The sequence below is a fragment of the Sphingobium sp. IP1 genome (assembly GCF_002708645.1).
Taxonomy (GTDB): Bacteria; Pseudomonadota; Alphaproteobacteria; order Sphingomonadales; family Sphingomonadaceae; genus Sphingobium; species Sphingobium yanoikuyae.
The window spans coordinates 1-57,671 of the sequence record NZ_NOIW01000018.1 but is presented as its reverse complement, the minus strand read 5'-3'; the positions used below and the strand labels follow the sequence as shown (position 1 = coordinate 57,671).

Here is a 57,671-nt window from a genome sequence, read left to right as displayed (position 1 = left end):
CATTTTCGCCTTCCAGCGCGCTATATTGGCGGTTTACATGCCAGTCCTGAACGATGTTCTGGCTCATGTGGAACCAGCCCGCCTGCACCGTGATCTTGCCCGCACCGACATCGAACCTGCCGGTCAGCGCCAGATTATTGGCGATGCTGCCCATATCCTTCATCACCGTGTTGATGTTCGGATTATTGTTCAGATAGGTGCCGGTATAGGCCTGCCCCTTGTTCGGCCCCGCCGCATAGCGGATCGCTCCCACCGTCTGCCCGTTGACGGTCGATCCCAGCACGCTGGCGGTCGTCGCGACATTCAGGAACTGGGTGGTGAAATTGCCGCTCATGTCAGTGTAGCGGAAATTATTGTCGACGGTCAGCGCGTCGTTCAGCTCATAATGGAATTGCGCCCCGACGGAGGTGACGCGGGGGTGGATGCCCTCCACGTCGGCATTTTTGAGCACGCCATTGGTATCGACATATTGGAAGCTGCGCTGGTAGATGGAATAGGTCGATCCGTCACGCGCATCGAAGCCCGGCAACGGCTTGAAATTAGTGATCTTGTTTCCATCGATCGTCACCAGCGACGGCATGGTGGTGTTGGTCGGCGCCTGTTCGTCCAGCCGCTTGAAATTGAAGCGGATATAGCCCCGGCCGTCGCCCAGATCCTTGGTCAGATTGGCCTTCACCTGATAGCCGCGCAGGATGTTGAAATCCTCATTGGTCGGGCCGCCGCCTTCGCGGGCATAGCCACCGACATGGAAGCGCAACGTATCGCTGATCGGGCCGCCATAGTCGAAATCGACGCGCGTCTCGCGGAAACCGACGCCCTTGGACAGGCCGATCGAGCCGCCCTCCTTCTCGCCAGTCTTGCTGATATAGTTGACGACGGCGCCGGGCGCCTGGCTGGCGAAGGTGGAGGCGGAGCCGCCGCGCACGGCTTCCACGCGCTCGACATTCTGGTCGAAGCGCAGCCAATAATCGTTGTTGCCGAACTGGATGTCGCCGAACAGGGTGACGGGCAGCCCATCCTCCTGCAGCGCGACATATTCCGAGCCGCCGGTCGAAACCGGGATGCCGCGCACACCGATATTGGCGTTGCCGCCCGGCCCCGCCGTATCGGAGGGCTGGAGGCCGGGGATGGAGCGCAGCACTTCGGCTTCGGAACGCGGCGTAAAATTCTGGATCGCTTCCTGGCTGACCTGCGACACCGAAATGGACGATCGGAACCGCGACTTGTCGCCGGCTGCGGCGGTCACGACAATATCCTCGCCATTGATGGGTTCGGCATTCCCGGCGGCCGCAGCCTGCGCTTCGGCAGGTGCGGCATCCTGCGCCAGGGCAGGCCCGCCGAGGCAGGCCATGGCCAGCGCGAGCGTGGAAATGCGGCTTGGCTGAAAGCTGGTCTTCATCATCCCCTCCTTAGGGCCGCCGCGCATCGCTTCGCGGTCGGTTGAAGGCCTGCATAACCACCACTGCAAACCTTTGCAACATATTACAGCAAACGTTTGCATTTCATCTCGTCAGCCCGGCGTTTATGGCTATATTGCGATCAGATAAGCGGCGGCTGCGGCCCAGAAACAAGAGCAAGCAGGTTGAGGATGAAAGACGATAACAGCCTCGTCGATCTGGTCGCGAACCAGCCAACATCGCCGTCTTCTCCCGATGCCGCCGCCTGGCTGCGATCGATCGAGTCGGCCATTTTGGACGCCTTGCGCGCCGGGGCTGGAGACCAGATCCCCTCGCGATTGGAAAAGGTCGGCATAGCCTGGCCAGACCATCCCCGCCTCCTCTGGCTCAAAGCACTGGTTCTGCGCGAAATGCAGACGCATGAGCCTGCGCTTATCGCCGCCGAGCGCGCGGCTGCTCTGGCGAAGGATGATCCGCCGGCGCAGGCGCTGTTCGCCCAACTACGCTATGAAACCGGGCGGAGCGCAGCCGCGCAATTCGCTGTCGCCCGCGCGCTCGCGCCTGGAGACATGGCGCTGGTTCGTGGCCATGCCGGCGCGCTTGCAGCGGAAGGCGACAGCGATGCGGCACTGGCCCTGATGACGGCTGCGCTTGACGAGCATCCCGACTGGATCGAGGGCCAGACCTATCGCGCAACATTGCGGCGTCTGGCTGGTGCAGGTGCGCGCGCGGATGAGGGCTTTGCCGAGGCGCTGCGCACCGAGCCGCATAATCTGGCGCTTCATCTGGCTCGCTTCCACTGGTTGGCCAAGGCGAAATCATGGGATGATGCCCGCGCCGTGCTGCACGATGCTAACCGCGCCTGCGGCGATGCCGGCGCGCTGGAGGTGGCGCGCCTCTATCTGGAGGCGGAATCGGGCGCAGCGTCGAACAGGCCCGATCTGTTCGACGGGCTGGCCGACCGCCCCGATCCTGGCCTAGCCCTTGCCCGTGTTCGTCACGCATTGCGCTGTGGCGCGCCGGAGCGGGCGGTGCAAATCGCGCTCGCACAGCTTGGCTCACCATCCGCGCCCCTGTTCTGGCCCTATCTGTCGATCGGCTGGCGCTTGCTGGGGGACGACCGGGCGACCTGGCTCGATCGACCAGAACAACTCATCCATGCGGCCGACATCGGTCTGGACGCCCGAGAGGTGTCCGATCTGGCCGACCTTCTCCGCACGCTGCACACCGCCACCGCCCCCTATCCGGATCAGTCGGTGCGCGGCGGTACCCAGACCGACCGGCCACTGCTGTTCCGACATGAGCCGATCATTCAGCGCACCCGCGCGGCGATCGAGGCAAACGTGCGCGACTATATCGATCGCTTGCCTGCCGCTGAGCCGGGCCATCCGCTGCTAGGAACGCCACGCGGCGAGGTGAAATTTGCAGGTAGCTGGTCCGTGCGCCTCCATGCCCAGGGCTTTCATGTCACCCACACCCATCCGGTCGGCTGGATCAGTTCGGCGCTGCATGTCGCCTTGCCCGACCCGGACGCTATGGGGAAAGAGCCTTCGGGCTGGCTGCGTTTCGGTACACCGCCGTCGGAACTGGGGCTGGATCTGCCGCCCTATTGCGATATCGAGCCGAAGGTCGGGCGGCTGATCCTCTTTCCGTCCACCCTGTGGCACGGCACCGTGCCGTTCGCGGATGGCGAGCGGCTGTCGATCGCCTTCGATATCCGCCCACCGCGCCGCTGAGCACTCAGCTTTCGAACAGATAGGCCGCGCCCTTGTAATCGCCCTTCAGCTTCACGCGCAGCCCCTGTTCCATCCAGTAGGCGCCGCTCGCCTCCGTCGGCACATCATCGGGCAAGGCCGATCCGTCCAGCATCCGCACCCGATAGCTGCGGAGCGGATCAAGCCCCTCAGGATGGAGCGCCTCCACATTGTCGCGGAAGGATGAACTGTGCAGCATCTGGAACAGCACGGCCCGGCGCTTGTCCGGGGAGACAGGGAAGGTCGCAGAGCTTGCCGCATCTGGCCGAGGTGGCGCGATGCGGTAGAGATCGCCGCGCTGCACGATATCCCGAATGGACTTGTAGGCGGCGATCCATTTCCTGGCCGTGGCAAAATCCGCCTCCTGCCAATGATCCAGATTGGCGCCTATCCCCAGGCTGCCCTGCATGGCGGACAGGAAGCGATAGTCGAGACTGGTTTCCCGGCCGTTCGCCCAGTTGGGGCTGTCCGTCACCCAGGCCATCATGATCGACGGCGCATAGGCCTGGGTAAAGCCGTCCTGAATGATCAGCCGATCATAGGGATCGGTATTGTCCGACGTCCAGCTCTGGTCGGTCAGGCCCATAATGCCCAGGTCGATGCGTCCGCCGCCACCCGAACAGCCCTCGATTTCCAGTCCCGGATGCCGCCGCCGCAGTTCGGACAGGATATAATAGAGGTTGCGGACATATTGGACCTGCACCCGCTGCTGATCCTGCGGCGGCACGCCCGGCCAGCCGGCCTCGGTCCAGTTGCGATTATAGTCCCATTTGAGGAAGGCGATGTCGTTCTGGCGCACCAACCGGTCCAGAACCGCCAGAAGATGATCGCGCACATCGGTCCTGGCAAGGTTCAGGACGAGCTGGTTGCGGCCCTCGGTCCGCGGACGGTCCGGGAAGTTCAACACCCAGTCGGGGTGGGCGCGGTAGAGGTCCGAATTGACATTCACCATCTCCGGTTCGACCCAGAGGCCGAAATCCATGCCCAGCGCCTTCACCCGGTCGATCAGAGGCCTCAGGCCATTGGGAAATTTGCGCGGATTGACCGTCCAGTCGCCCAGCCCCGCCTTGTCATCGTCGCGCGCGCCGAACCAGCCGTCATCGACGACGAAACGCTCGACGCCGATCTTCGCCGCCTTCTCGGCCAGTGCCATCTGTCCGGCCTCTGTCACGTTGAAGGTGGTCGCCTCCCAGCTATTATAGAGAACCGGCCGGATCTTCGCCTTGGCACCGCCGGGAATGATCGCAGCGCGCTGGAACGCATGAAAACGGCGCGAGGCGTCTCCCATGCCCTTATTGCTGTAACCCGTGTAGAAAATCGGTGTGTCCAGGCTCTCGCCCGGCTTCAGCGCCCAGCTGAAATCATAGGGATTATAACCGCCGCTGATCCGCACCCGGCTGAGATTGTCGAGGCCCACCGACAGGCGGAAGGAACCGGACCAGGCCAGCGCCCCATACCAGACAGGACCATCCGTCTCGCTGCCCTTGCCGTCCTTGACCAGCGCAAACCAGGGCTGATTGCCATGGCCGGTCGATCCTCGGCGACTTTCCAGCACGGTCAGGGCTGGCGTCACCGACGTTTCTACCTGCGACCATTCCGACGCATGGCGCCCCGTCAGATAGCGGAGACGATAGCCGTTGCCGACCGGCAGCGTGTAGGTCGCCGCCGCAATCTGGTCGATGCGCACCGGCTTGCTGTCGCCATTGCGAACGCTGGCCGATCGGGCGATCACGCCCGTCGCCGGATCAATCGCATAATGCAGTGTCACCGTGAGCGGCCGGCGGATATCGGCCAGTTCCACGGTCAGCGTTTCGCCCGAAATCTTGTGACCGCGATATTTGAGAACCAGATCGCGATTGCCGTCGGCGAACACCGCCTTGATGCCCGGTTCGCTGACCAGCCCCTCCCCCTGCCCGGCATATTCCTGCGCCGTGATCGATCCGGCCGGGTCGAAACCCGACAATTCGGTGGGATGCCGGGCTATGAGCGGCGCCTTCTCATCCAGCGCCTGCCCCCAATAGAGCGGCTGGAGATAGCCCTGCTCATCCACACCCATGGCATAGGTCACGCCGCCGCCATCGAGCCGCATCACCCGACCATCCGCTGTGGCGCTGACCTTTGCCCAAAGGACGCCAGGACAGGCAAGAGCCGTGAAGACGGTAGCCGCCAGGCACAATGACCGAAGGGATCGCATATTCATCATCCTTGCCTTTCCTCCAGGGCATCAAGTGCCAGCGCGACCGCGCCGAGCGGCCCTGCCTGATCGCCCAGCGCGGGGGTGCGCACGATGGCCGCGATAGTGTCCGGTGTTACAAACGGCAGATAGCCAGCCAGTTGCGCGACAACCTTGGCCCGAACGCGATCGAGCAGATCGGCGCGGCCCATGCCCACGCCGCCGCCAATCAACACCTGCCGCGCTGCCGTCATGAGCAGGATCGTGGACACGAGCTGGGCAAGGTCATGGGCGACATGATCCCAGCGGGGATCCTCCGCATCGATCTGGTCACCCGGCTGGCCGAAGCGCCTTGCCAGGGCCGGGCCGGACACCAGCCCTTCGATACAGTCGCCATGAAAGGGGCAGGCGCCAGGGAAATCATCCCCCTTCGCCCGGCGAATGGCGATATGCCCCAGTTCCGGATGCATCGCGCCATGCAGCGTTTTGCCATTCAGGGCGAAACCGCCGCCCAGCCCCGTTCCTACGGTGAGGTAGCAGAGGCAATCGGATGGTTCCTGTCCCTGTGCCCCCGCGCCCCAGCGCGCTTCGGCCAACGCCGCCGCATTCACATCGGTATCGATCGCTGCCGGACAGGGCAGCGCGCCGGCCAGCGCACCAAAAATGTCCGTATCGCTCCAGCCAGGCTTGGGCGTTGGCAGCATCCGGCCGAAATCCCCAGCATTGCTGTCGAGCCGCAAAGGACCAAAGGAGGCGATGCCCAAAGCGGCAAAGGCCTCTTCCGCGTGCCAGCGGGTCAGGATTTCCCGTGCCGCGCCCAATGTCACGTCCGGTGTCGTCGTTGGCACCAATTGTCGCTCGACGATCTCGGTTCCGCGTGCGCGCAGGACGAAAACCTTGGTCCCGCCCAGCTCGACACCCGCGACCAATGGGGGCGTCATGCCGCCACTCCAGCAGCATCGCCATCGAGCCACAACTGAACGAAGGGTGCAAAGGCGCCACCGAACCGCCGCTTGCGTCCTCCCCCTCCCCAATTATCGACAAAGCTGGTGACCCGCAGATCAGGCAGCACCATCCAGCTATAGCTTTGCGCAGGCACTTCATGCGGGTTGGCGAAGACGAGGCCACTGCCGTTGATCGGGTGCCAGGGGCCGCTCAACATATCTGCGACCATGCCGTAGAGGCCCGTCGGCCCTATTGGCCCTTGTGGATTGAACACATGGGCCTGGGTCGACCAGAACAGATAATAACGCCCCTGATGGAACACCACATGCGGTCGTTCCAGCTCATTATTGACGCCGTCGGCGACGATCAGCGGCGGCTGGACGGTCCAGTCGTCCGGGCGATCGGCCGGGGCGGTGGCAACCCCGATTACCCCGTTGAAAGCCGATGCCGTTCCCGCCAGCGAGCCGGCGAAAAACAGATGATGGCGACCATCTGCAGGGTCGCGAAAATAGGCGGGATCGCGATAGGCCTTGATCGTGCCGATGGCGCCGCCGCCCGTGGTGGGCATATACCAATCCGGCATAGGTGGGATCACTTCGCACAGGTCGCGCCAGTCCTCCAAGCGATCGTCATCGCCAAGACTGGCCCGTGCGCTGAACATGCGCTGCTCAAAGGTCAGTCCATTGTCGCCGCGCCGCCCAGCGGCCGTGAAATAGAGGATCACATCGCCGGTGGCATCGTCGACGATGGCCGATCCAGACCATTCCCGGCTGCCCGGCGAAAAGCCATCTGGCATGGCAGGCCCAAGGTCGGACCAACCGCCATCCTCGTGGCGAAGCAGATGAATGCGTGCATGACCATGGCGCGCGTCCGGATCATCAAATCGCGGCGCCCCGAGCGCCATCCAAAGCTCACCCCCCGCAGCATTGGCAAAGGGCGCGCCATCCCGGCGCTGGATCGGCCACGCATCCCAAATGCCCAGGTTGAAGGCGACCGGGGCAAAATCCTTGTCGGTGATTGGGGCAATGACGATCGGCGACGAGGGAATTGCAGCAACATGCGCAGCCGTCCAGGATATCGTCACATCAGCGCCCTCTTCATGGGAGGAGGACGCCGTCAAGCGTGCAGTCCCAACGACATCCTCCCCAAGATAGAAGCAGGCCCATTCGCGCGGATACGCCCGTCCGACCGTGCTTCATCGAAGGCGATAAAGTTTTATGCAAACGTTTGCAAGCGCCAATCAAAAGGGTAGCATCGAAGGACTGCTGGCCTCTCGACGCTAAACTTTCAATTGCCCCCAGTTGAGCGGCGATGCCATTTCCCGGATCATCGGCCATCCGCCTGCGCCAAAACCGGACGCTGGCATCTGCCCCGAATGAAGGGTTGGATGCGCCTTATATCAATCGGCCAACCAGCCGGATATGATCTCGCCCCTATGCCCTTCGGGCGCCAACGCCGCGCGCAATGCCTCCAACAAGGGCGGCAGTGCCTGCGTGAAAGCATAGGGCGGATTGACGATGAAGAGGCCTGCGCCATTATAGATGCCGGGTTGCTCGCTATCGTACAGCCAATGCTCCACGCACAGCAGCTTGGGGATGCCGAGCTTGCGTAACTGCTCCTTCCACCGCCAATGCGTGGCATGGTCTTTCAGCGGAAACCAGATAACGGTCACGCCATGCGCCCATTTGCGCTGCGCGGCGGCGAGGGTCGCAGTGATGCGTGCGCGCTCGTCCGTTTGCTCGTAGGGCGGGTCGACCACCACTACGCCACGCGCGGTGCGGGGCGGCACCATGGCCAGCCAAAGCTCATAGGCGTCGCGTTCATGCACGGCCGCGCTTGTGCCGCGCATCACACCCCGCAGGGTGTAGGCGTCTTCCGGGTGCTTTTCATTGAGGATCAAGACATCCTGCGGGCGCAAAAGCTGCGCCAGAAATTGCGGCGAGCCGGGATAAAGGCGCGGTTCGTCACCCACATTCACCGCCTGCACGGCGGCGCGATAGTCGTCCAGCAAGGGGGTCGGGTCGGCAAAGGCCCGCAGCACGCCCTGCGTTGCCTCGCCGGTGCGTTGGGCATCGTCGCCGCCAAGATCGTACAGACCGCAGCCGGAATGGGTGTCGATCAGCGTGAGCGGGCCCGGCTTGTGCTGCAAGGCCCGCACCAAGGCAATCAGCAGGCTGTGCTTGACGACATCGGCGCTGTTGCCCGCATGGAAGGAATGGCGATAATTCATAGTGATTCATAATCCTGACGATCTGCCTTTACGAGTTGCAGGGCCTTCTGCAAAGCGAAGCTAGGCCTTGTCCGCGAGCACGATCATGCGCCCGTCCAACGGCAGTCGGAGCCGGATTGGCAGACCTTCGCCGTTATGGGCAGCGGTAATGGCATCCATCATCCCGTCCCAGGCGCCCGCCTTCCGGCACCGCCCGCAGCGGTTGTGGTAGGTCGTGCGCGGGGCATGGCAGGCGGACAGAACGCGCCATGGCGCACCAGAGCGCAGCCGCCAGCTGCTCCCCTCGCCAAGTCTTGCTTCCCTGCTTGGCTAGGGGCACCCACACCTTAGCTTGCTCGCATAAACCTCTGAAGTTTATGGGGTCGCGGCCCAGGTGCCGACCGCCCGCTTTTTCCATGCAGTGCAGACGCTAGACGATGGAACAAACGCATCAGACGTACGCCATCTCTTCGATCACTGTGCCAACGATGCTTCCTGTTGCCCCTTCAACGCAGAATGACGCTGGTCAGATCTTCGCCTCGCTTATGCCCCTCGCGGATCAGGTCAATCAGTGCCTGTAACTTGCGCGGAATATGGCGACGCCCGGCAAAATAGAGCGACAGGCCGGCAAAGGGCGGCGTCCATTCGTCGAGCAGCGGGACCAGTCGCCCGGCCGCGATATGGGGTAGCGCGCCGCGCTCCTCGACATAGGCCAGCCCAGCGCCATCGACGGCCGCGTCCAGGATCAGGTCGGTCGCGTCGAGGACGAGATTACCTGGCGCGTCGATCAGCATGGCCTCTCCATGCCGCTCGAACTCCCAGCGATAGAGGCGCCCGCTGGATAGCCGCATGCCAATGCAGCGATGGTCCAGCAGATCGGCTGGCACGATCGGGGCGTCGCGCCCGGCCAGATAGGCCGGTGCGCCGACGACTATCATCCGCAGTTGCGGAAAGATCGGCACGGCAATCATGTCGGGCGGGATCGCATCGGCCAGCCGCGCGCCCGCGTCGAAGCCTTGCCCGGTAATGTCGACCAACGCGCTTTCGGTCACGATTTCGACCATGACCTGCGGATAGCGGCGGCCATATTCGAGGATGATCGGCTGCAGCATCATCCGCGCCGCGCCCGGTGATGTGTTGATCCGCAGCGTGCCGGACGGTTCGCTGGCATCGGCGCCCAGATCATCCACAATTTGGGCGATCGCCTGCAAGGCAGGTCCGATCCCTGCCACGAACTGCTCACCCGCGGCGGTCAGCACCACGCTGCGCGTCGTCCGGTTGAACAGGCGCACCGCCAGCCTCTCCTCCAGTGCGGCCACCGCATGGCTGAGCGCGGAGGAAGACAGGCGCAGATCGCGCGCTGCCGCGCGAAAGCCGCCGTGCCGGGCGACCGCCAGTACCGCCTCCATCTCCGCGACGCTCGGCATCATTGCGCGAAATTCCTTATCAGTCTGTACGATATTGTCCTTCTTATCAGATCGACGGCGCGGGTCCACATATGGCGCAGATGCATAATGGAGGCTTCATGCCATGCAGATGATCAGCGAAAACTATATCGACGGCCGGTTCCAGCCCGTGTCAGGCGATGAACAGGCGCCCTTGTTCAATCCGGCCACGGAAGAGCAGATCGGCATTGTCCGCCTGTCCAACGCAGCGGATGTGGATACCGCGGTGGCGGCGGCGAAGCGGGCCTTTCCCGTGATGGCCCACAGCACGGTGCCCGAGCGCATCGCGATGCTGCGGCGCCTGGCCGATGTGGTCGCCACCCATGGCGATGCGATGGCATCCGCAATGGGCCAGGAATATGGCGCCCCGACCTATTTCATCGACTATAGCGCGCGGCGCGCAGGCTCAGTCTTCCTCGACATGGCCAATGTGCTGGAAAGCTATGCCTGGCAGCGCCGGATCGGGGCTGCGGAGGTCGAAATGCGCCCGATCGGCGTCGCGGCGGCGATCACGCCATGGAACAGCAATTTCGGCTTCATCTGCGCCAAGCTGGCCACCGCGATCGCAGCCGGTACATCCATCGTCATCAAGCCGTCCGAGATGAGCGCGCTGCAGACCCATGTCCTGCTGCAGGCGCTCGACCGGGCCGACCTGCCGGCCGGCGCGCTCAACATCGTCAACGGATCAGGTGCGGTCGCAGGCGCGGCACTCACAACGCATCGCGACATCGCGAAGATCAGTTTCACCGGATCGACCGGCACTGGTCGGGCGATCCTGCATGCCGCCGCCGAACGGATGGCCCGCGTCACGCTCGAACTGGGCGGCAAGGGCGCGCAGATCATCCTCGACGATGCCGATCTCGACGCCGCTGCCGCGCAGGCCCTGACGAGCGGCTTCATCAACAGCGGCCAGGCCTGCATTGCCGGTACCCGCATCCTGGTTCCCGCGCGGCTGAAGGGCGCGTTGCAGGATCGCCTGATTGCCGCGCTGGCACACTGGCCGGTCGGTCCAGCCAGCGATCCAGCATCGCGCATCGGCCCGATGGTCAGCCAGAAGCAGTGGGACCGGGTGCAATCCTATATCCGGCTCGGTCGGAACGAGGGCGCAATCCTGCTGGCGGGAGGCGAAGGACGTCCCATGGGCCTGGATCGCGGCTGGTTCGTGCGGCCCACCTTGTTCACCGATGTCGACAACCGCATGCGCATCGCGCGCGAGGAAATATTCGGCCCGGTGCTGTCGATCATCGCCTATCAAGGCGAAGCGGATGCGATCCGGATCGCCAACGATAGCGATTATGGCCTGCAAAATTATCTGCTGGGTACCGACCCCGACCGGCTGAAGCGCGTAGCAAGACAGCTGGACTCAGGCCGGGTCGTCATCAACGGCGCGGCACATGAGCCGCTCGCCCCCTTTGGCGGGGTCAAACAGTCAGGCATCGGCCGCGAATTTGGCAGCTTCGGCCTCGACGCCTTCCTCGAACCGCGCACGGTGCTGGCATGAGCCGGATCGCGTTCGTCACTGGCGCCAACAAGGGACTGGGCAAGGAAGTGGTACGCCAGCTCGGCCAGGCCGGCATGACGATGCTGCTCGGCAGCCGCGACGCCGGGCGCGGCGCAGAGGCGGCGGCAGAGCTGCGCGCCGAGGGAATCGACGTCCAGTCGATCCGCATCGACGTGACCAGCGACGCCAGCGTGATCGCGGCAGCCGCTCAAATCGAGGCCGAGCATGGCCGGATCGACATATTGGTCAATAATGCCGGCATGTTGCGGCGCGTGCCGACGATCGAGACGTCGGCGGCGAACATGCGCGAAACCTATGACACCAATGTCTTCGGCCTGGTGCGGGTGACGCGGCAGATGCTGCCGCTGCTGGTCCGATCCGACGCACCGCGCATCGTCAACGTCGCCAGCACCAGCGCCTCGCTCGCACTCACCAGCGATCCCGCCACGATGTTCGGCCAGTCGGACACGATCCTGGCCTATGCCTCGTCCAAGACCGCGATCTTGATGCTGACGCAACATTATGCCCACGCCTTCCAGCGCAGCGCGACGCACCGGCACATCCGCATCAACAGCGTAACGCCCGGCCATATCGCCACCGACCTCAACGGCCATGCCGGCACCCGCACGGTCGAACAGGGCGCGCGCGCGGTCATGACCTTTGCGACGCTGCCGGACGATGGCCCCAATGGCGGCTTCTTCAATGAGGATGGCCCCCTGCCCTGGTAGGACGAGGACGCCCCTTATTCGGCATAGTCGGTGAAGACGAGATCCTTGCCCTTCTCCAGCCGGTCCAGCTTCTGGTGACAGGCAAAGCAGCTCTGCACCACGGCCGGGTCGGGATTGGGCCGCCCACCTTCGAACTGGCCATAGCCCCAGCCTCCGGTCGCGGCGTAGCGCTTCATGTCCTTGACGCTGACCTGTACATTGGTTGGCGCGCCGGCGACGAAGGATTGCGGGGCGGGAAACACCGCGTCGTTGCGCGGCGAGGCCTGATAGCGCCAGGCCAGCCGGACGATCACCGCGCCATCGGGAAAAGGCCGCTTGCCATCACGAAAGGCCTTCACCGCGATGGCATTGCCCAGGATCGCGCGAATATCATCATTCCTGCCATTTTCCTGCGCCACGCTGATCAGTTTCCAGTCGCGATAGCCCTTGGGCAGGGTCACGCCATAAATGGGAGAAGCCTGCGCCTCGCGGGCCGGGCCGGCAAAGACCACCGATCCGCCCAGCAGCAATGCCGCCATGCCCAGGGCCAGAGTGCCGATCCGTGTCATCGCTGGCTCCCTCATCCGGCCATGCGTGCGGCGTCGAGCACCGCCTGCGCAAAGGCCGCCGGCGCCTCCTGCGGCAGATTATGACCGATGCCACCATCGATCAGCCGATGGTCATAAACGCCCGCGAACTTCGCGCGATAGGCGGCCGGATCGGGGTGCGGCGCGCCATTGGCATCGCCTTCCATCGTAATCGCCGGGATCGTCACCGGCGGGCCGGCGGCCAGTTTCGCCTCCAGCGCGTCATATTGCGGCTCGCCTTCGGCCAGGCCCAGCCGCCAGCGATAATTGTGGATGACGATCGCGACATGATCTGGATTGACGAAGGAGGCCGCCGACCGGGCAAAGGTCGCATCGTCGAACGCCCAGCGCGGCGACGCCAATTGCCAGATCTGCTTGTTGAAGGCGTTGGTATTGGCGGCATAGCCGGCCTTGCCGCGCTCCGTCGCGAAATAATATTGATACCACCATTGCAGTTCCGCGGCGGGCGGCAGCGGCTTGGCATTGGCGGCCTGGCTGCCGATCAGATAGCCGCTGACCGACACCAGCGCCTTGCACCGTTCGGGCCACAGCGCCGCCATGATGTCTGCCGTGCGCGCGCCCCAGTCGAAGCCGGCCACCACCGCGTGGCGGATGCCCAGCGCATCCATCAGCGCGATGCCATCCGCGCCCAGCGCCGCCTGCTGTGCATTGCGCGGGGTGGCTGCGTCGCGGAAGACGGTGCTGCCATGGCCGCGCAGATGCGGGATGATGACCCGATGCCCCTGCGCCACCAGCAGCGGCGCGACCTCGGCAAAGGCGTGGATGTCGTATGGCCAGCCATGAAACAGCAGGACCGGCGCGCCATCGCGCGGCCCCATGTCGACATAGCCGATATTGAGCACACCGGCGTCGATCTGGCGGATCGGGCCCAGCGCAGGCGGGTTCGCCCCGGCAACCGGAGCGGCAAACGCCCGACCAGCCGACCCGCCAGCCACCAGCGTCGCGGCCATGGCGGCTGCGACACGAACGAAATCCCGGCGAGCGGGGTCTGCAATATCCTGACGCATCATCATTCTCCCATCCATGGGCTGAGCCACACTCCGATCTGACCGGAAATCGCGGCGACCACTTCCTGATAGGCGCGTCGCCGGCGATGCGCCTGTTAATCGCTGTGATCTGCTGTGAGCGCGCATGGTTCCCGTTGTCAGTCCGCCGTCGCCGCCTTCTCGATCAGCCGGGCGACTTCGGGTGCGTGCGACACCATCACGACATGCGATCCGCCACGGATCACAACGCTCTGCCGCGCCGCTGCGCGCTGCGCCATGAAGGCCATGGCGGCGGGCGGGATGTTGCGGTCAGCGTCGCCATAGATGAACCAGGACGGCACGGTCTTCCACGCTGCCTGGGTCGCGGCTTCCGACAGGGCGGCCTCGGCAATCGGGCGCTGCCCCGCCGCCATCAGCCGAGCTTCGGTCGGCGGCACGTCCGCGGCGAACTGGTCATGGAAGCGCGCCTGCAGGATATAGAGATCCTTGCCTCCCGAACCGAGCGTTACCGGCGGTGCCAGTGCCGGCCCAAGCGTGCTGCCGGGGAATTTTCCGGTCAGGCCGATGGCGGTTTCGCCGACGTCCGGCGCGAAGGCGGCGACATAGACCAGCCCCTTCACATTGGCTGGGCCGGCCGCCGCCTCGCTGATCACCGACCCGCCATAGGAATGGCCGACCAGGATCACAGGTCCGGCGATGCTGCGAACCAGATCGGCCACGACATCGGCGTCGGCCCGCACGCCGCGCAGCGGATTGGGCGCGGCGACGACCCGATAGCCATCCTGTTCAAGGAAGGGTATCACCCCGTTCCAGCTGGAACTGTCGGCAAAGGCGCCATGGACCAGGACGATGGTCGGCTTGACCGGCTGGGCCTGGGCATTGCCTGCGGCAAGCCCCGCCAGCAATGCGCCCATGATGAGAGTCCGCATGTCAAATCTCCTGAGGCTCGGGGTTTCAGACGAGCGTGACCAGGGCATCGATATTGCCCTTGATCGCCTTGGAATAAGGGCAGGTGCGGTGCGCCTGCTCAATGATCTGCCGGGCCATGTCGGGCGCGAGGCCGGGCACCGAGACATTGAGCCGGGCGGCAAGCGAATAGCCTTCGTCGCCATGGCGCAGCGACACTGCCGCATCGATCGCCAGGTCATCGGGCAGGGTCACGCCCTTCCCCTTCGCAGCGATCGCCATCGCGCCTTCGAAACAGGCAGACCAGCCGGCCGCGAACAATTGTTCGGGATTGGTCCCCTGCCCCGGTCCGCCGGGCGTGGAAAGAGGAAGGTCGAGGCGCCCATCGGAACTGCGGGCGTGGCCTTCGCGTCCACCGGTCACATGGACCTGGGCGGTGTAGAGCGTCTTGGTGTCGGACATGGCAAGTCTCCTTTTATTGAGGGGGTTCAGCGCAGTGGGCGGAAGGCAATGCGCAGTTCCTGTGCGAACAGCATCGGCTGTTCCCAGGCGGCGAAATGGCCGCCATCGGCCACCGCGTTGAAATAATGGAGGCGGCTGTAGCAGCGCTCGGCCCAGCTTCTGGGCGCGCGAAAGATCTCGCCGGGAAAGACGCTGATCGCGACCGGCAGGTCGATGACGCCGCGCGCGTTGAAATTATTGCTATGATCTTCCCAGTAGATCCGGGCGGCCGAGGCGCCGGTGCCGGTCAGCCAGTAGAGCGAAAGATCGTCGAGGATGGCATCGCGGCCCAGCAGCTTCTCGGGCTGGCCGTCGCTAAAGGTCCATTGCGCGATCTTCTCATACATCCACGCCGCCATGCCGACCGGCGAGTCCACCAGCGCATAGCCGATCGTCTGCGGCCGCGTGTTCATCATCGCGGCATAGGCGGCATTGTCGCGGTAGAAGGCGGCGAGCTGGTCGAAGGCCCGGCGTTCCGGCGCGCTCAAGGTGGCGGGGGCGGGATCGCCGGCGGCAAGGATATGGGCGATCTCGGCCGGCACCACGGCCGGCATGTTGAGATGGATGCCGATCAAGCCCGGCACATGCTGCAGAGCCATGCGCTGCGAGATCACCGATCCGCAATCGCCGCCCTGGCTGACATAGCGATCATAGCCCAGCCGCCGCATCAGCACTGACCAGGCCCGACCGATATGGTCGGATCCCCAGCCCGGCACGCGGGGCTTTTCGGAAAAGCCGAAGCCAGGGATCGAGGGAATGACGAGGTGGAAGGCGTCGTCGGCCGTGCCGCCATGCGCGGTCGGATCGGTCAGCGGACCGATGACCTTCAGAAATTCCAGGATCGACCCCGGCCAGCCATGGGTCAGGATCATCGGCAAGGCGCCCGCATGACGCGAACGGACATGGATGAACTGGATGTCGAGCCCGTCGATCCGGGTCATGAACATCGGCAGCGCATTGAGCTGCGCCTCGACCCGGCGCCAGTCATAGGCGCCCGCCCAGTAGCGCATCAGCGGTTCCAGCGTCTGGCGACGCACGCCCTGACTGTCATCAGCGACCGGCTGGGTGTCGGCCCAGCGGGTTTCGGCGATGCGCCGCTTCATCGTTGCAATGTCCACCTGCGGGATGGCGACGCGAAAGGGCCGAACAACCGTGTCGTCGATCGCCGCCCGCAGCGCGGACGGCATGGCGCCGGCCGCGCCTGCCAATGCAGCACCTGCCATGAACCGGCGGCGTGATGTCGAATGGGGTTCCGTCATGTTCATTTCCTCGATCCGGGAAGTCATGGTCCCGGAGATAGAGGAGCGCGCGCGGAACGCCCGTTAGTTGGGATGATGGGGCGTTAGCCGTTGCAAATGCGATCTGCCGCCCGCGCCACTGCCGCCAACTAATGCGCCCGCACAGGGCCTAACAGGCATCCGCGCGACCGGCCGCTACATTGCAGGCAAGAGAGCAACCACAAGGCCGCCCGCCATGACGAGAACCCGTTCCATCCGCTTCATCACCGCCGCCCTGCTGGCAGCCGGTGCTACCACCATCGCCTGCTGCGCCGATGCGATCCGCGCAGCCCCCTCCCTTGCCGCGCCGTTCGGCGCCCCGCGAAAGGCCATTGACGTGCTCGATCATGCAGGCCCCTGGCTGACGCCCGTGCCAGGTGGCGTGGCCTCCCTGCGCGGAAAGGTGGTGGTGGTGAATTTCTGGACCTATTCCTGCATCAACTCGCTGCGCGCCCTGCCCTATCTACGGGCCTGGCAGGAACGCTATGGCGACAAGGGGCTGGTCGTGGTCGGCGTCCATGCGCCCGAGTTCCGGTTCGAGCATGATCCCGCCAAGGTCCGTCAGGCCACAGCCCGGTTGGGCGTGGGCTATCCCAATCTTCAGGACAATGACTATGCCGTCTGGCAGGCGTTCGGCAATCAGGGCTGGCCCGGCTTCTATTTCATCGACGCCAAGGGACAGGTGCGCGGCTATCGCATCGGCGAGGGCGATTATGCCGAGTCCGAACAATTGATCCGCCGCCTGCTGGCCGAGGCCGGTCACGATCCTGCGGCCATTCCCTTAACGACAACCCAGGGGAGTGGGATCGAGGCGCCGGCAGACTGGCGCAATCTGACATCGGGCGAAGCCTATCTGGGCCATGACAAGGCAAGCGGCTTCCGATCGCCCGGCGGCCTGCGCCGGGATGCGACCGCTAGCTACAGGGCGGCAACCGATCTGCCGCTGGGCGGGTGGGATCTGTCCGGCGACTGGACCGTCGGATCGGAATTTTCCCGCCTGGACGCACCCAATGGCACGCTGCGCTATCGCTTCCATGCGCGTGACGCGCATCTGGTCCTGGGCGGCGCACCCGATGGCCACCCGATCCGTTTCCGCGTGACGATCGACGGCGCGGCGCCCGGTGCCAGCCATGGCGCCGATACCGATGCGCAGGGCTGGGGCGAAGTGCGGGACGACCGGCTCTACCAGCTTGTCCGCCAGACCGGCCCCATTCGCGATCGCACCATCGCCATCCAGTTCGCCCGGCCGGGGGCCAGAGCCTATTCCTTCACCTTCGGCTGATTTCCCGGTCCATCTTTCGCCACCCTACTGGTCGTTGCCTTTCGCTAACGATATGGCAATGCAGCAGACAGCGGCGCGAGCGTCGCCGGAAATGGGACGGTGCGAGCGTGGCGAACGGAGACAGGCAGCTTCTGGGCGAACGGCGCAGCTTCGGCCCCTTCGCGCTGCTGCCGGCCGAACGGCTGCTTACCCGCGATGGTGTCCCGGTCGAGATTGGCGGCCGCTCCTTCGACCTGCTGGTGGTGCTGACCGAACAGCCGGGGCAGATCCTTTCCAAGCGCGACCTGTTGAAGCGGGTCTGGCCCGATGTCGTGGTCGAGGATGGCAGCCTGCGCTTCCATATGGCGGGCCTGCGCAAGCTGCTGGGCGAAGGCACCGATGGCGCACGCTATATCGCGACCCAGGTTGGTGTCGGTTATGCCTTCGTCGCCCCGGTCGCGGTGCAAGGGCCGGAGACGGGTCAGACCGTGACGTCCGCCCCTGCCCCGCTCGCACCGACGCATAATATCCCGCCGCGCCTGCCGCACCTGATCGGCCGGACGGAGGATCTGGCGCTGTTGCAGAACAGGGTCGTCGATACGCCGCTGTTCACGATCGTCGGCGCCGGCGGCGTCGGCAAAACTTCGCTGGCGATCGAGATCGGCCACGCCCTGGCCCCGCAATTCTCCAATCGCGTCGCCTTCGTCGATTTCAGCATGCTGGAAAATCCCGGCCTGGTGCGGCCGATGATCGCCGGCGCCATGGGCCTGACCGTGCAGAGCGACGATCCGCTGGCGGTGATCCTGGGCCATCTGCGCGATCAATCCTTTCTGCTGCTGCTCGACAATTGCGAGCATCTGATCGCCCCCACAGCCGAACTGGTCGAACATATCATCGACGCTGCGCCGCAAGTGCGCATCCTCGCCACCTCGCGTGAGCCGCTGCGCGTCCGCGGCGAACATGTCCATCGCCTCGACGCGCTCGGCTATCCCAACGATGGAGAAGCCCTGACGTTGGCACAGTTGCGCGCCTATCCCGCGATCGAACTGTTCCTTGAACGGGCGCGCGCGGCCGACAGCCAGTTTCGGGTCGATGAGAGTGACGCGTGCCTGATTGGGGATCTCTGCGCCCGGCTGGGCGGCATGGCCCTGCCGATCGAACTGGCGGCCGTGCGCGCCGCATCTCATGGGCTGGAGGCGACGGCCCGGCAACTGGGCGAACGGTTCAGCCTGATGTGGCCGGGGCGGCGCACCGCCCTGCCGCGTCAGCAGACATTGCAGGCGACGCTCGACTGGAGCCGTGACCTCCTGCCCGACGTCGAGCGGATCGTGCTGGAGCGGCTGGCCATCTTCGTCGGCCCCTTCTCGATCGACGCGGCGCTCGCGGTGGTGGCCGACGCGCTGGTGGGCGCGGACGATATCGCCGCCGCCGTCGATCAACTGGTCGCCAAGTCGCTGATCGCGCCAAATCGGATGCGAGGCGCGGGTACCTATCGCCTCCTGGAAATGACCCGTGCTCATGGGCGCCAACATCTGCTGACCCGTGGACAGGCCGAGGTTAATGCCAATGCCCGGCGCCATGCCGCCTATTATCTGGCGGAACTGGAAGCCCTGCTCGCGCAGGAAGATGACGTCCTTCAGGATCAGCGCCCCCTGCGGCAGCAACTGGGCAATATCCGCAGCGCGCTCGATTGGGCCTTTGGTGACAATGGCGATCGGCGCATTGCCGTGCGCCTTGCCGCTGCCAGTGCGCCGGTCTTCCTCAATCTCTCGCATCTGATCGAATGCCGCAACTGGTGCAGCCGGGCGCTGGCCGAAATGATGGACAGCGAACGCGGCACCGCGATCGAGCTGGAATTGCAGGGCGCGCTCGCCATCGCGCTGATGTTCACCCGTGGCAATCGGCCGGAAGCCGGCAAGGCGCTCGACCGCGCGCTGGAAATCGCCCGTCTGCTGGACGATCACTGGAGCGAGCTGCGCATTCTTGGCCGACTGCACATTTTTCATGAGCGGATCGGCGAATATCAGGTCGCGATGGATCACGCCGCGCGGGCAATTCAGGTGGCCGAGGCGGTCGGCGAGGATGAAGCCATCGGCGTCGCCTATTCGCTGTCAGGCATTTCGCACCATCTGGCCGGCGACCAGATACAGGCGCGCACCGATCTGGAAATGTCCCTGGCGCATGCTCCCCAATCGCTGCGCAGCCAGACGGTGCGCTATGGCTTCGACCATCGCAATCGCTCCATCATCGCACTGGCCCGCACGCTCTGGCTGACCGGTGATGAACAGCGGGCCAAGGCGCTGGCGCGCCAGGCCGTCGAGGACGCCGCGACGCTCAATCATCCCGTGACGCTCTGCATCGCGCTGATCTGGTCGCTGTCGATCCATAGCTGGATGAGGGACTTTGCTGCCGCGGAGGAGACGCTCGCCACCTTTGCCGACTGTGCCGAAGCCAATGCCCTAGGCCCCTATATCGCCGTAGCCAGCGGATTTACCGGCGAGTTCGCGATCCTGCGCGGGGAAGCAGGCGGCGACGCGCTGACAGCCATCGAGCAATGCCTCGTCCGGCTGCGCACTGCCCGTTATGATCTGCTGACGACGCCTTTTTCCATCGCACTGGCGCAGGGCTTGATGCTCGACACGCGTTTCACAGAGGCTGACAAGGTGATCGACGCCACCATCCGGCGATGCGAGGCAAATGGCGAACAATGCCTGATGCCCGAATTGTTGCGGATCAAGGCCAGGATCGCAATCGGACTCCTCGACAGCGCAACCGCGAAATCCTCCCTGGATAACGCCATCACGCTCGCGCGCCGGCAAGGCGCTGTCGCATGGGAGTTGCGGGCCGCCGCTGATCTGGCTTCCCCGTAACGGCTGTTGGCGGATAGGTTCTGGGCGCAGGAGAAACGCGCGACAGGCCTATTGATTGCGTTGCCGCTCCCTTTCCTCCGTCTGCCAGACGGTATCGCCGTTTTGCCAATGGGTCGGGCAGCCCCGGCAATCCTTCATCCAGGCATCCTGGAACACGGCAAAGCGCAATTGCACGCCATCCATGACGGCGCGTTCCAGGTCGGCTTCGTAGAATTTGGCTTCCATGAGATCGGTGTTGATGAAGCGCGCATCCTGAAAGCTTGCTCCCTTGAGCAGCGCCTTTTCCAGCGTGGCGGCGGTCATGTCGCTGCGGTCGAACCGCGCCTTGGCTGCGCGGACGAAGGACAGATCGGTGCCGCGCAGCGATGCCCCTTCCAGACGGGTGCCGCCCATGAAGGCCGTGCTCATCCGGGCGCCGTCGAGGTCGGCGCTCGTCAGCTTGGCGCCAGTCAGATTGGCATGGCGCAGATCGGCGCGCGCAAGCTTTGCTCCGGTCAGGTCGGCGCCGCTGAGGTCGGCATTGGCCAGATCGGCAAAGCGCAGGTCGGCGCCGGGGCAACTCGCCTTCGGTCCGATCCGGCAGCCATTGACGATCCAGGGATCGGGGCGCTCCTCGACATTGGTGATGAGCATCTGGGCAGTGGCTGGCGGGACAGCCAGCGATGCGGCCAGCAGGGACAGGATGATGCGCATGGCAGGTTCCCCATGAAAACAGAGTCCGCCCGGTCGGTCGGCAAGGGAGGCACCGGCCGACCGGGCGGATCGGCACCGGGGGTGATGAGGCCCCGGTGATGCCGGAAGGGGATCAGCCTTCGGGCAGTTCGAACACCCAGAATGAGCCACCCTGACTGACCGAGCGCGTCAGGTCCGCCATGTCGCCACCCCATAGCGGCACCGCGCCGCCATAGCCCGAGGCGAGGCCGATATATTGCTTGCCATCCATCTCCCAGGTGATGGGCACGGACACCACGCCCGACCCGGTCTGGAATTTCCACAGCTCCTCGCCAGTCTTGGCGTTGAACAGCTTCACATAGCCGTCGCTTGTGCCCTGGACGACGATATTGCCCTTGGTCGTCAGGTTGCCGCCCCATAGCGGCAGATGCTCCTTCGCCTCCCAGGCGATCTTGCCGGTCTTGGGGTCCAGCGCCCGCAGCACGCCGACATGATCGTCGAACTGCTTGCGGATGCGGAAGCCCTGACCGAGATAGGCGGCACCCTTGTTATAGGTCACATTCTCGGTCCAGTAATCTTCCGACCAGTCGTTGGACGGGATGTAGAACAGTCCGGTTCCCGGATTGTAGGACATGGGCATCCAGTTGGTGCCGCCCAGGAAATTGGGGGTGACCTTGATCACGTCCCCCTTGTCCTGGCCTGGTGCGGGCGGCGGCGGACGCTGCCCCGGATTTTCGATCGGCCGGCCATTGGCCACATCCCATTTGCTGGCCCAGCTGATGTTCGGGACGAAGGGATAGATGCCCAGCGCCGATCCTTTCTGCTTGCTGATCTTGCCATCGCGCTTGGTCAGCTTGTCGAGATCGGTCAGGAAGAAATAGCCGTTGCGATCGGCATGGGCGCCGGCGCGGATCGTCTTGCCGTCCTTTTCCAGATCGAACAGCACGATCGGGTTGTTGCCCGAAAAGTCCCAGGCGTCGTTGGGCGTATGCTGGAAGAAGCCCACCGGCTCGCCGGTCGAGGGTTCGATATAGACCTGGCCCGATGTGTAGAGGCTGTCGCCCGGCGAACGCTTCCAGGTGTTCCATGGCGCGGGATTGCCGGTACCGATGACGATCGTGTTGGTATTCACGTCGAAGGTCGCCGACTGCCAGGGGGCTCCGCCGCCATGGTTCCACGCCTCGACCTTCTTGCCATCCTTGTCATTGGGCCAGCTCGGCGCCTTGGGATCGCCAGTGAAGCTCGACGGCTTGCCGTTGAGGCGGCCCTGATGCCCCTCAACCATCGGCCGCATCCAGATTTCCTCGCCGGTGTCGGGATCGCGGGCATAAAGTTCGCCCACCACGCCGAATTCATCACCGGACGATCCGTGGATCAGCATGACACGGCCGGTCTTCTGATCCTTCACGATCGTCGGCGCGCCGGTCATGGTGTAGCCGGCCTTGTGATCCTGGAACTTCTTGTTCCACACCACCTTGCCGGTCTTGCGGTCGAGCGCGATCATGGAGGCGTCGAGCGTGCCGAGAAAGATCTTGTCGCCATAGATGGCCGCGCCGCGATTGATGACGTCGCAGCAGGGACGGATGTCATCGGGCAGGCGCGCGGTGTAGGACCAGATCTTCTTGCCCGTCGCCGCATCCAGCGCGAATATCCGGCTGTAGGATGCGGTCACATAGATGACCCCGTCATAGAAGAGCGCCTGGCTTTCCTGTCCGCGCTGCCGCTCGTCGCCGAAGGAGAAAACCCATTTGGGCACCAGTTTCTTCGCAGTGTCGCTGTTGATCTGGTCGAGCGTGCTGAACCGCTGGGCCCGCACGCCCAAGCCGTACATCAGCACATTGTCGTTGCTCTGCTCGTCATTCAGGATGTCGTCCCAGCTCACGCCTGGCAGCTTGAAATCATGCTTGGCCGCAGCCCCATTCTGGCCCAGCGCCGGCCCCGCCAGCATCGTTGCCAGCGCCGTAATAGCCGCCAGCCGCCCCCTTGCTCCTCGCATCGCATCCTCCTTGGCAGTGCGGCTTGATCGCCGCTTACCCGGAGAAGTGTAGGAAGGCTTTTTGAGAGCGTCCTGAGCGCTTGATGAGAACCCTCTCAATATCGCTCATGCTTTGGTCCCATGCCGCAGCATGAAACCGACCCCACGCACCGTCAGCAGGTCGGGCGCGCAGGCGTGCGCGGCCAGGCGCTTGCGCAAATAGCCGACATAGACATCGACGCTGTTTTCCGTGACGTCGGCGTCGGTGCCCCACGCCATGTCCAATATCTGGCTGCGCGATACCACCTGTCCCGCCTGACGGGCCAGACACAGCAGCAGGTCGAACTCGCGCCGGCTGCAATCGAGCGGCTCCCTCTCGATCTGCGCCGTCCGGGCACGAATGTCGATCGCCAGCGATCCCAGCGACAGGCGCTCGGCATCGCGGCCTTCGCGACGTCGAACCATGACCGCCAGCCGCGCCAGCAATTCCTCGAAGGAAAAAGGCTTGGTCAGATAATCATCGGCGCCGCAGCGAAACCCCTCCAGCTTTTCGTCCAGGCTGGCGCGCGCGGTCAGCATGCAGATCGGCAAGTCGACCCCGTCCTGCCGCAACTGACGGCACAGGTCGGCGCCATCCATATCAGGCAGGCCAAGATCCAGGATCGCGGCATGGAACAGGCCGGATGCCAGTCGTGGACGGGCCCGCCGTCCCGATGTCTGCCATTCCACCATATAGCCTTCAGCCATCAATCCGCGATGGACGAAGCGGCCGATGCCCGGATCATCTTCCACCAGCAGGATGTTCATGACACCACCGGCAAGGTCAGCGACACGCACAGGCCCTCCCTCATACGGTGATTGGCAGCGTCCAATTGGCCGCCATGCCGATCCGCGATCCATCGCGCGAGCGCAAGCCCGAGCCCGGTGCCGCCCCGGCTGCGTCCGACATCCGCCTGGAAATAGGGATCGAAAATCCTGGCCAGATCGGCCTCCGCCACGCCCGGACCATCGTCGCTGATCGCGATGCGCGCGCGATCGCCGTCCGATCGCATATCCAGCCGGATCATGCCCTCGGGCGGCGAGAATTTTATGCCATTATCGATGATGGCAACGAGGGCTTGGCGCAATCGATCGGGGTCGCCGACGATCGGCACCGCATCGCTTGCCGTTTCAAGTTGAAGCCCGATACCACTTGATCGGGCGAAAGGGGCCACCATGGCATGGGCGTCGCGCAGCACGGCGGCAAGGTCGATCGGCCGGGACGCGACCAACAAGGCGCCATCTTCCGCCTGGGCCAGCGCCAGCAGGTCGTCCAGCCGCCGATGGAGGAACTGGCCGCTGTCGACGATATGGACCAGCGCATCCTCCAGTGCAGCGCGATTCTCCGGCCGGCGCAGCGCCACTTCTGCTTCACCGCGCATCACGGTGACGGGCGTGCGCAGCTCATGGCTGACCTTGGACAGGAACAGCCGACGCCGGCCATCGATATCGCGCAGCCGTTGATTGGCCTGTTCCAGGGCCGTCGTGCGGGTGGCCACCTGCGTCTCGATCGCTTCCGCCATATCGTTGAACTGGGCGGCCAGATGCTGTAGTTCGTGCAGCCCCTGCAGCCGAACGCGTGCAGGGCCCCGTTCTGCCCTGAGCCTGTCTGTGCCATCGATGAGCGCAGCGATGGGCGCCACGATGCCGCGCCACAGCAGCCAGCCGGTTGCGCCACACAGCAGCAGGATGAAAAGCGCCACGCTGCCAATCAGCCAGCCGCTCCAGCGCTGCGCCTGTGCGATCGATTGCGCGGCCTCCCGCGCCTCCCCCTGTTCCCGGACGGCGATGTCATGCGACAGAGCGCGTGCCGCCCTCCATCCCGCCCGATCGGAATTGCCTATGATCCCGGCGAGTTCTAGCGCCCTTGCCCATTCATGGCTTTGCTGGGCCTGACTTTCCGCGTCGGTTTCGATCAGGTGCCGTTCGTTTTCAATACTGCCCAGATAGGCTCGCATGCCGACTGCAATGGCCTGATCCATGGCAACATGCTGTGACCGATCGGCCAGTTGCCGGGCGACGATGTCCGCCTCCAGCCGGGTGACCAGCAGCGCCTGATGCTGGGCCATTTCGATCCGCGAAAGCAACCGAGCGGCGAGCCTGTGATGCCAGATAGATGTCGCGATCAGCACAGCGAGCGACAATATCAGCGCCAATGCGCCCGCGACCATCGCCTTCCTGAAGCTCACCGGCACCTCCCCGATGCGCTGTCATCCGCACCTGCATGGATGCCGAACATAATGGGCCAGGCCGCGCGGTTGGATCATACTTTGGTCCAATAAGGTTTTCCTGACCCATGCCGGACGCTCAGTTCCTAATTTTCGCGGACCGGAAGCAGACATTCCGTTTAGTCGCATGGGCGCCTAATCACGATAGCGCACGGCTTCGACAAACAGCTTGAAAGCGGCGGAGGCATGCCGCCGGTTGGGATAATAAAGCTGATAGCCCGGCAGGTCGGGCGTGAACTTGCCCAGAACCTGGATCAGTCGCCCGGCATCAAGATCATCCTGCACCTGATCGGTCGGCAGATAGGCGAGACCGTGACCATCGAGCGCCGCAGCACGGACGAGTTCAATCGTCGTCAGCGCCAGCGGCCCGCCGACGCGCACCTTCGCCTCCCGCCCGCCGCGCATCAGACGCCAGGCCAGGGGCACCCGAGAACCGGGCAAGCCCAGATTGATGGCGCGATGATCGACAAGGCCGGCCGGAGACGCCGGCGCGCTTCGTCCGGCGAAATAGGCGGGCGCACCGACGATCGCCATTGGCACATCCGCGCTGATGCGAACCGCAATCATGTCCTTGGCGATCTCGCCGCCCAACCGAACACCGGCGTCGAACCGATCGGCCACCACATCCGCGAGCGCATAGTCGATCGTCAGTTCAACCGTGACATCCGGATTTTCAGGGAGCAGCTTGCGCATCGCTGGCAGAAGGATGGTCTTGGCGGCATGCTCCACCGTCGTCACGCGGATCGTGCCCGATGGCCGATCCCGCAAATCCCCCAGCGACGCAATGGCGCCGTCCAGATCATGCAACATCGGCCCCAGCGTGGCGATCAACCGTTCCCCTGCCTCTGTCGGGGCGACGCTGCGCGTGGTGCGGGACAGGAGGCGCATCCCAAGCCGCTCCTCGATCTTGCGCACGATCTGGCTGAGCCCTGATTGCGCCATGCCCAGGCGTGCGGCCGCCTTGGTGAAACTGCGTTCTTCCGCAACGATCACGAATGCCGCCAGATCAGCGATCTCATCGCGCCTCATTCATCACTCCAGTGATAGGACCAAGCAGCATTACCTATCTAATCCACGCAATCGCCAGGGTCTATATCTCCCTTATCGGCAGACGATCCCCCCGTCGCCAGCCCTGAGGAGACCGAGACATGAGCAAGATCAGCTTCGCCAATTCGAACAACCCGTCGATAGCCATGTCGGCCGTCATCAACCTGCCCGAAGGCTTTGATGCAACCCGGCGCTATCCGGCGATCGTCGTTTCGCATCCAGGCGGCGGGGTGAAGGAGCAGACGGCCGGCACCTATGCCCGCAAGCTGGCGGAGCAGGGCTTCGTCACGATCGCCTTCGACCGCTCCTATCAGGGCGAAAGCGGTGGCGATATTCGTCAGCTGGAAAATCCCCATATCAGCACCGAGGATGTCAGCGCGGTCATCGATCATCTGACGACGCTGCCCTATGTCGACCGGGACCAGATCGGCGCGATGGGCATCTGTGCCGGCGCCGGCTACACGGCCAATGCCGCGATCCAGGATCGCCGGATCAAGGCGATCGGTACGGTCAGCGCGGTCAATATCGGTTCCATGTTCCGCAATGGCTGGGACAATATGGTCAAATCGATCGACGCGCTGCCCTATGTCGAGGCGGGCTCGAACGCCCGCACCGCCGACGCCAAGGGCAAGGGCCATGCGACCATGCCGCTGGCACCGATGAACGAAGCGGACGCGCCGAACGAGGAGCTTCGTCAGGCCTGGGAATATTATCATACTCCGCGCGCCGAATATCCGACCGCGCCCGGCTTTGCGACGCTGCGCAGCCTGAACCAGATCATCACCTATGATGCCTATCATATGGCCGACGTCTATCTGACCCAGCCGATCCAGATCGTCGCCGGCAGCATGGCGGGCTCGAAGTGGATGAGCGATGATCTTTATGATCGCGCGGCCAGCACCGACAAAGCGTTCCATGTCGTCGAGGGCGCCAATCATATGGACCTTTATGATGGCGAAGCCTTTGTCGACGAGGCCGTGTCCGTCCTCGCCCCGTTCTTCACGGCCAAGCTGACGGCCGCCGTGACCGAACCCGCCGAGTAATCGTGCAAGCAGGCGCCGGGAGCATTGCGCTCCTGGTATGCCCCCCATCTTTCCCGAGGAAATGATCATGGAAAGCGTTCAGATCCGGAACCGCGACATGGCCTGGCACATCGCCGCCAACATCCTGTTCCCGCCGAATTTCGATGCAGCAAAGAGCTGGCCGGCAATCATTGCCGTCCACCCGTTCGGCAGTTGCAAGGAGCAGACGTCGGGCAATGTCTATGGCAAGGCACTGGCCGAACAGGGCTTCGTCGTCATCGCCTATGATGCCAGCTTTCAGGGCGCCTCGGGCGGCGAACCGCGCTGGATCGAGGATCCGACGCAGCGGGTCGAGGATATCAGTCATGTGATCGACTATGCCGTGACGCTTTCCTATGTCGATGCCGACCGGATCGGCGTGATCGGCGTCTGTGGCGGGGGCGGCTATGTGCTGAACGCCACCCTCACCGAAAAGCGCATCAAGGCGGTCGTGGCGATCACGCCCGTCAATATCGGCCGCCTTTTCCGCGAGGGGTTCAGCAATTATGATCCTCTGGGCGCGCTCGACGCCATGGCCACGCAGCGGACGAAGGAAGCGCGCGGCGGCGAATTGCAGGTCAATGAACTACTGCCTGCCAGCCCCGAAGCTGCCAGGGACGCGGGCCTTACCGAGCGCGATGTGTTCGAGGCGACCGATTATTACAAGACCCCGCGCGGGCAGCAGCCGGGCGGCTGGACCCGGATGCTGTTCAGCCATGCGCAGAATACGCTGGGCTGGGACGCCTTTGCCTTTGCCGAGATGCTGATGACGCAGCCGATGATGGTGGTGATCGGCCAGAAGGTGGGGGCATTCGGCGCCTATCGCGACGGGATGGAAATCTACGGCCGATCGGTCGCCTCAAAGGATCGGCAACTCGTCGCGCTGGAGGACTGGTCGCATTATGACCTCTACGACAAGCCGGAGCCGGTCGGTCTGGCGCTCGACAGGCTGGTGCCGTTCTTCAAGACCCATCTGAGCTGAGCCTGGTCTCCATGATCGATAGTGGAGCATCGATCATGGAGACCGGCAGGACCCGCCCCTTCCCGGTCGTTCAGCACCGGCCCTCATAACGTAGCAGTTGCCACTCAACGCAGGAGAAAGATGCCATAATGGCCGAACGATTTCATATCATCACGGGCGGCCCAGGTTCTGGGAAGAGCACCTTGATTGACGCGCTTGGGTCCGAGGGCTTCGCTCACATGCCGGAGGCCGGTCGTGCAATCATACAGGATCAAGTGAGCATAGGTGGCACGGCGCTGCCATGGTCAGATCGCGAAGCCTTTGCAGCCTTGATGCTTTCATGGGACATGCGATCGTATCGAGAGGCGACATCGTATCCCGGATCCGTGATCTTCGATCGAGGCATTCCCGATGTTATCGGCTATTTGCGGCTTTGTGATCTACCAGTGCCAGCAGCCACAATGCGCGCTGCGGAAATTCGACGCTATGCCAAACGGGTTTTTATCGCGCCTCATTGGCCGGCGATCTTCGCCCAAGATACTGAGCGCAAGCAGTCACCCATCGAAGCCGAAGCGACCTATCGCGCGATGATCGATGCTTATTCTGGTCTTGGATACGAGATCATCCAGCTTCCGCTCGCTTCCGTCACTGAACGTGTAGCCTTCGTCCGATCTCACATCGCATAGCGAGTGGCTGTTAACGGCGGGGTTTACGACCTGACGTCGGACAGCATTTCTCACCTCACATGTGGCCGGACCATTATGGCTCTCGATCGGTCGCTCAGAGCCGCTGTATGGCGATAATGGAGCGCACCTTTGCCATCGAGGCATGACCAAATTCCACATTCCACGAATTTCTTGCTATCCTGTTCGATAGCCCATAGTTCCCAGCCCGTCCCCTAACGGGGGGCAAGATCGCGTTGGTGCTTCGAAAGAGGCTTAAAAGGGAACGCGGTGGAGGGGTACTGCCCCTGAAGCCGAGGCTGTCCCTGCAACTGTAAGCGGATAGCGCGATGCATATCGCGGCAGGCCAAGGATGCCTGTCGCAGCCACTGGGCCGGACGCTAACTCCTGCGAGGCCTGGGAAGGCCGTGCATCGTGCGATGACCCGTGAGCCAGGAGACCTGCCAGCGTCCGGTCGCTCTTGCCTTGGTCCAGGGGATGGCCGCGGCACGGTGTACTCCGTCTGAGCGACGAACTTGCGGCCAGGCCGCAACGGTGGGTTCCGCCGGTCGCTCGTTTGCGCCCGGTCTCCACCGCTGCGCCCGTGCGAGGGGACGTCCTCCTGCGCGGGAACCTGTCCGTTCGACTGGAAAACGCAACGGGGGTTACACATGAATACACGATCGATTCTTTCCGGCCTGATCCGTTCCGGCGCATCATGTTGCGCACTGGCGGCAAGTGTCACCGCAACGCATGCTCAGGAGACCGCCGACGCCGCGCCCGATGGCACGGAGAACATCGTCGTCACGGCGCGCAAGGCCGGCGTCCTGCAGCTTGGCCAGCAGGCCGATGCCTCCAGCCGCCTTGGCCTGACGCCTATGCAGACGCCCGCGAGCGTCGATGTCATCACCAAGGAGATGATCCGCAGTCTTGGCGATCGCACCGTCGTGGCCGCCGCGGCGCGCGCGCCGGGCCTGATCAACAATTCCTCGGCATTCGGCTATTCGCTGAGTTCACGCGGGTTCACCGGCTACACTTCGGTGATGCAGCTCTATGACGGCATGCGGGTCTATACGACGACCACGCAGACCTTCCCCGCCGATCCCTGGATGGCCGAGCGCATCGAGGTGCTGCGCGGCGCTGCGTCCGTGCTCTATGGCGAAGGCGGCATCGGCGGCGCCATCAACGTTGTGCGCAAGAAGCCCAACACCGAAGAGTTCGAAGGTGAACTACGCCTCAGCGGCGGCTCTTTCGATACATATGCAGCGGCCGGCGGGATCGGCGGGCCGATCGGGGACAAGCTGTCCTATCGCGTGGATCTCAGCTACAACCGGTCGGACGGCTGGATGGAGCGCGGACGCTCCCGTAGTCTCGCCCTGTCGGCCGCGCTGCGCTACCAGGCCAGTGACGATCTGGTGCTGACCCTGACGCATGATCGCGCCGATCTAGATCCGACGATCTGGTACGGCACGCCGCTGCGTGATGGCAAGCTGGTGCGCGAAATCCGCAAGAAGAACTACAATATCGCCGACCGCTCGCTGCGCTTCGACGATGCCTGGACCCAGGCCAAGGCGGAATGGACGCCTTCAGACGGGGTGACGATCACCAACGTCGCCTATTACCTCACCGGCTTCAAGCACTGGCGCAATGCAGAAGGCTATGCCTGGTCCGGCGATCAGATCCGCCGGTCGAGCTATCTGGAAATCTTCTACAAGACCAAGCAGTGGGGCGACCGCTTCAACGCGGTTTTCGACCACACATTGCTGGGCATGGACCACCGCCTGAGCCTGGGCGGAGAGTATAACAGCGGATCGCTGCTGCGCACCGACAGTTCGCCCAATTCCCGATCCGACCTGGTGGATCCCTACGACTACGCGCCCGGCACGTTTCTGGATGGCGCCTTCGGCACCCGGTACAAGTATAAGACAGATGTGCAGCAATGGGCGCTGTTCGGCGAAAGCCGCCTCTCGCTGTCGGATCGACTGTCGCTGGTGACGGGCCTGCGCTACGATCGCCCGAAGACCGAGCGCCACGATGCGCTCGATCCGACCGCCGACTACACCGCGCGCTATCCCAGTACCAGTTGGCGTGCGGGGCTGGTCTACAATCCCACGGACACGATCTCGCTTTACGCGCAATATTCCGCGGCCGCCGATCCGGTGACGGCGTTCCTCACCGCGACGCTGGCACAAACCAGCTTCGATGTATCCACCGGGCGGCAATGGGAAGCGGGTGCCAAGGCAACCTTCCTCGACGGGCGCGGCGAATTCACGCTGTCGGGCTATCGCATCGTCAAGAAGAAGATCCTGACCCGCTCCGCCAATGATCCCACGGTGTCTGTGCAGGTCGGCCAGCAATCGTCCTACGGCGTCGAGGCATCGTTCGGACTGGCCGTGACCAAGTCCTTCAGCATCCTGGCCAACGGCACGATCCTGAACGCGCAATATGACGACTTCGACGAACTTGTCGGCACGGAGCTTGTCAGCCGCAACGGCAACATGCCGATCGGCGTTGCCGAAAAGGCAGCCAATCTGTGGCTTTCTTGGCGGCCGGTGCAACCGCTGCACCTCGACACCGGCCTGCGCCATGTCGGCAAGCGCTATTCGGACGCCGCCAATACCCGTCGCATTCCGGCCTATACGCTCGTCGATGCTTCAGCCCGCTACGACCTGGGAGAGAAGACCAGCGTGACGCTCAACCTGCGCAATGTCTTCGACCGGATCTACGTCCAGAACAGCTATTCCACCTCACAGTGGGTGCTGGGTGAGCCGCGCAGCGTCGCGGTGACGTTCGAGCAGCGGTTCTGATCGTGCCGGCGAGGCAGGAGCCGGGCTGGCGCACCATCGCGCCGCGCATGCTGGCATCGACGGTCGGCGCCTATGGTCTGTGCTATGCGTGGATTTGCGCGGCGGTACGCCTGCTGCCGATGGATGCGGTTGACGCCAACATCCTTGCGACCTGCCTCGCCTTCATATTGTTCGTTGCGGTGATCCTTCGCGCCTTCGCAGTGCGCAGCGTCACGCGGATCTGGGGCGAACTGCTGGTGGGCACGGCCCTCCCCTTCGCCCTGATGCTGGCGGTCGCCAGATGAAGGATAGCCTGCGCCAATCCATGGGCTGGTTCCATACATGGTGTGGGCTGCTGTTCGGCTGGGTTCTGTTCGGCATCCTGCTGACCGGATCGCTGGCGGTGTTCTATACCGAGATCAACCTCTGGACCACGCCCGAACTGCGCTCTCCGGTGGCCATCGACCGGGGACGAGCCGTAGCGATGGGACGGGATTATCTCACCCGCATCGCTCCGGATGCCAGGCAATGGCGTATCGTCATCCCCACTTCGCGCGAACCTGTGCTGCGGCTGGTGTGGACCGACGAAGCGGGCAAGGCCACCACCCACCGCCTCGATCCGCAGACCGGCGTCCGCATCCCGCGCGATATGGACGCTGGGTTCTTCTTCATGCGCTATCATTACACGCTGGGGATCGATCGCAAGTCCAGCCCCATCGGCTTCCTGATCGTGGGCGCGGCAGGCCTTGCCATGCTGGCCGCATCGATCAGCGGTGTCATCATTCACAAGCGCATATTCCGCGATTTCTTCATCTTCCGCCCCTGGGCCTCGCGCCAGCGGGCGTGGATGGATGCGCACAACCTTCTCTCGGTGCTGCCGCTGCCGTTCCACATGATGATGGCCTATACCGGCCTCGTCCTGATCTATTACGCCTATATCCCCGCCGGCGTCGCAACGCTGAACGGCGGCGACGTCAAAGCCTATCAGACTGCGGCTGCGCAATCGCGCTACATCGATGTGGAGACACCCGCCGGATCGCCACAGGCCACGGTTGCGCTGATGCCGCTGGTGGCGCGCGCCGAGCGCGCATGGGGTGGCGGAGCGGCCGTCAACATCTATGTGAGCCATCCCGATCGTGCCAATGCCGCAGTCGAGATCTGGCGACAGCGCGACGATCGCATCGCCAACTTCCCCGATCGCGTGGACTTCGCAGGCGCCGACGGCCGGTTGCTGCGCGTTCTGGTGAAGCGCTCCCCGGCCCGCGAGACCCAGGCCTTCCTTGCCGGACTGCACTTCATCGAATGGGGTGGAATCGCTGCCCGCTGGCTCTATTTCCTGACCGGGCTCGCCAGCACCGCGATGGTCGGGGCTGGCCTTGTCCTCTTTACCGAAAAGCGGGCGCGCCGAGGCGGATCGGCATTTCACGCCATGGCAGGCCGGATCACCATCGCCGCTGTGGCTGGAAACATCATCGCCTGTGCGGCGTACCTGCACGGTGAGCAGTTGCTGCCTTCCGGCATCGAAGACCGGCGCAGTATGGCCGCATCTATCTACTTCCTGGCCTGGCTGCTGAGCCTCATCCATGCCGGTGCGCGGCCTTGGTCCAGCGCGTGGCCAGAGCAGTTGCGTGCGGCGGCGTTGCTCTGCCTGACTATTCCCTTAAGCACGGCTCTGGCGGGAACGCCGCTGACGTCAACGCTGGCTCATGGCGATGGTATCCGCTCAGGCGCAGACCTGACGGCGCTGGCGATGGGCGTCATCTTGTGGATCGCAGCAGGCAGGATCGCTCGCAGGCCGGCCGGAGGCGCTGCGCAGTGATCGTGAACCTGGCCCTATCCCTGGTCCTTGCGGTGGCCGGCTTCGATGCCATCCGGCGCGGTACATCCCGAAGGCACATCGTCTATCGAGCCGCCTGGTGTGCGAGCGGAGCCGCATTGCTGGTCCTGGCGCTCGTTCCCGTCGCGCAATTGGCCGCTACAATCGTGATCGCGGCAATGCTCTGGTTCTTCTGCATCCTTCCACTGGCCGGGCTCATTGTCGTCTTTGGAACACCCGCTCGCCGATGATCAAGGCTACGGTCCGTTGCTCTTCATAAGAGCTGATTCTGGGTGCCCTTATGGCAGGTTCCAGAATGGTGCCGAGCGACTGGGGAGACTGGAATGGCCCGCGCTTGGCAGCCGCTTCTACCGTTGCCCCATCCTTGCCATTCAGGCGCCGAATTTCCGTTCCTGGGCGCGGTCCGTCCCCTTTCCTATTCTGAATGCCCAGACTGTCGTTTCGAGACATGTGATTCAGGACGATAATCCCGCTTAACGGTCGTTGCGGGGTTAGCATGCGGAAATATGGATTTGCTCAACCCGGCAAACTCCATTTGCAGTCAACCATTATTGCGAACAGATCGCAAAAATGTCAGTAGCAGCCGCAATGCCTTCGAACGCCACCGCCTTGACGCGCTTGCTGCTTGCAGAACGCAACACGCTTCTGCGGCTGGCGCAACGTATCGTCGGCACCACCCCGGCCGCAGAGGATGTGACGCAAAGCCTGTGGTTTCGGGTCCAGAGGATCGACGATGAGCCGCCGATCATCAACAAGCGGGCGTTTCTCTATCGGCTGGCCACCAATCTGGCGACCGATCACTTGCGTGCCGCCAGACGGCAGAGAAAGGTTTTTGATTCCGGGGAACTACCGATCGAAATCGCCGCCGATATACCATCGGCCGAAACGCGGTTGGTCGATAGGGAAAGACTGCGCCGCCTCGAAGCGGCGCTGGAGGAACTGCCGTTGCGATGCCGGCAGGTCTTCACGCTCCGACGCATCGACGGCCTTCCTGCCGACGAGGTGGCCGAGAAGCTGGGTATCACGCTGAACGCCGTCGCCAAGCATGTCCGCATCGCTGTGAGGCATTGCCATGCGCGACTTCAGGACGATGCCGACGCATGAACGACTTCTTTCCCCTGACAAGTCCCGATCCGCAGGTGCCGGACGTCTTCATTAGCATGGGCAGGGTGGACCTGCTTTCGGAGGAATAGCGCTGGTGGTGGCTGACAGTCCCATTCCCAAGGAAATTGCCGACGAGGCGGCGCGCTGGTTCGCCGATCGCGACAGCGGCCTGCTGGATGACGAAAGCCCATTGCATGCGTGGCTGGATGCCGACCCGCGGCATGCGCAGGCCTTTGCGGAAATGGAGGTCATCTGGTCAGACCTTGGCGATGTGACCCTTTCGCCTGCAATCCCCACTCCCCTCGCCACTCCTCCGATCGCGTTGCCGATGGCGCGCGGGGCGCCGCTGCGCCGCTGGGCGCCCATGGCGCTAGCCGCCAGCCTCGCCCTCGCCATCGTCGGACAGGTGAATGACTGGCCCACGCGCTGGCAAGCGGATGCGATGACGGAAACAGGAGAGCAGCGCACCATCGCCATGTCTGATGGTTCACACATATTGCTCAACACCGACAGCGCGGTAGCATTCGACTATGCGCCCGGTCACCGCACCATTCGGCTGCTCAAGGGCGAAGCCGCATTCACTGTCGCCCCCGACCGCAAGCGTCCGTTCGTCGTCGAGGCGAACGAAGGCACTACAACCGCACTGGGAACGCGTTTTCTCGTGCGCGCTATCGACGATTCAACTCGAATAAGCGTGACCGAGCATAGTGTACGCGTGGCCTTTCCAACACAGCAGAGCAGAACCGTCGATGTCGATGCAGGCCAGAGCGTGGGCTATGCCCGTGACACTGGCCTGGGCGCAGTCGAAACCGGCAAGGCCGTCGATGCAGACGCCTGGACACAAGGGTTCCTGACATTCGAGGACCGCCCCTTGTCCGAGGTCGTCGCGGAACTTGGGCGGTATCACAAAGGCTTCCTCGGCGTAATCGGCGCGAAGGCGCGTACTCGCAGGGTCAGTGGCGTATTCAACATTCATGACCCGCTTGGTGCCATCGTCAAGTTGCAGATGTCGCTGGGCCTGGAATCGACCCGGCTGACGGATCGTCTCGTCCTGATTTACGATTGAGATTCCCACCGATCGGAAATTTTCAAAAAAATCTTTATCGCCAAGTCCCGTTTCCCAAGGGACGAACGTCAGAAAATTGAAAGCGCGTCGCAATAGCGAATTGCGCTTCTGCTTGTTCATGACCTTGGGGGTATTCATTTCGTGCAATCGAACCATTTGCGCCATTCCGTCCGGTCGACCGCCCGCTGTATCGCGCTAGGCCTGCTCGCCACCACCGGCCTTTCCGTCGCGGTGCCGGGCATGGCACTGGCTCAGAGCAGCCTGGCCTATGACATTCCTGCCGGACCGCTTCCCGCGGCGCTCAACCAGCTGGCGCGGCAGGCGCGGATCGAACTCATCTATGACGCGCCGCTGACGCAAGGGGTGTCCACTTCGGGGATAAGAGGCAGTTTCTCCCCGCTCGAAGCCCTGTCCCGCCTTCTGGCGGGCACCGGCCTCACTTTTCGCAAGAGCGGCGCCAACACCTACACCTTGGAACGGGCACCGCAGGCTGCAGCTGACACGGTGCAACTGGGTGTGCTGCGCGTGGGTGCAGGCGGGGTGACCGGGCGTTCCTCCAGGGCTGGCGCCGGCAGCTTCGGCGACGGCACGGATACCGGCGACTTGGCCTACACCTCCCCACAGTCGTCCAGTTACATCGCGCGCGACGAGATCGAACGCAATCGCGGGTTTCAGCCCAGTGACATGTTTCGCGGTACGCCGGGTGTCCTGTCGGGCGACGCCCGCAACAGCGGCGCGCTCGACGTCAACATCCGCGGCATGCAGGGCATGGGCCGCGTACCTGTGGTGATAGACGGCAGTCAGCAATCGACCACCGTCTATCGCGGCTATTCGGGCGTTGCGTCGCGTTCCTATGTCGATCCCGACATGATTGGCGGCGTCGAGGTGTTGAAGGGGCCGACCTCGGGCGTGGAAGGCGTCGGCAGCGTCGGCGGCGTGGTATCGATGCGCACGATCGGCGTGCAGGACATCCTGTTGCCCGGCAAGACTTTCGGCGTGCGCGTGCGCGGCGGCTTCAACACCAATACCCGCGGCGCGCCCGAGGCTTATACCCAGGGCGGGCTGCGGGCTTCGATGATCGGCAAGTACAAGACCGGCTGCAACTACGCGTGCGGCCCGCTGGATGTCGTGCCAGACTTCGACAACGTCAACCAGCTCGGCAATCCGCGCGGGCTGAACCGCCCGTCCTGGCTAAAGCCGACCGACGGGAACGGCAGCATCGCCGTCGCCAAGTCGTGGGACTGGATCGATCTTCTCGGTGCGGTGACCTATCGCAATACCGGCAATTACTTCGCGGGAAAGAGCGGCAATGCGCCGCACCTGACCTACACGCAATCGACTACGACGCTCCCTTTCCTGGGCTGGGAGGAATATTACACCACCGTCGGTTACGGCTCGGGCCTCAACCGCTTCCGCGCGGGCGAGGAAGTGCTGAACACCTCATCCGAGAACCTCTCGTTCCTCGCCAAGGTCACGATCCGTCCGGCGGACGGCCATGCCCTCGAACTTGCCTACATGAAGTTCCAGAGCTGGTTCGGGGAGGCCATGCCCTCGTCGATCATTCGCGGCGATGGCGCGCTCCAGGCACCGATGAGCCGGGTGGATGTGGACACCTATACCGCGCGCTACAAGTGGAAGCCGGAGAGCGATCTCATCGAACTCAAGGTCAACGCCTCGCGCACCGAACTCGATAACCGCATCCGCACCGCCTACGACTTTTCCAGCATCTCACCGGACCTCAAATATATCGACCCCTATGACGGCCGTACCCACCGCCACGGCGTGGACATCAGCAACCGCTCGCTGGTGAACGGTCCCTGGGGCGATCTGACCGTCAATCTGGGGGCATCGTTCAGCCACGATAATACCTACGCCATTCCTGGCGCCAAGCTGGAAAGCGCCGCGCGCGACGGCTGGCGGCGGGAATGGAGCGCGTTCGGCGATGTCGAATATCTGCCGGTGTCATTCCTGAAGTTCAACGGCGCGCTGCGCTACACGACCTTCAAGTCCCACGACCGCAAGCTCTCGCGCCGGTGGTATCCGTTGGAGCGCGTTTGGAGCGACTACTACCACCTGAACCAGCAGGCGGGCGGCTGGGCACCGATCGCCTCGATCACGATGATCCCGCGTAGCTGGCTCCAGGTCTATGCCCGCTACGGCGAGGCACTGCGCCTGCCCTCGCTGTTCGAGGCCGTCACCGGTTTTTCCGCCAACCCGATCGACGCGATCAAGCCCGAGCGCGCGCGGAATTGGGAATTTGGCGTGAACGTCTCGAAGGACGGACTGTTCTGGCCCGGTGACGCGGTGCGCATGAAGCTCGCCTATTTCAACAACGAGGCGAAGAACTACATCACCCGCGGCGTCGGCTCCACCTTTGCCGACCCGGACGAGGCCGTCCGCAACATCGATATGGCCCGCTTCAAAGGCTACGAGGGCACCTTCGAATACCGCGCCGGCCCGGCCCGGCTGTCGCTCTTCGCTACGCACTACACCAAGGCGGAATATTGCGACTGGGTGCGCAAGGGCACGTCCACCCGGCCCTTGCCCGCCGAATACGAATGCAATGGCGGTTTCCGGGGCAGCTACGGCCGCAACCACGTGCCGCCCGAATGGGCCGGCGGCGGTTCGGTCGAACTCGACCTGATGCAGGAGCGGCTGAACCTCTTCGCCCGCGTGACCTACACCGGCCGCCGTCCGTCGGAATCCATAGCGGTTCCCGGCGCCATCGAAGTCATCGAATGGAACCCTTACACGCTGGTCGATGCGTCAGCGCGGTTCAAGCTGAACGAACATGTCCGTTTCGAACTGACGGCCGATAACCTGCTCGACAAATATTATATGGATGCGCTGACCTTGGGCCTGATGGCTTCACCCGGTCGCACCATCCGTGGCGGCGTGACATTCAACTTCTGACCGACCGACAGGATTGACCATGACCCTAACTATTCTCGATCCCTCACGCGCCCGGCGCCTAAAGGCGATGACGCATCATAGCCATGACGGCGTCGACCGTTCGATCATGGAGGCTGCGTCCTTCGACGACGTGGCGGGCTATGCCCGTTTCCTGGCCGTACAATATCTGTTTCACCGCGATATCGCGGCGCTCTACGATGCGCCCGTACTGCAGGCTCTGCTGCCAGGCCTGGCGCAAAGGAAAAGGCTGGCACTGGTCGAGGCTGACCTGGCCGATCTCGATCTCCACCAGCCTGAAACTGTACAGGCGCCGCTGTTTGCCGGGGCTGCGCTGGACGTGCCCACAGCGCTGGGTTGGCTCTATGTCGCCGAAGGCTCCAACATGGGCGCTGCGCTTCTGCGCAAGGAGGTGGCAAAGATCGGCTTATCCGATAGCTTTGGCGCCCGCCACCTTGCCCCCGCACCCGAAGGTCCGGCCGCGCACTGGCGCGCCTTCACTGCCGCACTTGACGCGGTTGAGATTACCGAAGCAGACGAGCCACGCACGGGTCAGGGAGCTAATGCGGCCTTTCTCCGGGTGCAGACGTTGATCGATGGCCATATCGACTGAAGCACAGGCCCGGCACCGCGCCGAGGTGTCGCGCCGCAGTCGCGCCATCCGTGCCGGCTGGCTGGTGGCCAGGCTGCTGCTGATCGCGGTAGGCTTCGTCGGCATCTTCGTGCCGCTGCTGCCGACCACCGATTTCCTGCTGCTGGCCCTGCCGTGCTTCGCACGGTCCTCGCCCAGACTGGAGGCCTGGCTGCTCGATCACCCGCGTTTCGGGGCGAGCATCAGGGCATGGCGGGAAAAGCGGGCCATATCGCGTCGGGCCAAGGTCATGGCCTGTCTTGGCATGACGGCGGGCTATGTCCTGTTCATCCTCCATGTCAGGCCATCGCTGGCCTGGGCCATCGGGCTCGGTCTTGTCATGCTGTTCTGGGCGATATGGATCACGCGCCGCCCCGAGCCTGCATCCCTGTCCGGCAAGAGCAGAGGGACATGAGAAGCAAGATACTGGACATGCAGGATGGCCCGGTCTCCAAATACCTGGCCCGCCCGTCCGGCGAGGGAAGGCCAGCTGCTCGTTGCCGTGCGGATGCTTCGCCTCTGCGCGCTGACGCAGCCCCCTTCCCGGTTTTCGCGAGCAATGGCCGGTACAGCGATCAACCGCTGGACTGGCGCTCCCGACTGTTCGGGATTGGAGCCACGGCGGCGGCCTTCCTGCTGCCCGTAGCCGGCCTGTTCCTGAGTTGGCAGGCCGTACGACCGCTGGCTGCGCCTGCCGAGCCGCTGGTCGTGACCTTGCAACCGCTGGCAGCGCCTCCCGATCCCGTCGAAGAAGTTCCCGAAGGGCCGCGTCAGGTCGAACAGAAGGAACAGAAGGTCGAGCGGGAAGACCTGTCCGAACCACCGAAAGTCCTGACCCCGCTATTGTCGCCAACGCTTATGAAGCTGGAAACGCCCGCTCCGGCCACGAGAGTGGCCGACCCGATCCCGGAGACCACTGCTCCAAAGTCCATGCCCGCTCCCCCAGCCCCCCGCGCATCGAGCGATGCCGAGGCATCATGGGAGGCGCTGCTGCTGGCGCATCTCGAAAAATACCGCCGCTTTCCGGCCGCTGCGCGGGCCCGGCGTGAAGAAGGCATCGCGTTTGTCACCTTCCGCATGAACCGCGCCGGCCAGGTCCTCTCGGCGATCATTGCCCGCTCGTCAGGCTCAGTTTTTCTCGATCGCGCCGCGCTGGAAACCATACGCCGCGCACAACCACTCCCTGCGATACCGAAAGAAAAGGCAGACGAGTTCGAATTGTCGGTCCCGGTGGAGTTCTTCATGCAGCAGTGACGCCTGTTCGGAGAACCGGGCCGCCCGCGCCGCTCAGAATCGTGGCTCTGCAGTCGAAAATATCTCTCATATCTTCTGCATGGGCCACGAAAGAAGGCGCCATCAACCAAGGGGCTGGTTGATGGCGCTCCACCGGGCGCCCCGAAGACTGCCCCCTACCCGCTGCGCATGGAAGGCCGTCTCTGCGGTTATACGGCCCCGTTTATGCATGGTGGCGGTTCAGCTTCCGCTTTTGAAATTCTCACGGATCCACCTTTGCGCCTTGGCCAGGAAAGCGGGCGTCGCCGTGTCCTGCATGCGGGTCAGCCAGAGATGAGCGCCGTCCATGTCGCCTTTTTCTGCCAGCATCCGCGCATGGTTGAACTGGCCGCGAAAATCGCCGCCTTCGGCCGCGCGGCGATAATGATCGGCGGCCTGTTCCATGTCGCGATCGACGACCCAGCCATCCTCGTAGAAGCTGCCGATCATGTTGATCGACTTGGCGTGGCCCATGGCAGCAGCCTGACGGAACAGGGCGAGCGCCCGCGTCCGATCCTGCGGCACGCCTTCGCCCAGAGCATGGAGCGTCGCGAGATTGTAGAGTCCCCAGTCGAGGCCCTGATCGGCGGCCGCGCCATACCATCGGGCGGCGAGGATCTTATCCACGCCAGTGCCCCAGCCATGTTCGCAGCAGCGGCCGACCATGTTCATCGCCATGGCATTGCCGCCTTGCGCCGCCAGCCCGAACCAGCGCAACGCCGCGACCTGATCACGTTCCAGCCCCTTGCCGTCCAGGCATAATTGCCCAGCCAGCAACTGCGCCTCGCCATGGCCAGCCTCCGCCGCTTCCAGCAGCAGGGGGGCGACACTCTCGGGTGGGCCGGCAAGCGCGGCGACGCGCTCGTCGTCGGTCATGGTCATCAGTCTGGGCTGGGTCTGCATCATCTGTTCCATGCAATGGCCCGCCCCTTGCGAGGCGGGCCATCATCAATCAGCCGGGTGGGCCAGCGGATCAATATTTGACGTTAAGCGTCGCGATCGCCGTGCGGCCGGCGGCCTGATTGGCATAATGGGCGGCATAGGCCTTGTCATAATAACGCTTGTTGAAGACGTTGTTGACGTTGACCTGCAGGCTCACCGCATCGCTGAACGCATAGGAAGCATTGCCGTCGAAGCGCCAGTAGCTGGGCACCATACGGGCCAGTTCCTTGGTGATGACGACCGCACCGTTGCTGATCGTACGGGTGTCGGAATAACCGCCATAGACCTTCGCCATGTAGATCGCGCCGCCGCCGATGGTGAAGGCCGGGGTGATCTTGTAATTGGTGAAGGCGGTCAGGCTGTGCTTGGGCGTGTTGGGGAATTGCTTGCCCGTGTTCACGCTCGGCGCGGCGATCGACACGCCGTTGACGGTCGTGACCGTCGAACCGCCATCGACGATCTCCGAGTCCATATAGGTATAGCCGCCGAACACGTTCCATTCCGGCGTGATATTGCCGTTGAAGCCGAGTTCGATGCCTTCGATCTTGCGCTCGCCGATATAGGCAACCGTGCCGGCATCGTTGGTGGCGCGAGCATTCTTGGTCTCGGTGCGGAAGGCGGCGAGCGTCAGCGACAGGGCGTCGCCGAACAGGTTGGCCTTGGCGCCGATCTCGTAGGACTTGGTCTTTTCGACCTTCAGCGCGTCGGTCAGCGCCTGCGAGGTGGTGTTGAGCGCATTGCCCTCGCTGCCATTGGCGAGGAAGGCGCCGGGCGGCGTCGCGGAACTGGAGGCCGAGGCATAGAGGCTGCTATTCTCGGTCGGCTTGAAGATGATGCCGGCCTGATAGTTCCACAGATCATCCTCGCGCTCATAATAGGCGCGGTTGGCGGTCGAGGTCGCGGCCAGACCCGGACTGACGCTGGTCTTGTAGCGGTCGAAACGGCCGCCCAGGTTGATCAGCAGCTGATCGGTGATGGTGATCGTGTCGAAGAAGGACGCGGCCTGCGTCGTGGTCTTCGACAGGGTCCAGGTCTTGGGTGCGCTGCGCACGATATCGGCCGTTACGGTCGAGCTGTCGCTGGCATAGCTGATCCAGGGATCGCTGGGATTGGGATTGTCGACGGTCGTGCAATTATAGCGGGCCAGCATCGCGGTCGAGCAGCGCGGGCTGACGCTCGAACCGCTGGCGATCGCGGCGCCGGTCGCGGCGTTGGACACATAGGTGCCGTTAGCCGCCTTTTCCTGACTGAACTCCACCGATGCAGAGAAGCTGTTCTTGATCCCGCCGATGCTGAACTCACCGGACAGGTCGGTCTGGTTCAGCAGGCCGTCGGTCTTGGAATAGCGGGTGTTGGTGCGACGCCAGACCAGACCGCCCGCAGTCGCCGCATTGGCGGCGTTTGTGCCATAGACATTGCCCTGCTGGTCGTCGGGCTGGGTCCAGACATAACCCTGGGTGCTGCGGCCGTAGCGGGTGGTGTTGCGCAACGTCACGCCGCCGAAATCATGTTCGGCGCGGATGGTGAAATTGTCGACATTGGTGTCGCGGAAGTCGCGATCCTTGAGGCCATAATAAGCGCCGCGCGGGACGCTGATTTCCTTGCCGCCAATCGTGGTGAAATTCTGCGCCGGGCCGGTTTCGGTCACGCCGGCCGGGGCATTGCCGATGGTGTAGAGATAGGGAATGCCCGAATCCGGCAGCTCTTCGGTGTGAAGATGATAATAGCCGATGGTCAGGCTGGTCGGGCCGTCGAGGCCCAGCTTGAGCGAGGGCGCAACGCCCCAGCGCTTCGACCAGATCGCGTCGCGACCGGCGACGTCCTGATCATGCCACATGGCATTCAGGCGCACGCCGACAAATTCGTTGATCGGCTGGTTGATGTCGATCGTCGCGCGCTTATAGTCGGCATTGCCGAGGCTGCCGCTGGCGGCGATGAAACGGTCGGCCTTGGGTGCCTTCGACACCAAGTTGATCGAGCCGCCGGCGCTGCCGCGACCGCCCATCGAGCTGTCGGAGCCCTTGACCACCTCGATCTGTTCGACCGCGAACACTTCGCGGCTTTGCGCGCCGATATCGCGCACGCCGTCCAGATAGGTGCTGGCCTGGCTGTCGAAGCCACGGATGAAGGGGCGGTCGCCCAGCGGATTGCCGCCTTCGCCTGCGCCCAGAGTAATGCCCGGAACCGTCCGCAGCGCTTCGGTCAGGGAGGCCGATGCGGTGTCATGAATGAGCTGCGACGGGATGACCGTCACAGACCTTGGGGTGTTGACCAGCGGTGCCGTGAATTTCGGCGAGTCCGCCTTGTCGACCTTGTAGCCTTCCTCGTCGATCGCCGTGTCGGTAACGACGACCCCGCCCAGCTTCTGGCCCTCGGCGCCATTTTGCTGGTCGCTTGACTGGGCGATGGCCGGCGCGGCCGTGGCAAACAGGCCGACGCAGCTCAGCGCCAGAAAACTGGTGGACGCGCGATCGCGCGTGTCATTCAGGTTCACGGATAATCCCCTTTTTCTGCTGTTGTGAATGGGCCGGCTGGTGCCGGTCCCATGGGTCAGGAATGGTGATGGAGGCGCATTTCGGCGGCGATGGGCGCCGCGCGATACCAGCCATGGCGGACGCGCTGGAGATGCCCCTCCTTGCAGAGGCGGCTGACATATTGGAGCGAGATGCCGATGCCGATGAAGTCGCCGGTGCTGGCCACCTGCCGCGAGCGGGCAAGGGACAGTGCTCGGGCGCGCGCCAGCCCGGCCTGTTCCGGGCGCGGCATGGAGAGAGCGGACGATGCCTTGTCGGTGCCGGCCTGCGCCACGGGCAACCATATCCCGGCATCGCGCAGCAGCAGGCCGCAGCGGAGCAGCCGTTCCGGCGCGTCCTTTCTGTCATCCCTTATGTCGACAAGGGCACGGCGTTGCGCACTGCCCAACAAAGCGAGCAACTCGACCTCGCCATCGCTGACGAATGGCGATTGCAGGGCGAAGCAGTGTACGCCCTGCTGGGCGGCAAGATCGACCAGCGCGACGAAGTCCGATCCTGCGTCGGGCAAGGCTGCGAGCCGGGTCGGCAGTCGGCCACGCAGCGCCGCGATGACCTGCCGTTCCGGCGCCGTGCGACGGGCCAGCAAGCGCGTGAAATTCATGACCCTTGCCTCCTGCGCTTCATGGCGTCCCGTCCTTCATGATCGGCTGATGCGAGCGCTAATAATAATGACTCGCAGACGGCGCCTGTTTACTGATAGGCGTTCGCAGGTCCATCAAATCGGGCAACATTGGGAAATGGTATAGAAACCCCAATGATCATCCGGGCGAGCGGTGCGCCATGGAGGGAGGGCAAGACTAGTTGGACGCGATGCGAATATTGCTGCTGGAAGATGATCGGGACACGCGGGACTATCTGGGCCGCGGGCTGAAGGAACTGGGGCATTGCGTCGTCGCGGAGAGCGACGGCAAGGCTGCCCTGGCGCGGACCCTGAGCGAGGCCTTTGACATCCTGATCCTCGATCGGATGGTGCCGGGGCTCGATGGCCTCACCATGTTGCGGCTGGCGCGCGAAGCCGGGTGCCAGGCACCGGCGATCATCCTGTCGGCCATGGCCGGGATCGAGGACCGGGTCGCGGGGCTGGAAGGCGGCGCCGACGATTATCTGATCAAGCCCTTTGCCTTTGCCGAACTGACCGCTCGGCTGGGCGCGCTGGCGCGCCGTCCACCGCCGGGTGATCGCGGCGATTTTCAGGCGCTGCTGCGCGTCGCCGACATCGAAATGGACCTGCTCAGGCGCACGGTGCGGCGCGGCGACCGCCCGGTCGAACTGCAGCCGCGTGAGTTCAGTCTGCTCGAATTCCTGCTGCGCAATCCGGACCGGCCGGTGACGCGGACCATGTTGCTCGACCGGGTGTGGAATTTCGGCTTCGATCCCAAGACCAATATCGTCGAAACCCATATGAGCCGGCTGCGCACCAAGCTGAACGAGGGCGGGCGCGAGGATGCGATCCGCACGGTCCGGGGATCGGGCTATATGGTGCTGAGCAGCGCGCAATGACCATCCTTCCGCGCACCATAAGGGGGCTGTCGATCCTGTCGGCGGCGGTATCGGGCCTGGTCATCCTGATCCTGGGCGCAGCCGCGATCCTGATCTCGCATCATGAGATCGAGGCGCAGATGGACCATCGCATCGAGCGCGAAATGGATGCCCTGCTGGATTTCCACGCGTCGAACGGTGCCGCCCAGCTCGCGCAGGTGGTGCGTGCCCGTGATGGCGCCACCACCGGCGGCACCGGCTATCTTGCCGATACCGGCGGTGACGGGCGGATGATGCTCTATGCGCTGGCCGATGCCGAAGGACGCCGGATCGCCGGGCATCTCATCCCCAAGATGCCGGCTGACGGCTGGAGCGAGTTTCTGCCCATCCGCCATCCCGATGGCTCGAAAGGAGAAGCGCAGGCGCTCAGCCGGCGCTTGCCCGATGGCGGCCAGCTCGTCATTGCGGCCGATCGCTCGGCGCTGCACCGGTCCGATGATCGCATCCTGTTCGTGGTGATGATCGGCCTGGGCGTGATCCTGCTGACCGGGACGATCAGCACCATCGCCTTTGGCCGGCTGGTCCGCCGCCGGCTGGTGCTGATCAGCGGCACCGCGCAGGGTATCATCGAAGGCGACTATGCCCGCCGGGTGCCGGTCGATGGATCAGGCAGCGAGTTCGACCGGATATCGACCATCCTCAACCAGATGCTCGGCCGGATCGAGGAGCTGATGGGCTCGCTGCGGCAGGTATCAAGCGATCTGGCGCATGACATGCGCACCCCGCTCGGCCGCATCCGCCAGGATATGGAGCGGCTCGCTACCGCGACGAACGAGCCGGGCACCAGCCGATCGGCGGAACGCGCCATGGTCGACATCGACGCGCTGCTCGATCTGTTCGCTGGCCTGTTGGGGGTTTCCGAAGTGCGCGGCTTTGCAGCCCGGAAACGCTTTGTCGGATTGCGATTGGACGAGGTGGTGACCGATGTCGTCGATGCCTATCGGCCGGCCTTCGACGATGATGGTCGCGGTCTGACGGTGGACCTGCAGGCGGTGGAGGTGCAGGGCGATGCGCAACTGCTCAAGCGCGCAGTCGCCAATCTGCTGGAAAATATCCTGGCCCATGCTGGCGAAGGTGCGAGCGCGACACTTTCGCTCCAGCAAGATGAAGGACGGGCGATCCTCTGCGTGGCTGACAATGGACCGGGCGTGCCGGAAAAGGATCAGGAGAAGATATTCGAACGGCTGGTCCGGCTGGACCCCAGTCGTTCAAAGGGCGGCCACGGCCTTGGCCTCAGCATGGTGCGAGCGATTGTGCATGCGCATCATGGGAGGGTCAGCGCAAAGTCGCCCACGCGCGGCCTCACGATCATGCTCCAATTCCCGATCGCGAACATCGGGCGCATTGCCAGTGGTGGCAGCGAGCGAGGATAGGCGATCTTCGACAAGGCGGACAGTTTCGACGCGATCATCCGGGTCTTGCCCGGGCGCACGATGGCCCGGGCCGCGTCACGCTGGTCACGCGCGTCTGCTAGCGTGACATCGGGGAACAGCCCGAAGGTCAGCCGCTTCTGTTTGCCGGCAAATCGATTTGAAACGCCAGGACTTCGCCCCTTTCGTGGAGACGAACAGGTGCAGGCCGGCGGAATCAGCGAGCTATAGTCCCGCTCCCCCGGTCTGGCGTTCTTCACTTCGGCGACGGTCAGAGCAACGATGCCCCCACTTTGAAATCCGATGCCCCCACCAATGTCCCCGCATGGGGTGCGCTAGAGCGTTTTCTAATCAGGTGGAACACCTGATGACTCGGAAAACGCGTTAAACCAAAAACTTAGAGCAACCGATCTGACGCAGTCGGATCGGAATTTGCTCTAGAGCGAGATAGAGTGAGACAAAGTGTAATTCGAGTGCGCCGGAATAGACGGGGCGCGGAGTCTCAATGAGAACAAATGGCTAACATGATCGGAAAATCTGGTGGGCCCGGCAGGACTCGAACCCGCAACCTAGCCGTTATGAGCGGCCAGCTCTAACCATTGAGCTACAGGCCCCACCTTGAACGCGGCGATAAGGAGCATCACGCGGCTTGGCAAGCCTTCGCGCGCGCCGGAATAGCGTCCAGCAACTGATCCAGGCTGACCGCCGTCACGCCGCGCCGCGCCAGATGGCTCAGCACCCTATCCCACCAGCCGTAAAAGGCGGTGCGATCGGCCTCGTCACGGACATAGGGCGTGTGCCCCGGCTCCAGCGTGGGCGAATGGAAACTGAAATTGAGGACGCGCACGCCTTCCTCGATCAGCGCGTCGATCGCCGTCGTCGCTTCGGCTGCGGTGATGCCTTCGGGCGTCAGCGGCACGCGCGAGAGCATCCGCGCCCGCGCCAGGGCGCCGGCCAGCGGCCCCATCGCCTGGGTCGCGCGATAAAGCCCCTCGCCCCCGCCCCGCAACAGGCCGGTGATCGCCGTCGAGAGCGGAAGCTCTACGAGCGATCGGGTCGGCCCCGCCCAATAGGGATTTTGCGGCAGGCCATGGAAATCGGGGCCATGCTGATGGCTGTAATCGAACCGACTGCGCACCGAGGTATCGAGGCGAAAGCCCGCCGCCTCCAGCAGCCGCGCACTATTGGGGCCGACGCCATAGCGCCCCGCCCGATAGGCAATCGGCCGCCGACCGAAGCGATCCTCGATCCGGCGGCACAGCGCCTCCAGCTTTGCCGCTTCCACCGCCTCGGGCAGCGAACCGACGTAGGAATTGGCGGCGTTCACATCCTCGACATGGGGCGGATTGACCCAGGGGTGGAGATGCGCGCCGACATCGGCCTCGCCCGCTGCCACCCACGCCCCCATCATCCCGGCCGCCGAAAAATAGGCCTGGCCGCGCGCCATGCCGGCCAGCGCCGTCACGCCATGGCCTTCCCGGCGGAAGGGCGCATTCCAGTCGAATTCCTCCTCGGTATCGACGAACAGCATGAAGCGGGTGCCGAACGCGGCCGGAAGCGCAATCATGTCCTCGGGCAGCGGCGCCCGAAGCAGATTGCCGTCATGATGATGAGCTGATTGCATCGCCCTTCCCTATCCCGCAATGGTTGCGATAGGGTTTCGTTCCGGTCAAGCCCGCGCCCGACCAGCCCGAAAATCAGCCATTGCCAACGACATCCTCTTCCATCCCGTCGACCGGGATGCGCAGCAGGAAACGGTCCGGGCCGACATCCAGGCTACCGCCGCAACCGGCCGCCAGGCTGCGGATCAGACGCAGCGAGAAGCCCAGCCCCAGCAACGGCCCATCCGCCCAGTCGCCCTCGGGCGTATAGCCCGGATCGAGCAGATGCGCCTCGTCCATGCCGCTCAGCGTCGACGGGCGATCGATCGCCAGCACCACCTTGCCCGACGCGCCATCGGGCTGGAACCAGCAGGCGCCCGTTACCGCCTCGCCCTCGGGCGCGACCGAAATCAGCGTGCGCAGCAGATGTTGCACCATGCGCTCGCCCTGCACCGGATCGATGCTGATCTGCGGCAGATCCTGCGACACGGCGATGTCGATCGGCGTCACCGCCCGGCCATCCTGGTCGCGGAAACGAGCCGCGACCTGCATCACCAGCAACGCCGGATCGATCGTCTGCGGCGCACCGATGCCATCACCACGCGACACCTTGGCCGCCAGATCCAGATCGTCGAACGCTGCCAGCAGATGGCGCGCATCGACCGCGATATTGCCGGCCATCTCGCGATATTCGACGCCGGCCGGGCCGAACAATTCCTGTTCGATAATCTCGGCAAAGCCCAGGATCGCGTTCAGCGGCGTGCGCAGTTCATGCACCAGTTGGCGCAGCGAATCCGCCGACAGGCCGGCTATCGTCACCGGTCCCGACGGCGTCGTCGCCACTTCGTGCAGATAGGGGCGCCGTGCCTGACCGCGATAGCCCTGGAATCGACCGGACCGCGGATCGAAGAAGGGGGTTGCCGACAGGCGCCATTCGCCTGCCATCATCCCGCCGATGATGGTGAAACGGCCATTCTGGAAACCGCTGCGGCGCTGGAACGCGCCGGCGACATGGCCATCGGGACCGCTCGCCCCTTCGAGCGCGATTTCGCCGAGCGACAGGCCGACCAGCGCGGCGCGCGGCCCCTGGTCCACCCAGACCAGCACGCCGGTCGAATCCGTCTCGAACGCAAAGAAATGCGGCTGTTCGGCGCGCAGCGCGGGCTGCGTCACCGGCGCGACGATGATGTCCTGCGGCGGCGCCTCTTCGGGCGGACGCCGGGTGCTGGTGAAGCGCGCGATGCGATCGACCAGGTTGCGGATCTGGTCAGGGCCAGGTTCGGCCACCGGCTGCGGCGCCACTTCCGGCTCGACGATGGGCTCGGCCGCGAGCGCCATGTCCGCGGTCAGCAGCATGTCGGCTTCACGGACGCTCGTGCCGCTGGTCAGCACCAGGTCGGTCGGGCCGAAGGCCTCGAGCCCCTGCCGCGTTTCGGGGCCGATGTCGCGACGGCCGCGCAGCACACCGCGCGCCGTGGGGCTGAGATGCGGCAGCAGTGCGGCCCACAGCGGATCGGACAGGCGCGCGCGTGCCATAGCCGCGCCGGCGATCGCCGGACGGTCACCGGCAAAGAAGCGGATCAGGCTGGCCGAACGCAGCCGGCCGCCCAGTTCGACGACGGTCGCGATTCGCTGCATTTCAGACAGTTGCGGCCGCAACTGGGCCAATCGACCGAGCAGAGCCTCGCGATCGGGTGCGTCCATGGGGGGACGATCATAACGATCATGCTGCGCCAACAGGTCGACACATTGCCGCCACAGCGTCACCGCGCCCACGCCGCTGCGATCGTCGGCAGCCAGCACGGTTTGCATGATGTCGTTGAAGCGCAACCAAAGTCCCCATATTCAAGCGGTAACGGGCGGCATGCCCGCATCGCTGTTCGTTACATCCTAACCGATAAGCAGTCCTTACCCAAAGCGAAAGCGTGTTTTCGACGCACAATATGAGCGTCGCATAGTGGGACAATTGCATTGCGCTGAAATATTATTATGATGCGCCCGCAGTAACAGGTAAGGAAATAATCAATCTGATGGCGGGGCCCAATATCGACGACATCGACCTGCAGATCCTGGGCGAATTGCAGGACAATGGCAGGATGACCAATGTGGATCTGGCGCGGAAGGTCGGGCTGACCGCACCGCCGTGCCTGCGCCGCGTCCGCGCGCTGGAAGAAGCCGGCGCCATCACAGCCTATCACGCCGTGGTCGATCCGGCGATGCTCGGCTACACCATCACCGTGTTCGCGATGGTCAGCCTCAAGAGCCAGGCCGAGGCCGATCTCAAGGCCTTCCAGGACCATGTCGATGCCCTGCCCGAAGTGCGCGAATGCCATATGCTGAATGGCGAGATCGACTTCATCCTGAAGGTGGTCGCGCGCGACCTGCAGAGCTTCCAGCAATTCCTGACGTCGAAGCTGACGCCGGCACCCAATGTGGTGAGCGTCAAGACGTCGCTGACGATCCGCACGTCGAAGAATCTGCCCGGCGTCCCGCTGCCGGTCTGATCCGGTCAGCCCGCGACAGCCGGCACGCAGGCACAACGAAAAAGGGCCGGCCCCGCGGGGGGACCGGCCCTTTTGCATATCATGTCGCGTCGCGATCAGCTGGCGGTCTGCGCCGTGCCCTGCTGCGCCGACTTGCGATGCTGCAGATCGACCCACACCGACCAGAAGCCGGCGACATTGCTCCAGTTGCCGCTGGTCACCTGGGCCAGCGTGGTCTTGCCACCGGCCAGATCGCCCGAACGCGCCAGCGCGATGCCCAGCCGCGCATTGGCATGGCCCTGATCGACCCCGCCCTTGCTCAGCGCCAGCCGATACTGCTCCACCGCCTGCGGATATTGACCGAGCGAGAAATAGCCGTCGGCCGCATTCAGCGCCGCCTTGCCATCGCTCGCCGCCGCCGCTTTCTTCGCCAGCGCGGGCATGGCGGCGATATCCTTGGTCGCCTTGGGCGTCACCGCCTTCAGCAGCTGCGCCGTGGTCGCCTGGCTGGTCGTCAGCTTGCCGGCCGAACGGCCCGCCTCGATGATCGCCTTGGCTTCGGCAAAATTGCCGGTCTTCTCGGCCAGCTGGGCATAGGTCTGGTAATCGCGCTCGCTCGCCATCGCGCCATTGGCAGCCTGCAGGCGATAGAGGTCCAGCTGGACCTGCGGGTCGCTTTCCTGGCCGGCCAGATAGTTGGTCAGCGCCGAACGCCATTCGGGGGTCGACGGATAGACTTCCAGCCGCTCGCGATAGAGGCTGCTCACCTCATCCCAGTCATTGGCCTGATAGGCCATGGAGATGGCGCGGTCATACCAGGCGGCCGGGATCGGCTGACCCGATGCCTTCTGCTGCGCCAGCGCCTCCTGCACATAGGTGCGGGCTTCCTTGGACTTGTTCTTGCGCATCGCGATATCGGCGCGCAGCATGGTGGCGTCGATGCCCGAATAGCCCAGCGTCTTGGCATAATCGAGCTGCGCCACCGCATCGGTATAGTTCGCGACCATATAGGACAGATAGCCGGCGATGAAGCGCAGGCGCGGCGCGTCCGCCTTGGGCACCGAACTGGTCTTGAACATGTCGGTCAGCGCGATCCGCTGGGCCTGGATGTCCCGGCGCAGCACCGCCACCTCGAAACGCAGGCCGGCCGCGGCATAGGCTTCCATGTCGGTGGTCGGATTGAGCGCGGCGATGCGCAGATTGGCGGTCGACGCGTCACGCGCCTTGATCGCGGTTTCGGCGGCCTGCACGTCGGCGCGGAAGGCGTCCGACATCTCGATCGGCGGCCCTGCCACCACGATCTTCTTCTTGGCCGCTGCCGGCGTCGCCAGCATGGCGCCGGCCAGCACGACCGGCAGTCCGATAGTCAGAAAAACAGGATTCCGCTTGGCCATGACAGGCCTCCCCCACTGCAATATCCCGGCCCCCGGCCGGTCATTCAAAAAAATGAAGGCGCACAGACCGCCGAACCAGCGACGATCTGCGCGCCTTATACTAGATTCAGGCCTTGGTGCCCAGATAGGTCAGCCACAGATCGGCGATCTGCTTGCGCGCACCGCCCTGGACTGCCTCGAACGCCGACTTGGCGCCGGCATTGTCGCCACCCATGGTCTTGGCAATGCCCAGGCGGGTGTTGATCTCGTCGGCGTCGACGCCGCCCTTCTGCTTGGCCAGTTCGAACATCGCCGCCGCCTTGGCATAGTCGCCATAGCCCAGATAGGCGTCGCCGGTCGCAGCCGCGACCTTGCCGTTTGCGGCCTTGCCGGCATCCGCTTCGGCGGCACCCAGCGACGACTTGTCGCCCGGAATGCGGCCCACGGCGGCCTGATAGATGTCGCCCGCCTGGCTGGCGTTCAGCACGCCCTTGGCGCGGCCGGCGTCGATCGTCGACTTGACCTCGCCATAGATACCCGTCTTCGACGCCATTTCGGCCAGTTCGGTGAAGTCGGCAGCGACCACCAGACCCTTGGCCGCCGACATCAGGCGCAGCACGTCCAGATTTTCGCGGTTGGTGATGTTCGGGTTCGCCTGCTGGAACAGACGGATCAGCGTGCGCAGATTTTCACCGCTCGGATTGGCGGCATAGGCCCACTTGGCCCAGTCGGTGACTTCCGGCAGGCGCGCGGCAGCCGCACGGCTGACGCCGATCTGATACCATTGCGCCGGCACGGGCTGGCCCGACGCCTTGGTCGCGTCAGCCGCCGCCTTCAGCGCGGCGAGGCCCTGCTGGTTGAAGCCACGCGCCGGTTCGGCCGAGGCGTTGCCGGTGCCGGCCTTGCCGAAATAGGCCTGGGCGATGGTCGGGTTGACCTGTTCCGCCTTGTAACCGGCGGCCAGCGCCGCCTGGCCACGCGAAATCGCGACGTCGTAATTCTTCTGGGCAAGAGCCGCGTCGGCCGCCACCATGTTGAACTGGCCGGTCTGCTCGGGCGGCGTCAGGCCGCTGTCGAGCATCTGGTTGAGACCTTCCATCTTCAGCGCGTCATCCTTGCTCTGGATGCCGGTGTTCAGCTTGATCGCGCCGATCTGATACTTGTCGTCGTTCGACGCCGCCTTGCCGTCGGCCTCGGTCAGCGCCGTCTTGGCACCGGCGAAATCCTGGGCGTCGGACGCCTTCTGGGCAGCCTGCAGCGACTTGAGCACTTCGGGCGACACGTTCAGCTTGCGGCCGGCCGGCTTTTCTTCCTTCTTCGCGGCGGAGGCGGGAGCCGAAACGGCGCCGCCGGTCAGCGCCAGAGCCAGCGCGAGCGACAGCGGGGTAACAAAACGCATGATCCTCATCTCCTTTTCGCGCCTGACAGGGGGACCACAGGCGACATCCGGGTTGAACGCCGATTAGGGGTCGGCGCGTGAACGGGCTTTGAACAAGCCTATATCCGCGCATTTTGCAACTGTCATGCTGCCGCTTCGTTCCGCTTTTCTTCACGCCCGCCAATCACCGCCTTGGCTGCACATGCGGGCGCGCGGGCGCGCGCGAGGGGTGACAGATTTGTTTCGCTCGGCTAGTGCAGTGGCAACGCATCACACCCATCCAAAAAGAGAATCGCCTTGACCGACGAGACCGTCCTCGCCGACCCTTCGGACATCAGCCCCATCAGCATCGTTGATGAGATGAAGTCGAGCTATCTCGACTATGCCATGTCCGTGATCGTCTCCCGCGCCCTGCCGGACGTGCGCGACGGCCTGAAGCCGGTGCATCGCCGCATTCTCTTCTCGGCCCAGGAATCGGGCTTCGTCTACAACCGCCCCTATCGCAAGTCGGCCCGTCTGGTCGGTGAAGTCATGGGTAAATATCACCCCCATGGCGACAGCTCGATCTACGACGCATTGGCCCGCATGACCCAGGACTGGTCGATGCGCGTGCCGCTGATCGACGGTCAGGGAAACTTCGGCTCGATGGATCCCGATCCGCCAGCCGCCATGCGTTACACCGAAGCGCGCCTGGCCAAGGTCGCGACCGCGCTGCTGGACGATCTCGACAAGGACACCGTCGATTTCACGCCCAACTATGACGCGTCGGAAAGCGAGCCGCAGGTGCTGCCCGCCCGCTTCCCGAACCTGCTGGTCAACGGCGCCGGCGGCATCGCGGTTGGCATGGCGACCAACATTCCGCCGCATAATCTGGGCGAAGTGCTGCGCGCCTGCCTCGCCTATATCGAAAACCCGGCAATCTCGACCGACGAACTGATCCAGATCGTCCCCGGCCCCGATTTCCCGACCGCGCCGCTGATCCTGGGCCAGTCGGGCGCCCGCAACGCCTATCATACCGGTCGCGGCTCGATCCTGATGCGCGCCCGGCACGAGGTGGAGGAAGGCCGCGGCGACCGCCGCTCGATCGTCCTCACCTCCATCCCCTATCAGGTCGGCAAGAGCGGCCTGGTCGAAAAGATCGCCGAAGCCGCCAAGGACAAGCGGATCGAGGGCATCAGCGACATTCGTGACGAATCGAGCCGCGAAGGCGTGCGCATCGTCATGGACCTGAAGCGCGACGCCACCCCGGACGTCGTCCTCAACCAGCTGTGGCGCAACACCCCGGCCCAGTCGAGCTTCCCCGCCAACATGCTGGCGATCCGTGGCGGCCGCCCGGAACTGCTCGGCCTGCGCGAGATCATCGAAGCCTTCGTCAAGTTCCGCGAGGAGGTCATCACCCGCCGCACCAAGTTCGAGCTGAACAAGGCGCGCGACCGCGCCCATATCTTGCTCGGTCTGGTCGTCGCGGTCACCAACCTCGACGAGGTGGTGAAGATCATCCGCGGTTCGGCCAGCCCGGCTGCCGCCCGCGAATCGCTGCTGGCGCGCGAATGGCCGATCGGCGAGATCGCACCCTATCTCGCCCTGGTCGAGGCGATCGAGACCGAAGTCAGCGGTGAGAGCTACAAGCTCAGCGACGTCCAGGTCCGCGCCATCCTCGACCTGCGCCTCCACCGCCTGACCGCGCTCGGCCGTGACGAAATCGGCAAGGAACTGGCCGAACTGGCCGAAGCCATCGCCGAATATCTCGCCATCCTGGGTGACCGGGTGAAGCTCTACGCCGTGATGCGCGAAGAGTTCGAAGCGATCGAGAGCGAATTCGCCACGCCGCGCGTGTCGGTCATCGCCCCTGCCGCCGACGGCATCGATGACGAGGATCTGATCGAGCGCGAGGAGATGGTCGTCACCGTCACCGTGCAGGGCTATATCAAGCGCACCCCGCTCGAAAGCTTCCGCGCCCAGGGCCGTGGCGGCAAGGGCCGTTCGGGCATGGCGACCAAGGATGAGGATGCCGTCACCGAACTGTTCGTCACCTCGACGCACACGCCGGTGCTGTTCTTCTCGACCGCCGGCAAGGTCTATCGCCTCAAGGTCTGGCGCCTGCCCGAGGGCGGCCCCGCCACCCGTGGCCGGCCGATGATCAACCTGTTGCCGCTGGCACCGGGCGAAACCATCCAGACCGTGCTGCCGCTCCCTGAGGACGAGGAAAGCTGGAAGGAACTGCACGTCATGTTCGCCACCGCGAACGGCACCGTGCGCCGCAACAGCATGGACGCCTTCGCCAATGTGCCCAGCAACGGCAAGCTCGCGATGCGCTTCGACGAAGGCAGCGACGATCGCCTGATCGGCGTTGCGCTGCTGACCGAAGAGGATGACGTGCTGCTCGCCACCCGCCAGGGCCGCGCGATCCGCTTCGCCGCCACCGACGTGCGCGAATTCCAGAGCCGCACCTCGACCGGCGTGCGCGGCATGACGCTCAAGGATGGCGACGAAGTCATCTCGCTCTCGATCCTCAAGGGCTTCGACGCGACCACGGAGGAACGCGACGACTATCTGCGCGCCGCGCCGTGGAAGGAAAATGAAGCGACCCCGGCGATCAACAGCGCCGAACGCATGGCCGCCTTTGCGCAAGCGGAGCAGTTCATCCTGACCGTCTGCGCCAATGGCTATGGCAAGATCAGTTCGGCCTATGATTATCGCCGCACCGGTCGCGGCGGCCAGGGTATCACCAATATCGACAATATCGCCCGCAACGGCCTGGTCGTCGGCAGCTTCCCGGTCGCGCATGAGGATCATCTGATGCTCGTGACCGATCAGGCCAAGCTGATCCGCATGGGCCTGTCGTCGATGCGCGTCATCGGCCGCAATTCGGCCGGCGTGCGTCTGTTCAACGTCGCCAAGGACGAGCATGTCGTGTCCACCGCCCGGATCGAGGACGGCGAAGACGACAATGCCGAGGCAGCGGTAGAAGGCACCGTCGAGGGCGCGCCCGAAGCGGCCCCGGAAACCGGCAGCGAGGGTGGCGAAGCGTGAGCGAGCTGTTCGCCTACAAGATCCTGACCGCCGAGCAATATGACCAGTTCAAGGCCGACGGCGTGTTCAAGGGCGCGCCGATCGACCTGCAGGACGGCTATATCCACATGTCCACGCGCGATCAGGCGGCCGAAACGGCGGCCAAGCATTTCGCGGGACAGGATCGGCTGGTGATGCTGATGATCGACCTCGCCCCCTTTGGCGAGGCGATCAAATGGGAAGTGTCGCGCGGCGGCGCCCTCTTCCCCCATCTCTATGGCGACCTGCCGATCAGCGCCGTCGCCGGCAAGGTGATCCTGCGCCTCGACGACGCCGGCAATCATTTGTTCCCGGCTGGGTTCTGATCCATTCCCCTTCCTTCCCGAGCCAGCCTCGGGGAGGAAGGGAACTACCCCCGGCCCATCTCAACCACCCGGCCACGCACGACGCGATAGGTCCAGCCGCCCCAACTGATGCGATTGGATGTGGCAGCCTGTAGCTGCACCGCCAGATGCGCCCAGCAGACGGCAAAGGGCGTCACTATGTCCCACCAGAGCGATCGGCGCGCCCGCGCCGCCTGCTCTGGCTCCAGCACGGCCGCCAATATCCGCCGCCGCGCCGCCGCCCGCCCCCAGGCCGCGCCATAGC

Annotated in this window: 47 protein-coding genes, 1 tRNA gene, 1 pseudogene and 1 riboswitch (1 of these 50 running past the window's edge); of the genes and pseudogenes, 23 read left to right on the top strand and 26 right to left on the bottom strand. The window is 64.2% G+C overall.

Going from position 1 to position 57,671, the window contains the following annotated elements:
* Positions 1 to 1,402: the 5' portion of a TonB-dependent receptor domain-containing protein gene (locus CG471_RS08680; RefSeq protein ID WP_099231590.1), read on the bottom strand. It extends 1,112 nt beyond the left edge of the window; only the first 1,402 of its 2,514 coding nucleotides appear in the window; its start codon is at positions 1,400 to 1,402; the stop codon falls past the left edge of the window.
* 186 nt (positions 1,403 to 1,588) lie between these two features.
* Between CG471_RS08680 and CG471_RS08675 the strand changes: the two genes are divergently transcribed.
* Positions 1,589 to 3,133: a putative 2OG-Fe(II) oxygenase gene (locus tag CG471_RS08675; protein WP_099231589.1), complete on the top strand. Its 1,545-nt coding sequence runs from the start codon at positions 1,589 to 1,591 to the stop codon at positions 3,131 to 3,133.
* A gap of 4 nt (positions 3,134 to 3,137) precedes the next feature.
* Here CG471_RS08675 and CG471_RS08670 read toward each other — a convergent pair whose 3' ends face one another.
* The 5 genes from CG471_RS08670 to CG471_RS08645 form a co-directional block, all read right to left on the bottom strand.
* Positions 3,138 to 5,345 carry an alpha-galactosidase gene (locus CG471_RS08670; protein ID WP_257211476.1) on the bottom strand — a complete coding sequence of 736 codons (2,208 nt, stop codon included), beginning with the start codon at positions 5,343 to 5,345 and terminating at the stop codon, positions 3,138 to 3,140.
* Between the two features lie 5 nt (positions 5,346 to 5,350).
* Positions 5,351 to 6,265: an ROK family protein gene (locus CG471_RS08665; protein ID WP_180275651.1), complete on the bottom strand. Its 915-nt coding sequence runs from the start codon at positions 6,263 to 6,265 to the stop codon at positions 5,351 to 5,353.
* Positions 6,262 to 7,353, bottom strand: a complete 1,092-nt coding sequence (locus CG471_RS08660) for a glycoside hydrolase family 68 protein (RefSeq protein WP_099231586.1) — start codon at positions 7,351 to 7,353, stop codon at positions 6,262 to 6,264. Before CG471_RS08660 ends, CG471_RS08665 begins: the two co-directional genes overlap by 4 nt.
* Positions 7,354 to 7,668: 315 nt before the next feature.
* Complete coding sequence (locus tag CG471_RS08655; RefSeq protein WP_004207625.1) at positions 7,669 to 8,499, bottom strand: 23S rRNA (adenine(2030)-N(6))-methyltransferase RlmJ; 831 nt, start codon at positions 8,497 to 8,499, stop codon at positions 7,669 to 7,671.
* A gap of 485 nt (positions 8,500 to 8,984) precedes the next feature.
* A complete protein-coding gene (locus tag CG471_RS08645; RefSeq protein WP_099231584.1) occupies positions 8,985 to 9,908 on the bottom strand; it encodes a LysR family transcriptional regulator in 924 nt (307 codons plus the stop codon).
* A gap of 100 nt (positions 9,909 to 10,008) precedes the next feature.
* On the opposite strand from CG471_RS08645, the gene CG471_RS08640 reads away from it, so the two are divergent.
* Entirely contained in the window at positions 10,009 to 11,424 is a 1,416-nt protein-coding gene (locus tag CG471_RS08640; RefSeq protein WP_099231583.1) for an aldehyde dehydrogenase family protein, read from the top strand.
* A complete protein-coding gene (locus CG471_RS08635) occupies positions 11,421 to 12,152 on the top strand; it encodes an SDR family NAD(P)-dependent oxidoreductase (RefSeq protein WP_099231582.1) in 732 nt (243 codons plus the stop codon). Before CG471_RS08640 ends, CG471_RS08635 begins: the two co-directional genes overlap by 4 nt.
* Before the next feature lie 14 nt (positions 12,153 to 12,166).
* Here CG471_RS08635 and CG471_RS08630 read toward each other — a convergent pair whose 3' ends face one another.
* The 5 genes from CG471_RS08630 to CG471_RS08610 form a co-directional block, all read right to left on the bottom strand.
* On the bottom strand, positions 12,167 to 12,700 hold the full coding sequence (locus CG471_RS08630) for a cytochrome P460 family protein (RefSeq protein WP_099231581.1): 534 nt from the start codon (positions 12,698 to 12,700) through the stop codon (positions 12,167 to 12,169).
* An 11-nt stretch (positions 12,701 to 12,711) separates the two neighbouring features.
* Positions 12,712 to 13,746, bottom strand: a complete 1,035-nt coding sequence (locus tag CG471_RS08625; RefSeq protein WP_099231612.1) for an alpha/beta fold hydrolase — start codon at positions 13,744 to 13,746, stop codon at positions 12,712 to 12,714.
* Positions 13,747 to 13,883: 137 nt separating this feature from the next.
* Positions 13,884 to 14,654, bottom strand: a complete 771-nt coding sequence (locus tag CG471_RS08620) for an alpha/beta fold hydrolase (RefSeq protein WP_099231580.1) — start codon at positions 14,652 to 14,654, stop codon at positions 13,884 to 13,886.
* A gap of 25 nt (positions 14,655 to 14,679) precedes the next feature.
* Positions 14,680 to 15,093 carry an organic hydroperoxide resistance protein gene (locus CG471_RS08615; RefSeq protein WP_099231579.1) on the bottom strand — a complete coding sequence of 138 codons (414 nt, stop codon included), beginning with the start codon at positions 15,091 to 15,093 and terminating at the stop codon, positions 14,680 to 14,682.
* Positions 15,094 to 15,119: 26 nt separating this feature from the next.
* Positions 15,120 to 16,391: an epoxide hydrolase family protein gene (locus CG471_RS08610; protein WP_099231611.1), complete on the bottom strand. Its 1,272-nt coding sequence runs from the start codon at positions 16,389 to 16,391 to the stop codon at positions 15,120 to 15,122.
* A 214-nt stretch (positions 16,392 to 16,605) separates the two neighbouring features.
* On the opposite strand from CG471_RS08610, the gene CG471_RS08605 reads away from it, so the two are divergent.
* Together CG471_RS08605 and CG471_RS08600 are read left to right on the top strand one after the other, a co-directional pair.
* Positions 16,606 to 17,691, top strand: coding sequence for a redoxin family protein (locus tag CG471_RS08605; protein WP_099231578.1), 1,086 nt, complete (start codon positions 16,606 to 16,608; stop codon positions 17,689 to 17,691).
* Between the two features lie 107 nt (positions 17,692 to 17,798).
* Positions 17,799 to 20,540: a winged helix-turn-helix domain-containing protein gene (locus CG471_RS08600; protein WP_099231577.1), complete on the top strand. Its 2,742-nt coding sequence runs from the start codon at positions 17,799 to 17,801 to the stop codon at positions 20,538 to 20,540.
* Between the two features lie 48 nt (positions 20,541 to 20,588).
* Here CG471_RS08600 and CG471_RS08595 read toward each other — a convergent pair whose 3' ends face one another.
* From CG471_RS08595 to CG471_RS08575, 5 genes are all read right to left on the bottom strand, one after another.
* Positions 20,589 to 21,233: a pentapeptide repeat-containing protein gene (locus CG471_RS08595; protein WP_004207636.1), complete on the bottom strand. Its 645-nt coding sequence runs from the start codon at positions 21,231 to 21,233 to the stop codon at positions 20,589 to 20,591.
* Between the two features lie 112 nt (positions 21,234 to 21,345).
* Entirely contained in the window at positions 21,346 to 23,208 is a 1,863-nt protein-coding gene (locus tag CG471_RS08590) for a methanol/ethanol family PQQ-dependent dehydrogenase (RefSeq protein WP_099231576.1), read from the bottom strand.
* Positions 23,209 to 23,313: 105 nt separating this feature from the next.
* Positions 23,314 to 24,024 (bottom strand): response regulator transcription factor, encoded by a 711-nt coding sequence (locus tag CG471_RS08585; RefSeq protein ID WP_257211475.1) that lies wholly within the window; start codon positions 24,022 to 24,024, stop codon positions 23,314 to 23,316.
* Entirely contained in the window at positions 23,991 to 25,415 is a 1,425-nt protein-coding gene (locus CG471_RS08580) for a HAMP domain-containing sensor histidine kinase (RefSeq protein ID WP_180275650.1), read from the bottom strand. The genes CG471_RS08585 and CG471_RS08580 overlap by 34 nt, the downstream gene beginning before the upstream one ends.
* A gap of 174 nt (positions 25,416 to 25,589) precedes the next feature.
* Positions 25,590 to 26,483 (bottom strand): LysR family transcriptional regulator, encoded by an 894-nt coding sequence (locus CG471_RS08575; RefSeq protein WP_099231573.1) that lies wholly within the window; start codon positions 26,481 to 26,483, stop codon positions 25,590 to 25,592.
* 119 nt (positions 26,484 to 26,602) lie between these two features.
* Here CG471_RS08575 and CG471_RS08570 point away from each other — a divergent pair, with 119 nt between their 5' ends.
* The 13 genes from CG471_RS08570 (at position 26,603) to CG471_RS08510 (ending at position 40,773) form a co-directional block, all read left to right on the top strand.
* Complete coding sequence (locus CG471_RS08570; RefSeq protein ID WP_099231572.1) at positions 26,603 to 27,544, top strand: alpha/beta hydrolase; 942 nt, start codon at positions 26,603 to 26,605, stop codon at positions 27,542 to 27,544.
* A gap of 67 nt (positions 27,545 to 27,611) precedes the next feature.
* The gene (locus tag CG471_RS08565) at positions 27,612 to 28,544 is read left to right on the top strand and encodes an alpha/beta hydrolase (RefSeq protein WP_099231610.1); all 933 of its coding nucleotides are present in this window, start codon (positions 27,612 to 27,614) and stop codon (positions 28,542 to 28,544) included.
* Between the two features lie 128 nt (positions 28,545 to 28,672).
* Positions 28,673 to 29,209, top strand: coding sequence for an AAA family ATPase (locus tag CG471_RS08560; RefSeq protein WP_099231571.1), 537 nt, complete (start codon positions 28,673 to 28,675; stop codon positions 29,207 to 29,209).
* Between the two features lie 217 nt (positions 29,210 to 29,426).
* Positions 29,427 to 29,669, top strand: a riboswitch (cobalamin riboswitch).
* A 187-nt stretch (positions 29,670 to 29,856) separates the two neighbouring features.
* Positions 29,857 to 31,992: a TonB-dependent siderophore receptor gene (locus CG471_RS08555; protein ID WP_072895810.1), complete on the top strand. Its 2,136-nt coding sequence runs from the start codon at positions 29,857 to 29,859 to the stop codon at positions 31,990 to 31,992.
* Positions 31,993 to 31,994: 2 nt separating this feature from the next.
* Positions 31,995 to 32,276: a hypothetical protein gene (locus tag CG471_RS08550; protein ID WP_083575535.1), complete on the top strand. Its 282-nt coding sequence runs from the start codon at positions 31,995 to 31,997 to the stop codon at positions 32,274 to 32,276.
* The gene (locus CG471_RS08545) at positions 32,273 to 33,790 is read left to right on the top strand and encodes a PepSY domain-containing protein (protein WP_099231570.1); all 1,518 of its coding nucleotides are present in this window, start codon (positions 32,273 to 32,275) and stop codon (positions 33,788 to 33,790) included. Before CG471_RS08550 ends, CG471_RS08545 begins: the two co-directional genes overlap by 4 nt.
* Entirely contained in the window at positions 33,787 to 34,038 is a 252-nt protein-coding gene (locus CG471_RS08540; RefSeq protein WP_099231569.1) for a hypothetical protein, read from the top strand. The genes CG471_RS08545 and CG471_RS08540 overlap by 4 nt, the downstream gene beginning before the upstream one ends.
* Before the next feature lie 379 nt (positions 34,039 to 34,417).
* Complete coding sequence (locus tag CG471_RS08535; protein ID WP_257211474.1) at positions 34,418 to 34,912, top strand: RNA polymerase sigma factor; 495 nt, start codon at positions 34,418 to 34,420, stop codon at positions 34,910 to 34,912.
* Between the two features lie 94 nt (positions 34,913 to 35,006).
* Positions 35,007 to 35,978: a FecR family protein gene (locus CG471_RS08530; protein ID WP_099231568.1), complete on the top strand. Its 972-nt coding sequence runs from the start codon at positions 35,007 to 35,009 to the stop codon at positions 35,976 to 35,978.
* A gap of 141 nt (positions 35,979 to 36,119) precedes the next feature.
* Positions 36,120 to 38,891 (top strand): TonB-dependent receptor, encoded by a 2,772-nt coding sequence (locus CG471_RS08525; protein WP_099231567.1) that lies wholly within the window; start codon positions 36,120 to 36,122, stop codon positions 38,889 to 38,891.
* 19 nt (positions 38,892 to 38,910) lie between these two features.
* Entirely contained in the window at positions 38,911 to 39,501 is a 591-nt protein-coding gene (locus tag CG471_RS08520) for a biliverdin-producing heme oxygenase (protein WP_099231566.1), read from the top strand.
* On the top strand, positions 39,485 to 39,934 hold the full coding sequence (locus tag CG471_RS08515; RefSeq protein WP_099231565.1) for a YbaN family protein: 450 nt from the start codon (positions 39,485 to 39,487) through the stop codon (positions 39,932 to 39,934). The genes CG471_RS08520 and CG471_RS08515 overlap by 17 nt, the downstream gene beginning before the upstream one ends.
* Positions 39,931 to 40,773: an energy transducer TonB gene (locus CG471_RS08510; RefSeq protein WP_257211473.1), complete on the top strand. Its 843-nt coding sequence runs from the start codon at positions 39,931 to 39,933 to the stop codon at positions 40,771 to 40,773. The genes CG471_RS08515 and CG471_RS08510 overlap by 4 nt, the downstream gene beginning before the upstream one ends.
* A gap of 219 nt (positions 40,774 to 40,992) precedes the next feature.
* On the opposite strand, the gene CG471_RS08505 is transcribed toward CG471_RS08510, so the two are convergent.
* Genes CG471_RS08505 through CG471_RS08495 form a run of 3 tightly spaced genes read right to left on the bottom strand, consistent with a single transcriptional unit; the run spans position 40,993 to position 44,868 of the window.
* A complete protein-coding gene (locus CG471_RS08505; protein WP_257211472.1) occupies positions 40,993 to 41,706 on the bottom strand; it encodes a tetratricopeptide repeat protein in 714 nt (237 codons plus the stop codon).
* 58 nt (positions 41,707 to 41,764) lie between these two features.
* Positions 41,765 to 44,227: a TonB-dependent siderophore receptor gene (locus CG471_RS08500; protein ID WP_099231564.1), complete on the bottom strand. Its 2,463-nt coding sequence runs from the start codon at positions 44,225 to 44,227 to the stop codon at positions 41,765 to 41,767.
* Positions 44,228 to 44,283: 56 nt separating this feature from the next.
* Positions 44,284 to 44,868, bottom strand: coding sequence for a type IV toxin-antitoxin system AbiEi family antitoxin domain-containing protein (locus CG471_RS08495; protein WP_099231563.1), 585 nt, complete (start codon positions 44,866 to 44,868; stop codon positions 44,284 to 44,286).
* Positions 44,869 to 45,077: 209 nt separating this feature from the next.
* On the opposite strand from CG471_RS08495, the gene CG471_RS08490 reads away from it, so the two are divergent.
* Both CG471_RS08490 and CG471_RS08485 read left to right on the top strand, forming a co-directional pair.
* Positions 45,078 to 45,767, top strand: coding sequence for a response regulator transcription factor (locus tag CG471_RS08490; protein ID WP_072895779.1), 690 nt, complete (start codon positions 45,078 to 45,080; stop codon positions 45,765 to 45,767).
* On the top strand, positions 45,764 to 47,179 hold the full coding sequence (locus CG471_RS08485) for a HAMP domain-containing sensor histidine kinase (protein WP_099231562.1): 1,416 nt from the start codon (positions 45,764 to 45,766) through the stop codon (positions 47,177 to 47,179). Before CG471_RS08490 ends, CG471_RS08485 begins: the two co-directional genes overlap by 4 nt.
* Here CG471_RS08485 and CG471_RS31755 read toward each other — a convergent pair.
* The 4 genes from CG471_RS31755 to CG471_RS08470 form a co-directional block, all read right to left on the bottom strand.
* Entirely contained in the window at positions 47,071 to 47,436 is a 366-nt protein-coding gene (locus tag CG471_RS31755; RefSeq protein ID WP_157225179.1) for an Arm DNA-binding domain-containing protein, read from the bottom strand. The two genes, CG471_RS08485 and CG471_RS31755, sit on opposite strands and share 109 nt — an antisense overlap.
* 278 nt (positions 47,437 to 47,714) lie before the next feature.
* A tRNA-Ile gene (locus CG471_RS08480) sits at positions 47,715 to 47,790 on the bottom strand.
* 26 nt (positions 47,791 to 47,816) lie between these two features.
* Positions 47,817 to 48,800, bottom strand: coding sequence for a polysaccharide deacetylase family protein (locus tag CG471_RS08475; RefSeq protein ID WP_099231561.1), 984 nt, complete (start codon positions 48,798 to 48,800; stop codon positions 47,817 to 47,819).
* A 73-nt stretch (positions 48,801 to 48,873) separates the two neighbouring features.
* A complete protein-coding gene (locus CG471_RS08470) occupies positions 48,874 to 50,607 on the bottom strand; it encodes a HAMP domain-containing sensor histidine kinase (RefSeq protein ID WP_099231560.1) in 1,734 nt (577 codons plus the stop codon).
* Between the two features lie 200 nt (positions 50,608 to 50,807).
* Between CG471_RS08470 and CG471_RS08465 the strand changes: the two genes are divergently transcribed.
* Complete coding sequence (locus CG471_RS08465; protein ID WP_004207648.1) at positions 50,808 to 51,281, top strand: Lrp/AsnC family transcriptional regulator; 474 nt, start codon at positions 50,808 to 50,810, stop codon at positions 51,279 to 51,281.
* A 95-nt stretch (positions 51,282 to 51,376) separates the two neighbouring features.
* Here the strand turns inward: CG471_RS08465 and CG471_RS08460 are convergent, their stop codons facing one another.
* Positions 51,377 to 52,654 carry a lipopolysaccharide assembly protein LapB gene (locus CG471_RS08460; RefSeq protein WP_099231559.1) on the bottom strand — a complete coding sequence of 426 codons (1,278 nt, stop codon included), beginning with the start codon at positions 52,652 to 52,654 and terminating at the stop codon, positions 51,377 to 51,379.
* A gap of 106 nt (positions 52,655 to 52,760) precedes the next feature.
* Positions 52,761 to 54,032: a hypothetical protein gene (locus CG471_RS08455; protein ID WP_004207650.1), complete on the bottom strand. Its 1,272-nt coding sequence runs from the start codon at positions 54,030 to 54,032 to the stop codon at positions 52,761 to 52,763.
* Positions 54,033 to 54,308: 276 nt separating this feature from the next.
* On the opposite strand from CG471_RS08455, the gene gyrA reads away from it, so the two are divergent.
* Both gyrA and CG471_RS08445 read left to right on the top strand, forming a co-directional pair.
* The gene (gene gyrA / locus CG471_RS08450; RefSeq protein ID WP_099231558.1) at positions 54,309 to 57,044 is read left to right on the top strand and encodes a DNA gyrase subunit A; all 2,736 of its coding nucleotides are present in this window, start codon (positions 54,309 to 54,311) and stop codon (positions 57,042 to 57,044) included.
* Positions 57,041 to 57,388, top strand: a complete 348-nt coding sequence (locus CG471_RS08445) for a DUF952 domain-containing protein (RefSeq protein ID WP_010336100.1) — start codon at positions 57,041 to 57,043, stop codon at positions 57,386 to 57,388. Before gyrA ends, CG471_RS08445 begins: the two co-directional genes overlap by 4 nt.
* Positions 57,389 to 57,432: 44 nt before the next feature.
* On the opposite strand, the pseudogene CG471_RS08440 reads toward CG471_RS08445, so the two are convergent.
* A pseudogene (locus tag CG471_RS08440) lies at positions 57,433 to 57,671 on the bottom strand (ceramide glucosyltransferase); the annotation flags it as partial.

What these genes read in the sequence shown, in the direction of transcription:
- CG471_RS08675 (WP_099231589.1), top strand. Translation starts at nt 1,589, where the DNA reads ATGAAAGACGATAACAGCCTCGTCGATCTGGTCGCGAACCAGCCAACA.
- CG471_RS08670 (WP_257211476.1), bottom strand. Translation starts at nt 5,345, where the DNA reads ATGCGATCCCTTCGGTCATTGTGCCTGGCGGCTACCGTCTTCACGGCT.
- CG471_RS08665 (WP_180275651.1), bottom strand. Translation starts at nt 6,265, where the DNA reads ATGACGCCCCCATTGGTCGCGGGTGTCGAGCTGGGCGGGACCAAGGTT.
- CG471_RS08655 (WP_004207625.1), bottom strand. Translation starts at nt 8,499, where the DNA reads ATGAATTATCGCCATTCCTTCCATGCGGGCAACAGCGCCGATGTCGTC.
- CG471_RS08645 (WP_099231584.1), bottom strand. Translation starts at nt 9,908, where the DNA reads ATGATGCCGAGCGTCGCGGAGATGGAGGCGGTACTGGCGGTCGCCCGG.
- CG471_RS08640 (WP_099231583.1), top strand. Translation starts at nt 10,009, where the DNA reads ATGCAGATGATCAGCGAAAACTATATCGACGGCCGGTTCCAGCCCGTG.
- CG471_RS08635 (WP_099231582.1), top strand. Translation starts at nt 11,421, where the DNA reads ATGAGCCGGATCGCGTTCGTCACTGGCGCCAACAAGGGACTGGGCAAG.
- CG471_RS08630 (WP_099231581.1), bottom strand. Translation starts at nt 12,700, where the DNA reads ATGACACGGATCGGCACTCTGGCCCTGGGCATGGCGGCATTGCTGCTG.
- CG471_RS08625 (WP_099231612.1), bottom strand. Translation starts at nt 13,746, where the DNA reads ATGCGTCAGGATATTGCAGACCCCGCTCGCCGGGATTTCGTTCGTGTC.
- CG471_RS08620 (WP_099231580.1), bottom strand. Translation starts at nt 14,654, where the DNA reads ATGCGGACTCTCATCATGGGCGCATTGCTGGCGGGGCTTGCCGCAGGC.
- CG471_RS08615 (WP_099231579.1), bottom strand. Translation starts at nt 15,093, where the DNA reads ATGTCCGACACCAAGACGCTCTACACCGCCCAGGTCCATGTGACCGGT.
- CG471_RS08610 (WP_099231611.1), bottom strand. Translation starts at nt 16,391, where the DNA reads ATGACGGAACCCCATTCGACATCACGCCGCCGGTTCATGGCAGGTGCT.
- CG471_RS08605 (WP_099231578.1), top strand. Translation starts at nt 16,606, where the DNA reads ATGACGAGAACCCGTTCCATCCGCTTCATCACCGCCGCCCTGCTGGCA.
- CG471_RS08595 (WP_004207636.1), bottom strand. Translation starts at nt 21,233, where the DNA reads ATGCGCATCATCCTGTCCCTGCTGGCCGCATCGCTGGCTGTCCCGCCA.
- CG471_RS08590 (WP_099231576.1), bottom strand. Translation starts at nt 23,208, where the DNA reads ATGCGAGGAGCAAGGGGGCGGCTGGCGGCTATTACGGCGCTGGCAACG.
- CG471_RS08575 (WP_099231573.1), bottom strand. Translation starts at nt 26,483, where the DNA reads ATGAGGCGCGATGAGATCGCTGATCTGGCGGCATTCGTGATCGTTGCG.
- CG471_RS08570 (WP_099231572.1), top strand. Translation starts at nt 26,603, where the DNA reads ATGAGCAAGATCAGCTTCGCCAATTCGAACAACCCGTCGATAGCCATG.
- CG471_RS08565 (WP_099231610.1), top strand. Translation starts at nt 27,612, where the DNA reads ATGGAAAGCGTTCAGATCCGGAACCGCGACATGGCCTGGCACATCGCC.
- CG471_RS08560 (WP_099231571.1), top strand. Translation starts at nt 28,673, where the DNA reads ATGGCCGAACGATTTCATATCATCACGGGCGGCCCAGGTTCTGGGAAG.
- CG471_RS08555 (WP_072895810.1), top strand. Translation starts at nt 29,857, where the DNA reads ATGAATACACGATCGATTCTTTCCGGCCTGATCCGTTCCGGCGCATCA.
- CG471_RS08545 (WP_099231570.1), top strand. Translation starts at nt 32,273, where the DNA reads ATGAAGGATAGCCTGCGCCAATCCATGGGCTGGTTCCATACATGGTGT.
- CG471_RS08520 (WP_099231566.1), top strand. Translation starts at nt 38,911, where the DNA reads ATGACCCTAACTATTCTCGATCCCTCACGCGCCCGGCGCCTAAAGGCG.
- CG471_RS08515 (WP_099231565.1), top strand. Translation starts at nt 39,485, where the DNA reads ATGGCCATATCGACTGAAGCACAGGCCCGGCACCGCGCCGAGGTGTCG.
- CG471_RS08510 (WP_257211473.1), top strand. Translation starts at nt 39,931, where the DNA reads ATGAGAAGCAAGATACTGGACATGCAGGATGGCCCGGTCTCCAAATAC.
- CG471_RS08505 (WP_257211472.1), bottom strand. Translation starts at nt 41,706, where the DNA reads ATGGAACAGATGATGCAGACCCAGCCCAGACTGATGACCATGACCGAC.
- CG471_RS08495 (WP_099231563.1), bottom strand. Translation starts at nt 44,868, where the DNA reads ATGAATTTCACGCGCTTGCTGGCCCGTCGCACGGCGCCGGAACGGCAG.
- CG471_RS08490 (WP_072895779.1), top strand. Translation starts at nt 45,078, where the DNA reads ATGCGAATATTGCTGCTGGAAGATGATCGGGACACGCGGGACTATCTG.
- CG471_RS08485 (WP_099231562.1), top strand. Translation starts at nt 45,764, where the DNA reads ATGACCATCCTTCCGCGCACCATAAGGGGGCTGTCGATCCTGTCGGCG.
- CG471_RS08475 (WP_099231561.1), bottom strand. Translation starts at nt 48,800, where the DNA reads ATGCAATCAGCTCATCATCATGACGGCAATCTGCTTCGGGCGCCGCTG.
- CG471_RS08465 (WP_004207648.1), top strand. Translation starts at nt 50,808, where the DNA reads ATGGCGGGGCCCAATATCGACGACATCGACCTGCAGATCCTGGGCGAA.
- CG471_RS08460 (WP_099231559.1), bottom strand. Translation starts at nt 52,654, where the DNA reads ATGGCCAAGCGGAATCCTGTTTTTCTGACTATCGGACTGCCGGTCGTG.
- CG471_RS08455 (WP_004207650.1), bottom strand. Translation starts at nt 54,032, where the DNA reads ATGCGTTTTGTTACCCCGCTGTCGCTCGCGCTGGCTCTGGCGCTGACC.